The organism is Streptomyces sp. MK37H (genome assembly GCF_018035285.1).
Lineage (GTDB): Bacteria > Actinomycetota > Actinomycetes > Streptomycetales > Streptomycetaceae > Streptomyces > Streptomyces endocoffeicus.
Genome location: NZ_JAAAYH010000027.1, coordinates 1 through 43,467, shown reverse-complemented (window position 1 = coordinate 43,467; position 43,467 = coordinate 1). Strand labels below are relative to the sequence as shown.

Sequence of the window (43,467 nt, the reverse complement as noted above, 5' to 3'; positions counted from 1 at the left end):
CGTCCAGGGCGCTCTGGGTGGGCAGGGCGCGGGGCAGCAGGCTGTGCTGGAGGGTCACCGCCATGGTGTGCTCGCGGGTGTAGCGGCGGGCGTTGTCGATGCAGACCGCGGCGTGCGAGGCGAGCTCCTCGGCGAGGGACACCTCTTCCTGCTCGAAGGGCTCGCGCTGCTTCATCCGCCAGAAGTTGACCACGCCGAGCAGCACACCCCGGGCCCGCAGCGGCACGGTGACCAGCGACCGGACACCGTACTCGATGACCTTGGCGGTCTGCTCGGGGTCCTGGGCCTGCCAGCCGGTGGCCTCGGAGAGATCGGCCTCCACGACCGGCTCGCCCCCGCTCAGCCCGAACGCCTGGGGCGAGGACGGGACGAACGCGAACAGCCGGCCGACCGGATAGAAGGGGTGATCGGGCCGGATGCCGTGGACCGCCGACCGGCGCATCTCGACACCGCCGACCGCCAGCGGCTCATCGCCGCGGGCCACGGGCTCCGCCAGATCGACCGTGACGAAGTCGGCGAAGCGGTCCACCGCCACCTGCGCCAGCTCCTCGGCGGTACGGCTCACATCGAGCGTGGTGCCGATCTCCACACTCGCGTCGTACAGCAGCTTGAGCCGCTTCTGGGCCACTTCGGCACGGCCGGAGAGGGCGCGCAGCTCGGTGGAGTCGCGCAGGGTGGCGACACTGCCGGGCGGTCCGCCGTCGCGGTCGGTCAGCCGGTTGTTGATGGCCAGCAGCCGGTCGCCGGCCACCAGCACCTCGTCGGTGACATCGCGCCCGGAGGCCAGGACGTCGGCGACATGGGGCTCCAGGCCCAGGTCGTCGACCAGCCGTCCCTCCGGCCGCGGCGGCAGGTCGAGCAGCCGGGACGCCTCGTCATTGGTCAGCACCAGCCGCCCGTCGCCGCCGACGATCAGCACACCCTCGCGCACCGAGTGCAGCACCGCGTCATGGTGCTCGTACATCCGGGTCATCTCGATCGGGTCCAGGCCACGGGTCTGCCGCCGCAGCCGTTTGCTCACCAGCGCGGTGCCGCCGGTGGCGAGCACGAGTGAGGCGGAGACGGCGCCGACGAGGAGCGGTAGCTGGCGGTTGGCGAGCCCGCTCACCTTCTTGATCGTGATCCCCGCGCCGACCAGGCCGACGACCTTGTGGTGTCTGTCGAAGATGGGTGCCACGGCGTCCATCGCCTCGCCCAGCGTGCCGGGGCCGGTATCGACGGTGGTGTGCCCGTGCAGCGGCGCGTCGATGTTGCCGACGTAGCGCTTGCCGATCCGGTTGAGCTTGGGGTGTGTGTACCGGATGCCCTTGTTGTTCGTGACCACGACGAAGTCGAGCCCGGATCTCTTCCGGATGGCCTCGGCCTTCGGCTGGAGCACCTTGGTGGGGTTGGGGCTGTGCAGGGCCTGGACAATGCCGGGGGAGTTGGCGAACGACTCGGCGACCGCGACGGAACGGCCGCGGGCCTCGTCGGTGGCGTCGCGCCGCACCTGGAGCACCAGGGCGACGGTGGCCGCCACGCCGAGCAGCAGCACGATCACGAGCTGCAGGATGAAGACCTGCCCGGCGACGCTGCGAACGTTCAGCCACGATCGAAAGCGCCGGCCCGCCACCTCCGGACGTTCCCGCCGCCGACTCCGTGGGCGCCGACCGGGGAACATGCGGGCAGCCCACGATCGACCCATATACCGGGCCATACACATACATCTACACCGGGAATTCCTGGAAGGCGAATCTCCGCTTCCGGCGGCCAGGCGGCCATCACTTTCCGCATATAATGCGTGACTTTCCGTTCCCCTGGCGAATTCAACCGCGCGTCCATGGCGGGCTCACGGCGGGTTGACCGGCGGGCTCACGGTGGGCGAGGTGCCGAAGACGAGCGTCTATGCAAATCTGAGAAAAGGGTAATTCACCCTTATTACCGCGAATCGGTGTCGTGGCGGCGCCGATCGCGCCGGACGAAGGAGCCCGACATGGCCAGTCACGCCGGTGGAGTTCAGACAGGGGCCGCTCCGGGCCATATGCACCGGGCGGTGAGCGGATGGCTCGTCTTCGCGGGGGTCATGATGATCTTCGGTGGTGCGATGAACCTGCTCCAGGGCATCTCGGCCATCCGGACCGACCGGGTCTTCCTGGTCACGCAGAGCTATATCTTCCAGTACGACCTCGCCGGATGGGGCTGGGTCCACCTGGCCCTCGGGATCGCCGTGGTGATCGCCGGGTTCGCGGTGTTCACCGGTGCGATGTGGGCCCGCGTCACGGGCGTGGTGCTGGCCGGTCTCGCACTGACCGCCAACTTCCTGTGGCTGCCGTACTACCCGGTCTGGGCCACGGTGCTGCTCATCATCGACGCCCTGGTGATCTGGACGCTGTGCGCCGGGCCGAGCCGTGGCGGCGCGGGACGCGCGGAGACGGGAGGGCCCGAGGCGGGACGCGCGGAGACGGGAGGGCCCGAGGCGGGACGCACCGCCTGAGGGACGCGATGCCTGGTTTCCCGGCAGGGCGCGGGGCAGGCTGGAGCCATGCTGCTGGCTGATGTCGCGCTGACCTCCCGCCAGGTCGCGGCCACCTCCGCCCGCTCGGAGAAGATCGCCGCACTGGCCCGGCTGTTCCGGCGCACGGAACCGGCCGAGGCGGCCGTGGTGATCACCTACCTCGCGGGCAAGCTGCCCCAGCGCCGTACCGGAGTGGGCTGGTCCACCCTGCGCCACCGGCGGGAACCCGCCGCCGAGCCGACGCTCGCGGTGCTCGATGTGGACGAGGTCCTGAGCCGGGTCGCGGCGGTCTCCGGTACCGGTGCGACGGCGACCCGCAAGCGGCTGGTGGGCGAGCTGCTGTCCGCCGCGACCAGGGAGGAGCAGGGCTTTCTGCTCGGCCTGATCGGCGGGGAGCTGCGGCAGGGGGCGCTGGAGGGGCTGGCCGTGGAGGGGCTCGCCGAGGCGGTCGGCGCACCGGCCGCCGAGGTGCGGCGGGCGGTGATGCTCGGCGGTTCGCTGGGCGCGGTGGCCGAGGCGCTGCTGGCGCGCGGCCCGGAGGCGCTGGCCGATTTCCGGGTCGAGGTGGGGCGGCCGGTGCTGCCGATGCTCGCGCAGAGCGCCAAGGACCTCGACGAGGCCATGGACCGGCTGGGGGCGTGCGCGGTCGAGGAGAAGCTGGACGGGATCCGGGTGCAGGTCCACCGGGACGGCGAGGAGGTACGGATCTACACCCGCACCCTCGACGAGATCACCGAGCGGCTGCCGGAGGTGGTCACGGCGGCGCGGGAGCTGGCGGTGGACCGGGCGATCCTCGACGGCGAGGTGATCCTGCTGGACGCGGAGGGGCGGCCCCGGCCGTTCCAGGAGACCTCCGGCCGGGTCGGCTCCCGGCTCGATGTGGCCGGGGCGTCGGCCGTGCTGCCGCTGTCCCCCGTCTTCTTCGATCTGCTCGTCGTGGACGACCGCGATCTGCTCGACCTCCCGACCCACGAGCGCCATGCCGAACTGGCCCGGATCGCCCCCGGGCCCCGGCGGGTGCGGCGGTTGGTGGCCGACGACCCGGCGGATCCGGAAACCCGCCGGGCGGCACGGGAGTTCGCCGCGGACGTGCTGGCCCGGGGGCATGAGGGGGTGCTGGTCAAGGGGCTGGAGGCGCCGTACGGCGCGGGCCGGCGCGGGGCGTCCTGGCTGAAGGTCAAGCCGGTGCACACGCTGGACCTGGTGGTGCTGGCGGCGGAGTGGGGGCACGGCCGCCGCACCGGGAAGCTGTCCAACCTCCACCTGGGCGCGCGGGCGCCGGACGGCACGTACGTGATGCTGGGCAAGACGTTCAAGGGGCTGACCGACGTGATGCTGGAGTGGCAGACGGAGGCGCTGCTGGGGATCGCGGTCAGCGACGACGGCTGGGTGGTGCGGGTGCGGCCGGAGCTGGTGGTGGAGGTGGCCTTCGACGGGCTGCAGCGCTCGTCCCGCTATCCGGCGGGCGTCACGCTGCGGTTCGCGCGAGTGCTGCGCTACCGGGAGGACAAACCGGCGGATCAGGCGGACACGGTCGAGACGGTGCTGGCACTGCGCGGCGGGTGAACGAGGGTCCTCGGGACCCCACGCCCCGAGGACCCCCAGGACCCCGGGCCGCGGGGCGGCCCGGGGTCGGTCCGAGGTCGATGCGGGAGCGATCCGGGATCGGTCCGGAGTCGGTCCGGAGTCGGTCCGGAGTCGGTCCGCGATCAGGTGGGGCTCAGGACGGGTTGTCCCCGTGGGTCAGGGTCTCCCAGCCCAGGAAGAGGCTGTTGGTGCCCGCCGGGCGCTGCTGCTCGGTGAGCTTCTGGGTGTTGGCCATGGCGATGCCGAGCCGGTTGTGCAGGGCGTTGTAGCCGACCTCGGTGATCGGGCCGAGGCCGCGCTTGACGCTGCCGCCGCACAGCCAGGACGGCGGGGCCTCGCCCAGCTCGTACTTCGACTGGAAGCCCAGCGCCTGCCGCAGCCGCTCGCCCACCTCGGGGTAGAGGTCCTGGCCCTGGATGCGGCGAGTCTCGGCGACGTGCGCGATGGAGGCGATGCCGTATCCGGTGTGAGTGAAGTCGCGGCAGGTCTCCTGGGTGAGCCCGGTGACGAAGGTGGACTGGCCCTGCCAGTACTTGATGATCTTGTCGCGGGTGTCAAGGCCGCTGCCGGGCGCGGTCTTGGGCAGGGAGCCGTCGGACTCCAGGTAGACATACGCGGGGACGCGGCCGCGGAACTTCGCGATCGCCTTGTCGTAGCTGGTCCGGTCGTCCAGGAAGACGGAGATGCCGGTGGCGGCCTCCATCATCACCAGCTCCCAGTTGCCGTTGGAGTTCGAGCCGCCGATGACCTTCGGGAGGTAGACGGTGCGCAGCATGGTCTTGAAGCGGTCGATCGAGGCGGCGGACCAGCCGTCGTAGGTGTAGCGGATGATCTCGGCCGCCCGGGGCCAGGAGGATCCGGCCCAGCCGGTCTGGAGCGGGGCGTTGCTGTTGGTGTGGTCCTTGATGGTGGCCGACCAGGCGTCCATGATCTGGATGGCCTTGTCGGCGTAGCGGCTGTCGCGGGTGATGTACCAGGCCAGCGAGAGCGAGTAGGCGGCGAGCGCGTCCTGGCGCTCATCGGTGCAGCCGATGTTGGGGTCGGAGTACGGACCGCATTCGACGACCGCGCGGGGCTTGGGGGTGCGCGACAGCGAGGCGTACGGGCTCGCCAGCATCGCGTCGTACGCGCCCTTCCAGGGCTGGGCGCCGGCGTTCACCTTGGAGCGGACGAAGTCGAGCTGGGCGCGGCTGACGAGGACGCCGGGGTGGGTGAAGGCGGCCTTGGGCGTGGCCTTGGGCGCTGCTTCGGTGGCGGCCTTGGACGCGGTGGACCGCTGGGTCTGCCCGGCCGTGGCCGGGCCGCTGAGGATGCCCGCGAACAGCGCGGCCAGCGCTGTGGCGAGGGCGAGATACAGGGCTCTGGTGCGCATGGGGGCGGCTCTCCTGACGGTGAGTTCGTATGTGTGAACAACGGATGCCGACATGAACTCCTGTGATGTTCCGGGAAGTTAGCTCATGAACACGTCAAGGTCTAGACCTTCCGTTCATAGGAGAATGTGCGCCCCGCCCCGATCGAGAGGCCCAGCGTGGAGACGACAGTCGCGGAGGACCAAGCCGCAGGCCCCGGCCGCCCCCTGGCACCGCGCGGCGCCCGGGGCGCCGTCGCCCGGCTGCTACGGCTCCCCGGCGGACGGGCCCGGCGATGGGCGGCCTGGTGCGCGGTGCCGCCCCTGGTCGTGGTCAGCGTGGTGGTGCTGTGCCGGGCCGCGGACACCGACGGCATCACCCCCATACCGCAGCTGCTGGCCTTCCTGCCCTGGCTGCTGGTCCCGGCGGCGCTCGGGCTGCTGCTGAGCACCGCCGCGCGCTGGCCGCTGGGGTGCGGCTGGGCGCTGGCGGCAGCGGCGGCCACCGGGTGGTTCATCCAGCCGTACGACGGCGGCTCCCCGCCCGAGCCGCGCGGACCGGTCCTCGCCCGGCTGCGGGTGATGACCGCGAACCTCGAGTTCGGCCAGGCCAGGGACGGACTGCTGCGCGCGCTGCGCCGGGAGCGGCCGGATCTGGTGGCGGTGCAGGAGTGCGACACACGGTGCGCCGCGGCGCTGGACTCGGCCGTCGTCCGCAGGGCCTACCCGTACCGGAGCGTCGCCCTCGGCGACAGCGCCGCCGCGGGCTCGGCGATCCTCAGCCGCCACCCGCTGACCCGGGCGGAGGGGGTGCGCGGAACGCTGCGGATGCCGGGTGCGGTCGTCCGGGTCGCGGGGCAGCGGCTGCGGACGCAGGTCGCCCATCCCATGCCGCCGATGCCGGGGCGACTGGACCTCTGGCGCACCGAGCTGGGGCGACTGCGGGCCTACGCGGACGGGCGGGGCGAGGAACCCACCCTGATCGCGGGCGACTTCAACGCCACCCAGGACCACGCAGCCTTCCGGGCCGTGCTGGACACCGGGCTGCGGGACAGCGCACGGGCCACCGGGGTGTCCCGCACGCCCAGCTGGCCGAGCGCCACGGCGCCGCTCCTGGGGGCGCAGATCGACCACGTCCTGGTCAGCCGGGGCCTAAGGCCGCGCACGGCCCGCTTCCTGGATCTGCCGCACACCGACCACCGGGCGCTGCTGGTGGAGCTGGACCTGTACGGGCCGCAGGACTGAGGGCTGATCGGGGCCTCAAGGGCTGACCGGGGCCTCAGCTCTCGCTCGGGTCGTAGGAGTTGGCCAGCTCGAACGGATCGGGCTCAAGACCCGCCGTGGGCCAGCGCTGCTCCCGCTGCCAGCGCGCGTTCTCCTGCGCGAGCGCGTCCCAGAGCAGATTGAGCGGATGGGCCGGGTCATAGGACGCGCGCTCCCCGCGCCGGGTGAACGCGCCCAGCAGCACCTCCAGCCGGGGCCCGGTGTCATTGACCAGCTCGACGGCGCGCAGCCCGCGTCCGTACACCACCCTCGGATCGCCCGCCGCGTCCGCGACCCCCTTGGTGACCAGCATGCAGCCGCGCAGCAGCCCCGAGCGCAGCAGCTCGAAGCCGTAGTTGACGGTGTCGATCTCGGCGGCGATGCGCAGCTTGCCGCGGTAGTCGCCGCCGAACCAGGTGTGCAGCACCCCGGCCATCAGCCCGCTCGCCGAGACCACCAGCGGCAGGGTGCGCAGCGCGCTGGTCGGGGCGGTGGGGCCGGGCAGCTCGGCCTCGGAGAGATTGGTCAGCAGCGAGACCCCGCTGCGCCGCCACTCCATCACATCGAAGGCGGCGAGCTCGTCGTCGCCGTCGGGCCTGGTCACCACGGAGCCGCACACCAGGTCCACATCCTTGGCGCGCAGCTTGGCCAGCACGTCCCGGGTGCGCACATGGCCGACCTTGAGCTCGATACCGCGCTGCCGGAAGTCCTCGGCCACCCGCTCCCCGGCACCCGCCAGATAGCTGAGGGTAAATCGGGTGGTGCCCACCATCAGCGTTTTTCCCAGGCGGCGCCGTGACTCATGGATGCCGTCCAGCCAGTCGCCGAGAGTTCCGCGCGCCAATTCGACCAGGGCTTCTCCGGTGCCGGTGAACAGCACGTCCTTACCCCGCCCCTGCTTGAGTATGAGGGGTTCGCCGCAAAGCTCGCGAAAGTTCCGGTTCATGGTGTCGATCTGCTTTTGCACACTGGACTGTTCGCGGCCCAGAATCCGTGCCGCGCCCAGCGCCGTACCGGCCTCATGGACCATGATCAGGGTGCGCAACTGGTCCATCGTGGTGTCCATCAGCGCGAGCGGGCTCTGCGCCCAGCGGCCGCGCCGATCCGTCGTCGGCGGGCCGAGCGAACCTGGTCTCACCATGATTTCCCCCGCTTTTCAACTTCTCCCGTTTTCCTGACTCCAGAGTTTAGTCAGCGATCCATGTGGTTACCCGGGTCCGATATGAGCGAGAAGCGGACCGATGCACGGAACGTCAGGACCGGCGGCCGGACCGTACGAGTCAGCCGGCCGGAAAAGGAGCTGTTCCCCGAGGACGGGATCACGAAGTGGGACCTCGTCGAGTACTACCGCTCGGTCTCCCGGCGCATCATTCCGCAGTTGCGCGGCCGCCCTTTGATGATGGAACGCCATCCGGACGGAATCGGCGGCAGGCCGCTGATGCAGAAGAACGCACCCGACTACTTTCCGGACTGGGTGCGCCGCGCCGTGCTCCCCAAGGAGGGCGGTGAGGTCACCCATGTGGTCTGCGACGACACCGCGACCCTCCTCTACCTCGCCGACCAGGCGTGCGTCACCCCGCACCGCTGGCTCTCCCGGGCCGACCGGCCCGACCACCCCGACCGGCTGGTCCTCGACCTCGATCCGCCCTCGTCGGGGGAGTCCGGCTTCGATGAGGTGCGGTGGACGGCCCGCCGCTGCTGCGGGCTGCTCGACGAGCTCGGGCTGCCGGGGCTGCTGATGACCACCGGCTCGCGCGGGCTGCATGTCATCGTCCCGCTGGACCGCCGTGCCGACTTCGACACCGTGCGGTCCTTCGCCCGCGACGCCGCCGATCTGCTGGCCGCCCGCCACCCCGACCGGCTCACCACCGAGCCCCGCAAGGCCAAGCGGCGCGGTCGGCTCTACCTGGACACCCAGCGCAACGCCTACGCCCAGACCGCCGTCACCCCGTATGGGGTGCGCGCCCGGCCCGGAGCCCCCGTGGCCACGCCCATCGACGCGCGGGAGCTGGACGACCCGGAGCTGCGGGCCGACCGCTGGACGCTGCGGACGGTCGGCGAGCGGCTCGCGGACGACCCCTGGGCCCGTACGGACACCAGGGGCCGTTCGCTGCGCGGCCCCCGGGAGCGGCTGAAGCGGCTCGCGGAGGGCGGAGGCTGACCGCCGGAGCGGTCAGGCGCCGATGTCGCCGCCGTCGCGCCGCCAGACGCTGATCACGGACGGCCGGGTCAGCTTGCCCGGGCCGTCGGGCCAGGTGGACGCGGGCTTCTCCACGCTCGCGCCGTCGATCTCGCCCGGGTGCTGCACGGCCACCAGCACCCGCCGGTCCTGCACGATCGGACCGCAGGTCTCGGCGCCGTTCGGCACGGTCAGGAACTGCTTGACCTCACCGCGGCGGCTGCCCGCCGTGGCCACGCCGAACAGCCCGTCGTGGTTGCCGAGCGCGTTGCCGTCCGTGGAGATCCACAGGTTGCCGTACGCGTCGAAGGTGATGTTGTCCGGGCAGGAGATCGGGCTGACCTGGTCCTTGGGGAAACCGCCGAAGTAGGTGCTCGGGTCCTCGGGGTCGCCGCAGACCAGGAACAGCCGCCAGTTGAAGCGGGTGGAGCCCGCGTTGTTCCAGCGCTCGGTCAGCTCCAGGATCTGGCCGTGCTTGTTGCTGTTGCGCGGGTTGGCCTCGTCGGCGGGGGCCTTGCCCTCCTTGCCGCGGTCGGTGTTGTTGGTCAGCGCGATGTAGACCCGGCCGGTGCGCGGGCTCGGCTCGACGTCCTCGGGGCGGTCCATCTTCGTCGCGCCCGCCTTGTCGGCGGCGATACGCGTGAAGACGTAGACCTCCTCCGCGGTCATGCCCTCCACGAAGGAGCGGTCGCCGCAGGCCAGCGGGATCCACTCACCGGCGCCGTCGAACTCGCCGTCCTTGGGCAGCTTTCCGGAGCCGTCGATCTCGGCGGACGGGCTGTCACCGGTGAACTTGGCGACGTACAGCGTGCCCTCGTCCAGCAGCGTGCGGTTGTGCTCGCGGGCGATGCGGCTGTTGCCCTTCATCATCCGCTTGGCGGAGACGAACTTGTAGAAGTAGTCGAACTTCTCATCGTCGCCCATGTAGAGGACCGGACGGCCGTCGGTGGTCAGCCGGGGCTCGGCGGCCTCGTGCTTGAAGCGGCCCAGCGCGGTCAGCTTGCGCGGGGTGGCCTCGGGGTCGAACGGGTCGATCTCGATCACCCAGCCGAAGCGGTTGGTCTCGTTCGGCTCCTTGGCCGCGTCGAAACGGTCGTCGAACCGTTCCCACTTGCGTTCGGAGGCGGCGCCGGTGATGCCGTACCGCTTGAGGCGGGCCGCGGTGGCCGGGTCGGTGACCGAACCTCCGTTGGCGAAGTACTGGTTGAAGTTCTCCTCGCCGGAGAGCACCGTGCCCCACGGCGTGATGCCGCCGCCGCAGTTGTTCAGCGTGCCGAGGATGCGCTTGCCGGTCGGGTCGGCGGAGGTGCGCAGCAGCTCGCTGCCCGCCGCCGGGCCGGTGACCTCGAACGGAGTGGTCGCGGTGATACGGCGGTTGAGGCGGTGGCGGGACAGGGCGGTGAGCCGGCCAAGACCGCGCTCCTCGGCCGTCACGACCACGGACAGGCCGTGCGCGGCCCAGCCGATCTCGGCCTGCTCGCGGGTGGGGTTCTCCGGGTCGTAACCCGAGAACATCAGCACCTCGTCGGTGTACTCATGGTTGACCACGAGCAGCTGATGGTCGCGCTCGCCGGGGACGTCCAGGACCGCCATGTAGTCATTGTTGTAACCGAACTGGCCCGCCTGGGCCTTGGCGCTCTGCCGGTCCGGGTCGAACGCGGGCGCGCCGCGCAGGATCGGGTCGCCCCAGCGGATCACCACGTTCTGGTCGTGGCCGTCGGCGACGACCACGGTGTCCTCGGTGTTGGGGGCGACGGGCGCGAAGCGGAGGCCGCGGGCGGCCTTGCCCTTCGCGGCGGCCTTGTGCTCCGCGGCGGCCTTGTGCTCCGCGGCGGCACCGCCCGTGGCGGCGGACGCCTGCGGCGCCCGCTCCACCGCCACCACACCGGTCGCGGCCGCCACGGTCACCACGGCCCCGGCCCGCAGCAGGGCACGGCGCGAGGCGGCACCGGCGATGACATCGCCCACGTAGGCGTTGTCGCTGGTGTTCGGCGTCTCGTGAAGGCAGGCGTCGCCACAGCGGTACCGGCACGTCAGTGCGGAACGACCGCCCGGGTGTGAGCTGATGAGCGGCAGGAGGTTGCGCACGTCTTCCCCTCCGTAAGGGTGTTCACGTATGGGCTTCGCCGGGCCCCGCATGGGCAGTACGCCGACGCGGTCCGGGCCGACATGACGTCGGGATCCTTTGGCGGCGAAGCTATGGGCGTAGAACCGCATGGTGGCGACGAACGCCTGAACCAGAGGTGAACGAAGCGCGAGCGGAATCGGCGGAAGAGGGCCGCCGAACGGCCCGCTAGCCTTTCGGCACCACGGACATGCACCGCCATGCACCGCACTCGACACGTGAGAGGTATCTCCCATGGGCATACGGGACCTACTGCGCAAAGTTTTCGGCCGCTCCCGAACCACGGGGGTGGACGATTCTTCCGCTGCGCTGGAGGCGGCGGTTGTCCCGAACCCCCAGCCGGAGTCGGCGGAGCGCAAGTCGGCGGAGCGCAAGTCGGCGGAGCCGACGGTGGACCAGAAGGCCGAGCGGAAGGCCGAGCCGGACGCCAAGCCCGAGCCCGCGCCGGAGCCTGCGTCTGAGCCGAAGGCTGAGCCGGAGCCCGAGCCGACCGCCGGCGCGGACACGGACACGGCGGCCCCGGCCCCGGACTCCCGGGACTCCCGGGACGACGAATCCGGGCACGACCCGGCCCTGTCCGCCCCGCTGAAGTCCCTCGACGAGATCCTGAAGTCCCCCGCGCACGAGGACACGTCAACGGCCGACGACGAGACTCCGGTTGAGGCAGCGGCAGCGGCCGCCGCCGAGCCGAAGCCGGAAGCGAAGGCGGACGAGCCCAAGCCCGCCGCCGAGGTGGAGGCTGCGGCCGAGCCCGACGCTGACGCCCCCACGTCTGCGGCAGATGACGACGCCGCGGCCCCCGCAGCCGACGTCGAACCGGCGGCCGAAGCCAAGGCGGAGCCCGAGACGAAGGCCGAGCCCGCCACCGCGCCTGAGGCGGCCGCAGCCGCCGATGCCCCGGCGGCAGAGGCGACGACTGGCGAGGTTGACGACGAGTCCAAGGCCGAGGTTGCGGAGGACCCCGCGCCGGAGCCCGCCGAGACGCCCGAACCCACGGCCAAGACCGACGACAAGCCCGCCAAGACCGTGGCGGCAGAGACGAGCGCCGACGCCGAGCCCAAATCCGCCAAGGCAGAGCCCAAGACCGACGAGCAGCCCGCCAAGGCGGAGGCCGAGCCCGCACCCGCGAGCACCCCCAAGGCAGAGGCCGCAGCGCCAGTGGCGGAGGCCGACACCACGCCCCAGGCCGAGGTTGCGGAGGACCCCGCGCCGGAGCCCGCCGAGACGCCCGAACCCACGGCCAAGACCGACGACAAGCCCGCCAAGACCGTGGCGGCAGAGACGAGCGCCGACGCCGAGCCCAAATCCGCCAAGGCAGAGCCCAAGACCGACGAGCAGCCCGCCAAGGCGGAGGCCGAGCCCGCAGCCGCGAGCGCCCCCGAGGCAGAGGCCGCAGCGCCAGTGGCGGAGGCCGACACCACGCCCCAGGCCGAGGTTGCGGAGGACCCCGCGCCGGAGCCCGCCGAGGCGCCCGAACCCACGGCCAAGGCCGAGCCCGAAGCTGAGGCGGCAGCAGAAGCCGCCGAGCCCAAGGCTGGGGCAGCCACAGAGGCTGACGGCGACGCCACCCCCGCAGCCGCGAGCGACCCCGCGCCCGAAGCCGCAGCCGACCCCGCGCCCGTGGCGGCCGCAGCCGCCGTCACCGCCGCTGCCAAGGGCGACGCACCCAGCACCGCGGCCAAGGCCGACGCACCCGCGGCCGCCATCCCCCTCGCCGACCTCACCTCGCGGGCGCCCGGGCTCGTCGGGGCGTACAGCGCGGCCGGGGAGGCCGTTCAGGAGAGCGGGCTGGGTGGACAGCGGGCGGTCGTCTACCTCGTGCTGGACCGGTCCGGGTCGATGCGGGGGTACTTCAAGGACGGTACGGTGTCGCACCTCGCCGAGCAGGCGCTCGCCCTGTCCGCGCAGCTCGACACCAGCGGCACGGTGCCCGTCGTGTTCTTCTCCACCGACATCGACGGCACCGCCGACCTCGAGCTGGACCGGCACACCGGCCGCATCGAGGAGCTGCACGGCTCGCTCGGGCACATGGGGCGGACGAACTACCACACCGCCGTCAACGCCGTCATCGAGCACTACAAGGCGTCCGGCACCACCGACCCCGCGTTCGTGATCTTCCAGACGGACGGCGCGCCCACCACCAAGACCGCCGCCGAGAAGGCGCTGTGCGAGGCGGCGGGGCTCCCGCTGTTCTGGCAGTTCCTGGCGTTCGGGGACCCGGAGGCGAAGGGGTTCGACTTCCTGCGGAAGCTGGACACCTCGCCCGCCCTCGCCGTCCCGGAGAAGCGGGCGGTCGACAACACCGGCTTCTTCCACGCCGGGCTCGACCCCCGTACGGTCGCCGACGCCGAGCTGTACCGGGAGCTGCTCAAGAAGTTCCCGGGCTGGCTGGCCGCCCGCGAGCAGGGCTGACGAGCGACCCCACCCGACCAGGCGCCGCACCGGCGCCACCCCGGGGGCCATCCGCCGCGGAGAAAACGCCGCGCGGGTGGCCCCCGTCGCTCCGATACGATATTGGCGGCTCAACAGAACGAAAAGTCACTTACCGTATCGACTCGGGAGCAGCCTGCAATGGCTCGACACCTCATCACCAGCGCCCTTCCCTACATCAACGGGATCAAGCACCTGGGCAACATGGTGGGGTCCATGCTCCCGGCCGACGTCTACTCCCGCTATATGCGCCAGCGCGGCCATGACGTCCTCTACATCTGCGCCACCGACGAGCACGGCACCCCCGCCGAGCTGGCCGCCAAGGAGGCCGGGCTGCCGGTCGACGAGTTCTGCGCCCAGCAGCACGACGCGCAGAAGGCGATCTACGACGGCTTCGGCCTCGCCTTCGACTACTTCGGCCGCAGCTCCTCCGCGCAGAACGTGCAGATCACCCAGACGATCGCACGGGAGCTCAAGGCAAACGGCTTCATCGAGGAGCGCTCGATCCGCCAGGTGTACTCCAACGCCGACGGCCGCTTCCTCCCCGACCGCTATATCGAGGGCACCTGCCCGCACTGCGGTTACGACCGCGCCCGCGGCGACCAGTGCGAGAACTGCACCCGCGTGCTCGACCCGACCGATCTGATCGACGCCCGCTCCGCGATCAGCGGCAGCAGCGATCTGGAGGTCCGGGAGACCAAGCACCTCTTCCTCCTCCAGTCCAAGCTGGCGGACGAGGTCGCCGCCTGGGTCGACGAGCACGGCAAGGACTGGCCGACGCTGGCCTCCTCGATCGCCCGCAAGTGGCTGAACGAGGGGCTCCAGGACCGGGCGATCACCCGTGACCTGGACTGGGGCGTGCCGGTGCCGGCCGACACCTGGCCGGAGCTGGCGGCCGAGGGCAAGGTCTTCTACGTCTGGTTCGACGCCCCGATCGAGTACATCGGAGCCACGAAGGAGTGGGCGGACCAGGACCCGGCGAACCGCGACTGGAAGTCGTGGTGGTACGACGTGGACCAGACGGTCCGGTACACGGAGTTCATGGCCAAGGACAACGTCCCGTTCCACACGGTGATGTTCCCGGCCACCCTCCTCGGCACCCGGGACGTCTGGAAGAAGGTCGACTACGTCAAGGCGTTCAACTGGCTGACGTACTACGGCGGGAAGTTCTCCACCTCCGCCAAGCGCGGGGTGTTCACCGACGCCGCGCTCGAGGTGCTGCCCGCCGACTACTGGCGCTACTTCCTGATGGCGAACGCCCCGGAGTCCGACGACACCTCCTTCACCTGGGAACACTTCACCGCCACCGTCAACAAGGACCTGGCCGACACCCTCGGCAACTTCGTCAACCGTGTGCTGTCCTTCTCCCGCAAGCGGTTCGGCGACGAGGTCCCGGCCGGGAAGGCCGCCGGGGAGGCGGAGGAGCGCCTGGGCGAGGAGATCGCGCGGCTGCTGACGGAGTACGAGGAGCACATGGACGCGCTCCAGTTCCGCAAGGCCGCGGCGGCGCTGCGCGCCCTGTGGAGCGCGGGCAACTCCTACCTGGAGGAGAAGGCCCCCTGGCTGGAGATCAAGACCGACCAGGAGGCCGCGGCCCTCACCCTCCGTACGGCGATGAACCTCATCCACCTCTACGCGATCGTCTCCGAGCCGTTCATCCCGGCCTCGGCGCGGGCCATGCGGTCGGCGTTCGCGCTGGGCGAGGACACCGCGGTCTGGGTCGGCAAGGAGGAGGCGAAGGCGCTGGCGTCGGTCCCGGCGGGCACGGCCTTCACGGTTCCCCCGGTGCTCTTCGCGAAGATCACCGAGGAGGACCTGGACTCCTTCCGGCAGCGCTTCGGCGGCGATGAGCAGAACGGAAACGGCGCCGCCTAGCCAGGCTGTCGGCAGATCATGACGCCCGCGGCGGGCTGAGCATCGATATGCGGCTCCGCCGCGTGGTGGGGCCCCGCCCCCAGACCCCGGGGTCCAGGGGCGAAGCCCCTGGTAACGGGAAGGGGCGGGGAGGGGAAAGACACCCCCTCACGCATGTGTTGATCGCGCGGCAACCGTTCGTTTAGCCCCCTCGAAGACCCTGTGGAGTCCATAGCCACCGGGAAATCGAGGAACACAGTGCCGGACGCGCGTGTCACGGTGACGGTCCACGGCCCCGACCCGCTCAGCCGGGCCGGGGTCGTGCGTCATCTGCAGCATCAGCCCAGCGTCGAGCTGGTCGACCGGCCATGCCCGCTCGGCGACGAACCCCGCGGCGCCGTCGCCGTCATGCTCGCCGAGCGCCTCGACGACCGCGCCGGGGCGGAGCTGCGCCGTCTGGTGCGGGGCGGCCGGCAGCGGGTGGTGCTGATCGCGGGCGAGCTCCGGGAGACGGAGCTGATGGCGGTGATGGAGTACGGCGTCCAAGCCGTCTTATGGCAGCACCGGACCACGCCGAAGCGGCTGCTGCGCGCCGTGCACCGGGCCGCCCGCGCGGACCGGTGCACACCGTGCGGCGTGGACCGGAGGCTGTGACTCCAGGACTCAGAGGACCCCAGGGCTTCAGACGACCCCAGGGCTTCAGACGACCCCAGGGCGTCAGAGGTCCGTGCCGTCGTGGGTCGCGTCGGGGTCGACCCCCAGGGTGAGGCTGCCGACGACGCCCTTCTCGATCTTTCCCTTGCGGTACTTCAGGTGCAGCAGCCCGCCCTGCGCGCCGTTGCCGGGGTAGATCCCGTCCTCGTCGAGGGTGGTGCGCTCGGTGGTGCTGGTGTTGTACGGGGCCACCTTCGCCGAGTCGAGCACCGCCTCCTCGGCGAAGAAGAGCTGACCGGTGTGGCAGGTGTGGCCGCCCTCGTATCCGTCGTCCGTGAGCTTGCCGCCGATGTGCACCTTGGTGTGGATGTGCACACAGCGGCCCCGGTACCAACCGGGGAAGACCGTGGTGAACTCGACGAAGCCGTGCCGGTCGGTCAGCTGGGTGCCGCGCAAATACCGCTTGTCGTCGGTCGGCTCCTGGTGGCCGCCACCGGGCGGGGCACCGGTCGGAGCACCCGTCGGGGCGTCGGTGGGCGGGGTCCCGGTCGGCGGGGTCCCGGTCGGCGGGGTGCCGCCGCCACCGCTGCTGGAGCTCTCATAGCCCGAGTAGAGCCCGAGCGCGTCGCAGTGCCAGATGTCGACGGCGGCCTTCGCCATGGGTTTGCAGCTGTCGGAGTCGATCACTTTGAGGCGGAGGGTCATCGGAATGCCCTCCTTGCCCTCGGTGATGTCCTTTCTGATCTTGTCGGCGTCGATGTAGTACGGCCCCTCGGTGGTCTCCGAGGTGAGCCGGTAGCAGACCTCGCCGGACGGGGAGGACGCGGAGGCCGAGGGGGTGGCGGAGGAGGCGGACGCGGAGGTCTCGCCCGCGGAGGCGGTGGTGGCGACGGCCGCTCCCAGGCCCGCCGCCGCGACCGCCGCGCCGCCCGCCACCACGACCCGTCGCCTCGTCATGTCCCGCTGGGGCTGCGGCTCGAGGCCGTTGCTGCTCTGCTGTTCGGTCATGGGCCGGGACAGTAGGGAGGCAACCTGGCAGCCCCATGGGTGCGGGCTGTGAATAGCTGTGCGAAGAGCGGCATTCGGCCATCTCCCCAGGCGCGCAGGGCGGGGGCGCGCCGTTCGGCACGCCCCCGCCCTGTGGGTCTCGTCCTGCCCCCGCCTACTCGGCGGGCTTCTCGGCCTTCTCGCCCGTCTTCTCGGCCTTCTCGGCCTGCTTGACCTGCGGCGGCTTGCGCAGCGACAGGTGCAGCTCGCGCAGCCGGGCGTCGTCCACCTCGCTGGGCGCGCCCATCAGCAGGTCCTGGGCGTTGCCGTTGAGCGGGAAGGCGATGGTCTCGCGGATGTTGGGCTCATCGGCCAGCAGCATCACGATGCGGTCGACGCCGGGGGCGATACCACCGTGCGGCGGGGCGCCGAAGTGGAACGCGCGCAGCATGCCGCCGAATTCGCGCTCGACCTCATCCCGGGAGTAGCCCGCGATCTCGAACGCCTTGTACATGACCTCCGGCTCGTGGTTCCGGATGGCCCCGGAGGACAGCTCCACACCGTTGCAGACGATGTCGTACTGCCACGCCAGAATGTCCAGCGGGTCCTTGGTCTCCAGGGCCTCCAGGCCGCCCTGCGGCATGGAGAAGGGGTTGTGGGAGAACTCGATCTGCCCGGTGTCCTCGTTCCGCTCGAACATCGGGAAGTCCACGATCCAGCAGAACCGGAAGACGTTCTCCTCGAAGTGGCCGGCCCGCTTGGCGGCCTCGACCCGCACCGCGCCCATGATCTTGGAGACCTCGTCGAAGTCGCCCGCGCCGAAGAAGACCGAGGTGCCGGGCTTGCCCTCGACCTCGGCGATCAGCTTCTCGACGTCCTCGTCGGTGAGGAACTTCGCGATCGGGCCGGTCAGCTTGGAGTCCTCGCCGATCCGGACCCAGGCCAGCCCCCTGGCGCCCTGCTCCACCGCGAACTCACCGAGCTGGTCGAAGAACTTCCGGGGCTGCTCGGCGGTGTCCGGCACGGCCAGCGCCCGCACGTGCTTGTCCGCGAACGCCTTGAAGCCGGAGCCCTCGAAGATGTGGCTGACGTCCCGCAGCTCCAGCCGGGCCCGCAGATCCGGCTTGTCCGAGCCGTACTTGAGCATGGCCTCGCGGAACGGGATCCGCGGGAACGGCGAGGTCACATGGCGGCCGCCGCCGAACTCCTCGAAGAGCTCGGTCATGACCTTCTCGATGACGCCGAAGACGTCCTCTTGCTCGACGAAGCTCATCTCGACGTCGAGCTGGTAGAACTCGCCCGGCGAGCGGTCGGCGCGGGCGTCCTCGTCGCGGAAGCAGGGCGCGATCTGGAAGTAGCGGTCGAAGCCCGCGATCATCAGCAGCTGCTTGAACTGCTGCGGGGCCTGCGGCAGTGCGTAGAACTTGCCCGCGTGCAGCCGGGAGGGGACCAGGAAGTCCCGGGCGCCCTCGGGGGAGGTGGCGGACAGGATCGGGGTCGCCAGCTCGTTGAACCCCTCCGCCGTCATCTTCTGCCGGATGGCGGAGATGACAGCGGAGCGCAGCATGATGTTGCGGTGCATGCGCTCGCGGCGGAGGTCCAGGAAGCGGTACTCCAGCCGCCGCTCCTCGCCGACCCCGTCCTCGGGGAAGACGGTGAAGGGCAGCGGGTCGGCGGCGCCGAGCACCTCGACATCGGTGACCTCGACCTCGATCTCGCCGGTCGGCAGCTCGGGGTTGACGTTGTCCGCGCCGCGCTCGATGACCCGGCCGTCCACGCGGACGACGGTCTCCTTGCTGATGGAGCTCAGGGCCTCGTTGGCGGGGGTGTCGGGGCGCACCACCAGCTGGACCAGACCATAGTGGTCGCGGAGATCGATGAAGAGGATGCCGCCCAGGTTCCGTCGATTGTGGAGCCATCCGGAGAGCCGGACGTCGGTGCCGACGTCAGCGGCGCGGAGCTGACCACACGTGTGGGACCGGTACCGATGCATCATTCATCCAAGTCGTGTCGATCGGGAGGCGTACGTACCCTCGGGAAGCTTCCGGCCAAGCCTACCGGCGCCGCGACCCTCACTGGTAAGCGATTGGCAAATCCCCATAAGGTAGTGCAATGCGCACCGAGGACCTGCTGGCCGCCATAGCGACCGGCCTATGGCGCTGGGACAGTGTCTCGGGCGCCGTCACCTATGACGCGGAAGCGGCCCGGCTGGTGGGCCTTCCCGCCGAGGCCGTCACCCTCCCCGAGGCCGCCGCCCGCGCCTGTTTCCACCCCGCGGACTGGCTGGAGGTCAAGGCGATAGTCCAGCTCGCGGTGGCCGAGGGCACCCTGGCCGAGGCCCGGCTGCGCATCGTGGACGAGAAGGGCACCGTACTGCGGACCGTGCGCACCCGCTCCCGGCCGATAGCGCGGGGCGGCGGCGAGGACGGCTACTACCTGCTCGGCACCCTCCAGGAGGTCCCGGACCCGCTGCCGGGCACCTCGGCCTGCGGCCCGCCGATCACCGGCGACTGGCGCCGCAACCGCGAGGCGTTCCTGCTGGACGCGGGGCGGGCGCTGGCGGAGGCGATGTCCACCGCCGAGGTGCTGCGGGTGGCGGCGGGGCTGTCCATGCCGGGCTTCTCCCCGGACGGGCTCGCGGTCTTCGGCGTCGAGGGCGAGCGGATCTCGGTGATCGGCCACCACGGGCCGCGGGCGGGCGCCGACCGTCCCCTGCACGACATCGCGCTGAGCACCGACCATCCGGCGGCGGAGGTGGTGCGCACCGGCCGGGCGGTCTATCTGCCCACACCGGAGGAGTACCGCGGCCGGTTTCCGGCCGCGTGGTCGCCGGGCCGCCCCCGTATCCGCCGGTCCTGGGCGTTTCTGCCGCTGATCGTCGCGGGCCGCACCATCGGCGCGTGGATGGCCGGATTCGCCCATCCGGTGTCGTTCTCGCCCGATGAGCGCTCGGTGCTGACCACGATCGCCCGGATGCTGGCCCAGGCGCTGTCCCGCACCGCGCTCCAGGAGACCGAGCGGGAGCTGGCGGACGGGCTGCAGCGCTCGATGCTGCCCGCCAGCAAGCCCGACATCCCGGGGCTGACGGTGGCCGCGCGCTATGTGCCGACCGGCGGCGGACTCCAGGTCGGCGGCGACTGGTACGACGTGATCGGGCTGCCGTCGGGGCGTACCGCGCTGGTGATCGGCGATGTGCAGGGCCACGATGTGCGCGCCGCCGGGATCATGGGGCAGCTGAGGATCGCGGTCCGGGCGTACGCCTCCGAGGGCCACCACCCCGACGCGGTGCTCTCCCGCGCCTCCCGCTTCCTGGCCGGGCTGGCCGAGCCCGAGGGCCCGGACGGCCGTTACGACCCGAGGTTCGCCACCTGCCTCTACATGGAGGTGGACCCGGTGGCGGGCACCCTGGACATCGCCCGCGCGGGCCACCCCGACCCGGCGGTCCGGCTGGCCGACGGCACGATGATGCTCCGGCCCACGGCGGGCGGGCTGCCGCTGGGCATCGACCCGGACACCGACTATCCGACCACCCGGGTGGTGCTGGAGCCCGGCGAGACGCTGCTGATGTGCACCGACGGGCTGATCGAGACCGGCGGGCACGATCTGGAGACGGGCTGGGACCGGATCCGGGCCGTCTTCGAACGGACCGCCGCCCCCGGCGAGGCGGCCGTCCCGGGCGCCGTGACCGTCGCCGATGTGGCCGCGGGCGCCATGGCCGCCGTGGACGCCGACGACCTCGACGCGCTCGCCGAGTCCCTGATCCAGGCGGTGCACGGGCCGCCCTCCCACCACACCACCGGCCATCTCGCCGACCGCCGCGAGGACGACATAGCCCTGCTGCTGATCCGGCGCGACGCCGAGGTGTGCCTGGTCGGCCCCGGCACGGCCCCGGTGCGTCGCACGGCCGTCACGGTCGCCCAGGCCGAGCCCGGGCGCATAGCCGAGGTCCGGCAGCAGCTACGCGACATGCTCCACGACTGGACCGATCGCGACCAGGTGGAGTCGGCGGTGCTGATGCTCTCCGAGATGGTCACCAACGTGCTGGTGCACACCGACGGGGACGCCCTGCTGGTGGCGGAGGTCAGCGGGCGGCACGGGACCCGGCGGCTGCGGCTGGACGTCGCCGACAGCAGCGACGCGCTGCCGCACCGCCGCCGCCCGGGCGAGCTGGCCTCCTCCGGGCGCGGGCTGCTGCTGATGGAGGTACTCGCCGACGCGTGGGGGGTGGACCCGCGGGGCGACGGCAAGTGCATCTGGTACGAGCTCTACGAGGCGGGGCCGGACGGGCGGCCCGGCCCGGGCACGGCGGACGGGCCGGCCCCCCGCGCGTGATCAGCTCTCGCCGGCCGGGATGGTGCCGAGGCGGTCGGCCTGTTCAGCGGAAGAGCCGGGAACCAAGCGGATGTTTCCCGTCGAAACCGGGAAGTATCAGAAAGGTCGCACTGGCGGTCGTGGTCGTGAATTGCAGCAGGGCATCGGAATTGTCCATGCTGGTGAGGGTGTTGGTGAAAGTTCGTATGTCGTTCTGGAAGCTCATGAAGAGCAGGCCGGGGGCGGGTCCGTCGATGCTGTAGGAGCGACGGAGCATGAGGCCGACGCCGACCGCGTTGGCGTGCGCTCTGCGGGCGTGGGCGTCTGCCGGGACGAGGTAGCGTCCGTCCGGCGTTTTGGCGCCGAGATCCGGGCCCGAGGCGATGGTGCCACCGGAGAGGGGCACGCCACTGGCTCGGCGGCGGCCGAAGACCGCTTCCTGTTCGGCGACGGACAGCTTGGCGAACCGCGGCAGGTCGAGTTCCATGCGCCGTAGCACGGCGAGGGTGCCGTCGGCGACCGGAGCGGGCCCGGACAACCACAGGTCGTGTTCTTGTTCGGCCCTCGTGTGGGGGCCCACGATGCCGTCGACGAAACCGAAGAGGTTTCGTGGCGCGGCACGGTCCCGATCCACCGGCACGTTCGCACCACGGACCCCGGACTGCCGCCAGCGTTCCCGTATCCGGTCCCCGGCCTGCTCCAGAAGCGCGGCAGCCGCCATCGGTAACACCAAGGCGTCGCCGGCGCAGATCTGTATCAGCAGGTCGCCACCGCGTGCCCGTGAGGCGATCTGCTCGCGGGAGAACCGTGGGAGGTCCTTGGCGCCGGGCAGGTCAGGATCGGCCATGCGCACCAGCCGGGGGCCCACCCCGATCGTCACCGTCAGATCGCCCGGCTCCAGGCCCATCAGTCGTGCGTCGGTCCCCGCGGTGAGGGTGCGGATGGCCTCGCCGAGTTCGGCCAGCAACGGACGGACAGCCGCGGCATCGACATCGACGAGGTCGGCCACCACGGCCAGCAGATTCCGCTGGGCCGGTTGCGGAAGCGTGATGCCCGCCTGGTACCGGCCCGTTGGTGACACCGGCGGGGTCGGCGCGGGGGCATCGGACCGGTCCGGCGGGGCGGAACTCGATTGGCACCCGGCGGAGAGGCCGACGGCGGTCACGGTGCCGGTGGCACCGAGAAACGCGCGGCGTGACGGGCGGGAGTCGGCTTGGCGCACAGCGTGAACTGTGCCATATCCGGGGCATATCCGTATCAGCGCCTGCGACCCCGTCGCCGTCCGTGCCAGGATGAGGCCATGCCTCGTCTCCGTCTTCGCCTGATGGCCGCGGTACTCGGCACACTGGCACCCGTACTGGTCGGCTGCGGCGGGGGCGATGACGGGTCGGACCACGGCCGACGACCGTCCGGTGCGCACGTGACGATCAACGTGCCGGCCGACGCCCCTACGATCTCGGCTGCGGTGTCTCTGGCCCGCCCCGGCGATCTCGTGCTGGTCGCGCCGGGTAAGTACCACGAGTCGGTGAAGATATCCAAGGCTCGCATCACGCTTCGCGGCGCGTCCCGGGACAAGGTCGTCATCGACGGGCGGTTACGGCAGCCGAACGGCGTCGTCGTCACCGCCCCCGGGGTGGCCGTGGAGAACCTGACCGTGGAGAACAACACACAGAACGGGGTCCTGGTCACCGGTTCGGCGAAGGCGGCCGCCGGAATGCCGGGGCAGTCCGGCGGCTATGACACCGGCGACGAACCCGTCACCTTCCTGAAGTCATTCCTGGTCTCCCATGTGACCGCGACCCGCAACGGGCTGTACGGCATCTACGCGTTCTCCGCGCAAAACGGTGTCATCGAGCACTCGTACACGTCGGGCTCGGCCGACTCGGGGATCTATGTCGGACAGTGCAAGCCCTGTCGCATCGTGGTGCGGGACAACATCGCCGAACTCAACGCGGTCGGTTACGAAGGCACCAATGCCAGTGGCGACATGTACGTGGTCGGTAACCGCCTGGTCGGCAACCGGGTCGGACTCACCACCAACTCCGACCACCAGGAGAAATTGCTCCCGCAGCGGGACGCCGTCATCGCGGGCAACCTGATCGCGGCCAACCAGCAAGCCGCCACCCCCGAACAGGCCGATGGCGGGTGGGGCATCGGCATCGGCGTCGACGGCGGCACCGACAACCAGTTCGTCCGCAACCGAGTCACCGGCAACAGCAACGCCGGGATGGTGATCACCGCAACCGCTGACATACCGCCGAACGGCAACCGGATCCTGGACAACACCTTCGCCGCCAACGGCGTTGACGTCGGCTGGACGTTCCCCACCGCCACCCGGGGACGGGGCAACTGCCTGCGCGGCAATGATCTGCGGACGACGGTGCCCGCCCGGCTCGCGACGACCGCGTCCTGCCCGCGTCCCGCCCGGTCGCCCTCGCCGTCCGGCACCTGGGCGAAGCCGACGGCACCTGGCGGTATCCCGTTCACCGATGTGGTGGCGCCCAAGCGACAGCCGCAGTTCCCGAAGGCCACGACCACGGGCGCCACCGCCGTTCCGGCCGTTCCGGCGCTACCGGACACGGCGGGCTTCCGGCTCCCGTCGGCGTCACTGCTCGCCGCGGGCGCGCGGGTGCGGACGCCCTGAGCGGCGGCTACCGCGTCGGGGTGACTCCGGGCACCGGCCGGACCGGAACGTACTTGTGGGTGTCGAAATCGATGACCACGGGCCGCGGTGCGGAAGCCACGCCGACGCGAACCCGGTACATGGTGCCGTCCGAGCCGATCCAGTAGCGCACGGCACCCGCCGTACCGGTCGTGGGCACGGCACTCGCCGTACCGGTCGTGGCACGGGCGGCGCCCGGCCCGGTCATGATGTCCACCTGATGGCCGTTCAACCGGTCCCGCCCCGCCCAGGCGGCACCGTTCTGCGGCAGGAGTTCGGCGTTGTCCGGCCGGTCGCTACCGAGCTTCAGCGCGATGGCCAGCGAACTGTCCAGCGAACTGCCGTGCCTTTGCAGCGGACGGCTGTACCACCCCGAACCCGGGGGCCGTGCCGGTGCCTTGGCCGGGGTCTTCGCCATCGGGTGGACGAACACGGTGGTGGCCGTCCACTCGATCAGCCCGTCGCTGGATGTATCGCGCCCGGTGCCGTGCACCGCGCCGTAACCGATCTTGCGGCGGTAGTCGATGGATCCGGTGATGGTCAGCCCACCAGAGGTGCCCGGCACGTTGATCGTCACGGCGCGCCCGCCCGCCTGGTAGTTGAGGAACCGTGTGACCGCCAGCCGGCCCGCCTGATCCGAGGTCAATTCCCTTGGACCGGAGGAGGTGGAGCCGCTGTTGGCGACCAGGAACGTGGCCACCGCGACGGCCACACCGCCGATCACGGCCACCACCCAGCGTGGCCGCAGCCATCGGCGCCGGTCGGCCGCGCGCCGGGAGAAAACTTGTCTGATTTTCAGACTCCGTACCCGGCGCATTGCTAACCCGTTCCGCTTATTCATTCCCTGCTCTCCCCCCGATCTTGGGTCGCACCCGCTACAGTATCGCTGCTGGTGGGGCGGTTCAGGATCACTATTCAGACTCTTGTGCTGTTTCCGCGTGGGAAGGCGAGGACGAGTGCGACTGGCCTGGGAAAGGCACTCCCGAGTCCCTGAATTCGCTACATCCACCAGGGCGACCAAGAACGACCGGGCCCACCGAAACAGCGGTGGGCCCTTTTCATGGCCGAAGTGTCACCCGGGACCGAGAAGCGTGTGTACGGCTGGAAACGGGTGTTCGGTTCACATCACGAGGGGAGAGTGATGGCTGTGCGAAGAGTATGTGGAAGGTTACGCCGGACAGCCGGGAAGCGTACGGGTCCACTGGCACGAGTGGGCCTCTGCACTTTCGTGCTGCTGGGCAGCGCCATGGGCGCGACGGCCGGGACGGCCACCGCTTCGACTGGCGACGGCACCCTGACGGTTCAGGTCCTGCGGGATTTCTTCGGCACCGGCGTGATCAACACGACCATGGATGTGCCGCAGCGGGGCATGAAGGTCAAGGTGGCGGACCCGGCCGGCCATCGGGTCACCGGCACCACGGATGCCACCGGAAAGGTGGTGGTCTCGAAGTCGGCCGAGCTGACCGGCGGCCAGTACCGCGTCGACGTCACCATCCCGGCGCCGTACAGCAAGTATCTGCAAGCGGCGCCTGCCTCGACGGCGGAAAACCACTTCGACAGCTTCACGACGTTCGTGGACGTGTCGGATGGCAAGGACGACTCGGTGATTACCGGGGTCTGGAATCCGGCCGACTACGCACTGCCGGACTCGCGGTATTTCGTGCCGATCCAGAACGCTGCCAGCGGAAAAGACACCCGGGCACTGGTGGCGTTCGGAACGGACAAACGAGGTACGTGTCCTGACCAGACGGAGTGCCCGACCGCGCTCAACACGCAGGACCAGGTGGGCACCACCTTCGCACTGGCCTACGACAAGGACCGGAAGCGGCTGTTCCAGGGCGAGTTCGCCCGGCGGTACACCCCGTACGGGCCGGACGGTGGTGACGCGATCTACACCACGCCGACCGACGGTGGGAGCGCGCCGACCCTGTTCGCGAAGGTGCCGGGCGCCGCGGTGACGCCGCACGACTCCAGCAACATGATCAAGGACGCCGGGTTCACCAATGCGCCGGGGAAGGAGAGCATCGGCGGTCTGGCCCTGTCCGAGGACGGCTCGACGCTGTACGCGGTGAACCTGCTGACCCGGTCCCTGGTCAGCTTCGACGCGACCGGTACCACCGCCTCCGCGCCAAAGGCGACGGTGCGCATTCCGGACCCGGGCTGCGCAGTGTCCACCGACTGGCGGCCGTTCGCGCTGTCCACCCACGACAACAAGCTCTACGTCGGTGGCGTGTGCAGCGCGGAGAGCACAGAGAAACGCGAAGATCTGAAAGCCGTCGTCTACTCCTACGACGGCCAACGGTTCGACACGGTGCTGACCCAGCCGCTGACCGCCGAGCGCGGTGGCGTCTATGCCGGTGCTGCGGGGAATGACCGGGCAAACCACTGGAACCCGTGGAATACCGACCTGGCAACCTGGGACAAATTCAAGGTAAACGGGGGAAATCTCCTCGTCGATCCGCAGCCGGAGCTCGCCACCCTCGCCTTCGCCCGTGACGGCTCGATGATCCTCGGTTTCCGCGACCGATTCATGGACGTTGTCAGTGGGGGCGGGCTGGACCCCCGGCCGGGCAACGACACCCCGGAAAGCGGCATGTCCGGTGGTGACATCAACATGGCGTGCGCCAATCCCGACGGTGGATACTCGTGGGAAGGCACCGGGAATTGCCCCAACCACGCCGAACCCGCAACCGACGGCAACCAGAACAGCGGCGTCGTCGAATACTTCCCGGGCGACTACGTTCGGAACAGGGCCAACCCGGAGCAGGCCCAAGGGGTGCACAACGAAGCCGCCCAAGGAGCGGTTGCCTACATTCCGCAGCAGCAATGGGTCATCAGCACGCAGATGGACCCGACCGACAACTACAGCACCGACGGGACCGGTTACTACAACATCGAGACCGGTCAGGGGCCCGGTAACAACCATTCCGGCAACGCGTACCAGTTCGTCGACGCGGACGACAACGGGTTCGGTAAGGCCGGTGGGCTCGGCGATATCGCCTACGAGGCGGCGAACGCGCCGATCCAGATCGGTAACCGGGTGTGGTTCGACGGCGACCACAATGGGATCCAGGATCCCGAGGGCCGCAACGAAGTGCCGCTGCCGGACGCGACGATCAACCTGCTGGACGCCGATGGCAAGCAGGTCGCCACGACCAAGACCGATGCCGCCGGTGAGTACTACTTCGGTGGCGTCGGCGCCGCATACGAGCTCAAGCCGGGTGCGAAGTACACGGTGCAGTTCGATGTGTGTACCGCGGACACCAGCGAGGTGCCGACTGAGCCGCCGGCCACCAAGCTGCGGTTCACGCTCCCGCGGGCCGGTGGCAATCGGGCACATGACTCGAATGTGACCCCGCCGACGACCGGGCGGCTGTGTAACGGACGCGCACCTGTCACGGCGCCGGACAAGCCGGGAGAGGTCGATCACACGATCGACGCCGGCGTGTACATCCCCAAGAAGGCACCGCCGACTCCCACGCCGACGCCCACTCCGTCGTCGGAGCCGCCGACCTCTGAGCCGCCCAACGAGCCAGGCCCCCAGTCTGGCGGAGGCTCCGGGACAGGCGGAGGCTCGGGGACAGGCGGAGGCTCGGGGACGGGCGGAGGCTCGGGGACCGGCGGAGGCGGTGGCTCGCTGGCCAACACGGGTACGTCCGGCCTGCTGGAGATCATCTCCCTCAGTGCCCTGCTGGCCGGTGCGGGCGCGGCAGCCGCGTTCGTGACCCGGAAGCGTCGCGCCAGGCAACACTGAGACAACACGGAAAGACGGGTGATCCACCCGTAAGCGCCGACGAGCCCCGTCCATATCCGGACGGGGCTCGTTCGCATCTCGTCCCGGCGAGCCCTACATTCCGCCCTCGGACATCCCGTGCACCGCGGGGATCGTGCCGAGCCGGCCCTTCTGGAAGTCCTCGAAGGCCTGCTGGAGCTCGGCGCGGGTGTTCATCACGAACGGCCCGTAATGCGCCATCGGCTCTCGGATCGGCCGGCCGCCGAGGAGGACGACCTCCAGGTCCGGCGTGTGGGAGTCCTGCTTCTCGTCCGCGCGCACGGTCAGCGAGGAACCGGCTCCGAAGACGGCGGTCTGGCCCAGGTGGATCGGACGCCGCTCCGCGCCGGCCGCACCGCGGCCCGCGAGCACATACGCGAGGCCATTGAAGTCCTCGCGCCACGGCAGGGTGATCTCCGCGCCCGGAGCAAGCGTGGCGTGCACCATCGTGATCGGGGTGTGGGTGATACCGGGACCGGCGTGACCGTCCAGCTCACCCGCGATGACGCGCAGCAGCGCGCCGCCGTCGGGGGAGGTCAGCAGCTGGACCTGGCCACCGCGGATGTCCTGGTAGCGCGGGGGCATCATCTTGTCCTCGGCCGGGAGGTTCACCCACAGCTGGAGGCCGTGGAAGAGGCCGCCCGACACGACCAGGGACTCCGGCGGGGCCTCGATGTGGAGGAGGCCGGAGCCGGCCGTCATCCACTGGGTGTCACCGTTGGTGATCGTACCGCCACCGCCCTGCGAGTCCTGGTGGTCGAAGACGCCGTCGATGATGTAGGTGACGGTCTCGAAGCCGCGGTGGGGATGCCAGGGGGTGCCCTTGGGCTCGCCCGGCGCGTACTCCACCTCGCCCATCTGGTCCATCATGATGAACGGGTCGAGGTGCTTGTAGTCGATACCGGCGAAGGCCCGGCGCACCGGGAAGCCCTCACCCTCGAAACCGCTGGGAGCGGTCGTGACGGTGAGCACGGGGCGCTGTCGTGCCTCGGCGGGTGCCGCGACGCGCGGCAGGGTCAGCGGGTTCTCTACGGTCACTGCGGGCATGACGGCCTCCTCGGTCGTTCACCATTCAACTTAATTGAACGCTGAACGACCCGCAAGAGGGCCTTTATTCCCACCCGAGCACCCGGCGAGGTGACCGGTAATATCCGGACGTACGCGGATCTAGCCGTACATACGGCGCATGGCGAAGTCCACCATCTGCTCCACCGCCTTCGCGTCGAAGACGATCCGGTGCTCGCCCTCCATGTCGAGGACGAAGCCATAGCCGGTGGGCAGCAGGTCGATCACCTCGGCGCCGGTGATCACGAAGTACTTGGACTCCTTGCCCGCGTACCTCCGCAGCTCCTTGAGCGAGGTGAACATGGGGATCACCGGCTGCTGGGTGTTGTGCAGCGCCAGGAAGCCGGGGTTGTCACCGCGCGGGCAGTAGACCTTCGACCCGGCGAAGATCTGCTGGAAGTCCTCGGCCGACATCGATCCGGTGGTGAAGGCCCGCACCGCGTCGGCGAGCGACGGCGGGGAGGGCTCCGGGTAGAGCGGCTGCTGGCCGTACCCCGCACCCGCCGCGTGATGTGACGCATGCGGCTGCTGTTGCGGCGGAGGTGGCGGGGCGGCGTAGCCCTGCCCTGCGCTCGCGTTCTGGTCGTAGCCGTACATGCGCAGAAGCGTACTGAGTCACAGTTACCCGGTTGAGGGTTGCCCTTTATTACCCACGGGTAGCATCATGGCATCAGCTGATCTGATACGCGTCAACGCTGAGGTCCTGGCCTCCCGATCCTTACGGAGCCGTCGCCATGGGGCACTACAAGTCGAATCTCCGCGACATCGAGTTCAACCTCTTCGAGGTTCTCGGGCGCGACACGGTGTACGGCACCGGCCCGTTCGCGGAGATGGACGTCGACACCGCCAAGAGCGTGCTTGCCGAGATATCCCGGCTCTCCGAGCATGAGCTGGCCGAAAGCTACGCCGACTCCGACCGGAACCCGCCCGTCTACGACCCCAAGACCCACACGGCGCCGCTCCCCGAGTCGTTCAAGAAGAGCTACCGGGCCTACATGGAGGCCGAGTGGTGGCGGCTGGGCGTCCCGGAGTCGCTCGGCGGCACCGCCTGCCCCCGCTCGCTGCTGTGGGGCTCGGCCGAGACCATCCTCGGCTCCAACGCCCCGATCTGGATGTACGCCTCGGGCCCGGCCTTCGCGGGGGTGCTCCACGACGAGGGCACCGAGGAGCAGCTGAAGATCGCTCGGCTGATGGTGGACAAGCAGTGGGGCTCCACCATGGTGCTGACCGAGCCGGACGCCGGTTCCGACGTCGGCGCGGGCCGCACCAAGGCGACCCAGCAGGAGGACGGCAGCTGGCACATCGAGGGTGTGAAGCGGTTCATCACCTCCGGTGAGCACGACCTCTCGGACAACATCATCCACTTCGTGCTGGCCCGCCCCGAGGGCGCGGGACCCGGCACCAAGGGGCTGTCGCTGTTCGTCGTCCCCAAGTACGACTTCGACTGGGAGACCGGTGAGCTGGGGACGCGCAACGGCGTGTACGCCACCAACGTCGAGCACAAGATGGGTCTGCGGGTCTCCAACACCTGCGAGCTGACCTTCGGCGCCGACCACCCGGCCAAGGGCTGGCTGCTGGGCGAGAAGCACGACGGCATCCGCCAGATGTTCAAGATCATCGAGTTCGCCCGGATGATGGTCGGCACCAAGGCCATGGCCACCCTCTCCACCGGCTACCTCAACGCGCTGGAGTACGCCAAGGAGCGGGTGCAGGGCCCGGACCTGGCGGCCTTCACCGACAAGACCGCGCCGCGGGTGACCATCACCCACCACCCGGATGTGCGCCGCTCGCTGATGACGCAGAAGGCGTACGCGGAGGGCCTGCGCGCACTGGTGCTCTACACCGCCTCGGTCCAGGACGAGGTCCTGATCAAGGAGGCCGCGGGCGAGGACACCTCCGCCGTGAACCGCCTCAACGACCTGCTGCTGCCCATCGTCAAGGGCTACGGCTCGGAGAAGGCGTACGAGCAGCTGGCGCAGTCCCTGCAGACCATCGGCGGCTCCGGCTACCTCCAGGAGTACCCGCTGGAGCAGTACATCCGGGACGCCAAGATCGACACCCTCTACGAGGGCACCACCGCCATCCAGGGCCAGGACTACTTCTTCCGCAAGATCGTCCGGGACCAGGGCCAGGCGCTGACCGCCGTCTCGGAGGAGATCAAGAAGTTCCTGGCCGAGGCCGCCGGGGGCGAGGACCTGGAGGCCGCCCGCGACCAGCTGGCCCAGGCCGCGGTGGACCTGGAGGCGATCGTCGGCGCGATGCTCACCGACCTGGCCGCCACCGAGCAGGACGTCAGCTCGATCTACAAGGTCGGTCTCAACTCGACCCGGCTGCTGCTGGCCTCCGGTGACGTGATCATCGGCTACCTGCTGCTCAAGGGCGCGGCCGTGGCCGCCGAGAAGCTGGGCACCGCCTCCACCAAGGACCGCTCCTTCTACGAGGGCAAGATCGCCGTCGCTAAGTTCTTCGCCCACGAGGTGCTGCCGGGCGTCTCGGTGCAGCGTTCGCTGGCCGAGTCGGTCGACAAGGGTCTGATGGACCTGGACGAGGCCGCGTTCTAAGGGCTTCCCTCACAGCGTCCAGGGGGCCGGCCGTCCCATCCTCCAGCGGGGCGGCCGGCCCCCTGGCCTGTGCGCGTGTCATGTCGTCACCGCTCCTGGTCGCCGGGCGGCCGCTCCCGCAGCGCCCGTTCGACCTCCTCGCGGGCCCATCGCCTGAGCTCCTCGCCCTGTGCGAGGAGCTCGTCGATCGACTCGCCCCCGCCCTCCGGCGGGCGCGGGCGGGCCCTCAGCTTCTCCAGCAGATCCCGGCACGCCTCGTCCTCGGTGGCGAACCGGCTGGTGTCCCGGTCCAGGGACCGCTCCCGCAGGCCGGTCTCCCAGCCGCCGTCCGGAGCGGGCCGCAGGTAGTAGTACGCATCCGGCTGCACGGAGATGTCGTGCACTCCCGGGATGTCGTACAGCGCGTCGGGCGCCTGCTCGTCGCGGAGGGTCCGGACGAGTTCCGTTCTGTCCACCGGTCCAGGATCCGCCCTCAGTTGAGCGGGCGGAGATTACCGGCCGCGACGAGTTGGGGGATCGAAGGCCCGGTCAGATACTGCAGTCCGAAACCGGGTTGGCCGAACCAGGGCCGGATGGGACCGCCCTCGACCAGGAAGGGTTCGGTGACCTCATAGAGGTGATAGCCGTGCGGATACGCCGGGTCGAGGGTGTTGAGGTTGCTGGGCGGCAGCGCGCGCTCCGCGTAGGGCGTGCCCGCCGGGGCGAGGAAGTGGCCGAAACCGCTCCCGAACAAGTCGACCTTCTGACCGACTTTCAGCCGGACCGTGGTGTGCAGGGGCGACCCGTTGAGCAGGACCCAGCCGTCGGGGTAGGGGTACCACCAGCCGTTCGTCTGCTCGTTCCAATAACAGTTGAGGAACGAGGAGGCGGTGGGGAAGTGGTCGAGTCGTTCATAGCCTTCGAGCATGCGCCCGATCGCGCCGTAGCGGGGGAGCTGAGCGGGTCCGAGCCGCCAGTCGCCCTTGTAGTAGCGGTCGAGCGGAGGATTCGGTGCGGTATTGGTCCCCCCGATGCGGTTCGTGGTGGGACAGGGAGGGTGACCCTTGCCCTCGCCGTCCCCGCCGCCCCCCGGCCGCGGGCCGGGTGAGGTCGCCGCCACCGGCTCCGGAGACGCCACGGGGGCCAGCCCCGCGGTGAAGTCCGTGACGGGCTTGGCCATGGCCGGTCCGCCGGCACACAGCAGCAGCAGCGACCCCAGGACGACAAGCAGGTGTCGAAGAACGCGCATCCGGTATCCCCTCGAGTTACGACTCAGTGCGACGTTGCTCAGTCACGGGGAATATCGACCGATTCGCCCGACTTCTCGCCTTAGCTGACGTGCTTTCATCAGATTGGATCAACGTGGCCCCACGGATGGATGCCGCTCCCGTACCAGGGCGAGCCGCCCCCCGGCGAATCTATGCTGAGCACATGAGCGCACAACCCGGCATCGACCGCGGCCACACCGATGACCTGATGTCCTTCCTCCGCGCCAGCCCCTCGCCGTACCACGCCGTGGCGAGCGCCGCAGAGCGGCTGGAGAAGGCCGGGTTCCGCCGGATAGAGGAGACCGCGCCCTGGGACGGGACGGCCGGTGGACGGTTCGTGCTGCGCGGTGGCGCGATCATCGCCTGGTACGTCCCCGAGGGGGCGGAGGCCACCACTCCGTACCGGATTGTGGGCGCTCACACCGACTCTCCCAATTTGCGCGTGAAGCCCATTCCCGACACCGGTGCGCACGGCTGGCGGCAGATCGCCGTCGAGATCTACGGCGGGGCGCTGCTCAACACCTGGCTCGACCGCGACCTCGGCCTCTCCGGCCGGATCACCCTCAGGGACGGCTCCCACCATCTCGTCACCGTCGACCGGCCGTTGATGCGCGTGCCCCAGCTCGCCGTGCACCTCGACAGATCGGTCAACACCGACGGCCTCAAGCTCGACAAGCAGCGCCATATGACGCCCATCTGGGGGCTCGGCGGCGTCGAGGAGGGCGACCTGATCCGCTTCGTCGCCGAGGAGACCGGGGTCGCGGCCGAGGAGATCGCCGGCTGGGACCTGATGACCCACAGCGTCGAGCCGCCCGCCTACCTCGGCCGGGACCGCGAGCTGGTCGCGGGGCCCCGGCTGGACAACCTCGTCTCCGTGCACGCCGGTACGGCCGCGCTCATCGCCGCCGCCCACCAGGAGCTGCCGTACATCCCCGTGCTGGCCGCCTTCGACCACGAGGAGAACGGCAGCCAGTCCGACACCGGCGCCGACGGCCCGCTGCTCGGCACGGTGCTGGAGCGCTCGGTCTTCGCCCGCGGCGGGGCGTACGAGGAGCGGGCGCGGGCCTTCGCGGGCACCGTCTGCCTGTCCTCCGACACCGGCCACGCCGTCCACCCCAACTACGCGGAGCGCCATGAGCCGGGCCACCACCCGCGGCCCAACGGCGGCCCGATCCTGAAGGTGAACGTCAACCAGAGATATGCCACCGACGGCGCCGGGAGAGCCGTCTTCGCCGCCGCCTGCGAGCGCGCCGGCGTCCCCTGGCAGAGCTTCGTCTCCCACAACTCGATGCCGTGCGGCACCACGATCGGGCCGATCACCGCCGCCCGGCACGGCATCGCCACCGTCGACATCGGCATCGCGATCCTGTCCATGCACTCGGCCCGGGAGCTGTGCGGAGCACAGGACCCGCGGCTGCTGGCCAAGGCACTGCACGCCTTCCTGGGGGCTTAAGTTGGACTTCTCCCTGCTGGGTCCGGTAACCGTCACCGCGGGCCCGCAAGCAGCACCCGTCGAGCTGCCGCTGGGGCCCGCCAAACGGCGCAGCGTGCTGGCGATGCTGCTGCTGCGGCCCAACGCGACGGTCTCCGTGGAGCAGTTGATATCCAGCCTGTGGGAGGACGAGCCGCCCGCCCACGCCCGGACCGTCATCCAGGGCCATGTCTCCCGGCTCCGCGCGGCCCTGGCCGAGGGCGGCGCCGAGGACCACGGCGTCGAGCTGGCCACCCACAGCTCCGCCTATCTGCTGCGCATCCCCGAATCCCTGATCGACACCCAGCGCTTCGACCAGCTGACCGCCCAGGCCAGCCCGGAGTCCGCCCCCGGCGAGGCCGTCCAGCTGCTCCGGCAGGCGCTCGGCCTGTGGCGCGGCCCGGCACTCACCGGGACCGTGGCCAGCCCGCCGTTCGCGGCGGCCGCGCACGCCCTGGAGGAGCGGCGGCTGAGCGCCGTGGAGGCCCTGGCGCGGGCCCACGAGGGCCTGGGCGAGCATGAGCAGGCGGTGCGCGCCCTGCACCCCGCCGCCGTCGCCAACCCGCTGCGCGAGGGGCTGATCGCCGCCCTGATGCTGGCGCTGTACCGCTCCGGGCGCCAGTCCGACGCGATCGCCTGGTTCCACCGCACCCGGCAGCTGCTCGACGACGACCTGGGAGTCGACCCGGGCCAGCGGTTGAGCGCCGCGTACCAGGAGATCCTGCAGGCGGCCCCGGCCACGGACGGGCCGCGGGGCGGCGCCGACGCCGCCGGACAGCAGCCGGGCGGCGCGGGGCAGCCGGGCGCACAGCCGGCGGCGGCCACCCCGCAGCATCCGCTGCCCGCGGCCGCCTCGGCCCCCGTGCCCGAGCTGCTCCCCCGGCCCCCGGCGGGCTTCCACGGCCGGGGCGCGGAGCTGGCCGAGCTGACCCGGCTGACCCTGGGCGCCGCCGAACCGGCCCAGGGCGGCACCGCGGGCGGCTCCGGCGGCTACCCCCAGGCGGGGGGTATCGCGCTGCTCAGTGGGCCCGCCGGGGTCGGCAAGACCGGTCTGGCGGTCCACTGGGGCCATGCCCACGCCGCCGCCTTCCCCGACGGACGGCTCTTCGCGGATCTGCGCGGCTTCAGCGGCGGCGAGGCGGTGGTGCCCGCCGAGGTGCTGCGCGAGTTCCTGCTGGCCCTCGGCACCCCGGCCGAGCAGATCCCCACCTCACCCGAGGCCGCGTCCGCGCTGTACCGCTCGCTGGCCGCCCGCCGCCGGCTGCTGGTGGTGCTGGACAACGCGGGCAGCTCCGCCCAGGTGCGCCCGCTGCTGCCCGGAGGGCCCCACTGCGCCACGCTGGTCACCAGTCGCAGCAGGCTGGACGGGCTGATCGCCACCGACGCCGCCCGGCCGGTACGGCTGCACGCCCTCGGCACCGAGGACGGGGTGGGCCTGCTGGGCGCGCTGCTGGGGCCCGCCCGGGTCGCCGAGGACCCGGAGGCCGCGCGGGAGCTGGTGGCCCTGTGCGACGGGCTGCCGCTGGCGCTGCGCGCCGCCTCCGCCCAGCTGATGGCCCGGCCCCGCTGGCGGCTCGCCCGGCTGGCCACCGCGCTGCGCGACGAGCGCCGCCGGCTCGCGCTGCTGTCGGCGGAGGACACCGGAGTGGCCGCCGCGCTGCGCAACTCGGTGGCCCGGCTCTCGGCGGACGACGCACAGCTGCTGCGGGCCCTGGGCGCCGGTTTCGCGCGCGAGGTCAACACCGCCGAGGCGGCCGCGCTGTCGGGCGCGGACCCCGAGCTGATCCAGGACTCCCTGGAGCGGCTGGCGGAGATGCACCTGCTGGACGAGGAGGCCACCAACCGCTACGTGATGAGCGACCTGGTGAAGCTCTTCGCCCAGGGCGACGGCAGCGACCGCGACTCCCCGGGCGAGGCATCCGGCGGAGCCCCTGGCGGGCCGTCGCAAGGGGGCTGAGCAGCGGCGAACAGCGGGGCGTTAGCGAGGCGTTAGCGGGCGGCAGCCGTTCACCAGCCGAACGGCAGCCGGTCCGGACAGGCTTGAGCCGTACCGGAAAACGCCCTGACGCCCGCTGAGGGGAGACCCGCCATGCCGCTCACCACCGCTCGCCTCGCCCACCGCGCCGGCACCCTGCGCTCGGTCGCGGCCGGACTGACCGTCGTCGCCGCGGGCATCACCCTCGCGGCGTGCGGCACCGCCGACGCGTCGGGCGTGCGGACGGCCGGCGCGGCGGAGAGCATCGCCCCGGCCGTCCCCGCCGCCCACGAGGACGGCCTCCAGGACGGCGCCCAGCGGGCCACGCCGGACACGCCGACGGGCGGGGCCGACGCCGGGGCCCAGGGCGGTCTGCGGGCCGACAGCGGCGCCGAGGGGGCGGCCGGGGTCTGCCGTCTCGACACGATGTCGGTGGGCGTCACCTCCGTCCCCCGCCCGGCCAACCACCTCCTGCTGGAGATCACCAACCAGTCCGGCACGACCTGCCGTCTCACCGGCTTCCCCGCGGTGCGATTCGACGACGCGAGCACGGCCGTGCCGGAGGCCGCGGACACCCGGCCCCAGTCGGTCGTCACGCTGGCCCCCGGCGAGAGCGGCTACGCGGGACTGACCACTTCCGCGGCGGACGACCCGGCCGACGGCCGTAAGGCCACCGGGCTGACCGTCTCCCTCCCCGGCGAGGACGGCCGCCGCGCCGCCGACCTGCCCGGCGACTCGGTGGAGGTCGGCCGCGGGGCGGAGGTCGGCTACTGGCAGAGCGACGCGTCCGACGCCCTGCTCTGGTGACCGCCCCCATCCGGTGACGGCCCCCATCCGGTGACCGCCCCCGCCCTTCCGCTCCGGTGACCGCTCGACTCCGAGCCACCCGGCCGGACAGGTAGCCGCCTCCCCCCGGCTACCTGCCCCGGACGGCCCCCGCTCCGGCGGGGGCCGTCTCGTCATGTCCCACGGCACGGCCTTCCCCGTCCCGCACCTGGCCGGCTCCGTGGGCGCTTTGGCAGGTCGTCAGGGGTGGGCCCGGATGGGACGTCCCAAAGGTCCGCGAGTGCTCCATGGGCCTGGCCGAGGATCCGTACCAGGCCTACCGCCCGTCGAACATCGTGGGCCGGCCTGGCACGGCGATGTGCTGCGCGCCGACTGCCGCATCGCCAACGGCCTCACGGTGACCGACGAGGCGGGCGGGCACAGCAGCATGTGGTTCCGCGTCGCCAAGGACGGCAAGCGGATGTGGGTGCCGGGCATCCGGATCCGCCAGGACCAGGTGCGGTACTCCACGCTGCCCAACTGCCCCGGCTGACCCCCGGTCAGGACTCAGCCGGGCGGTTTCGGCCCGTCAGGTGTCAGTCGTCCATCCCGGCGAGCACCAGCGGCAGCCGGTTCGCGCCGCCCTCGGTGATCCGCACCGGGACGCCCCAGTCCTGCTGGTGCACATGGCAGGCCGGGTACTCGTTCGTCGAGTCGTCGTCGCAGGAGGCGGCCATCGCCGAGACGTGCAGCACGCCCTCGGCCACGCCCTCCGTAAGGACGAGCTCACGGCTCAGATCCGTCCCCGCGCCGTCGCCCCCGGCCAGCAGCTCCGGCGGGGTCGAGCTGACCAGCAGCCGGGTGGAGGGGCCGTAGCGGGTGTCCAGCTTCTGCCCCTCGGGCGCCTGGAAGACCACGTCCAGCCGGAGCGTCCCCGGGGCGATGTCGGTCGCGGCGCGCTGGGTGCGGTGGGCCACCGCCTCGACCCTTACGGCCTCCTCCGGCAGCCACAGCCGGGTCAGCCGGTGCCGGGCGGACTCCACCACGACGATGTCCCCGTCGGCCAGGACCGCGCCGGAGGGCTCGCGCAGATCCGTGGCGAGCGTGGTGACCTCGCCGGTGGCCGGGTCGTAGCGGCGCAGCGCGTGGTTGTAGGTGTCCGAGATCGCCACCGAGCCGTCGGGCAGCGCGGTGACGCCCAGCGGATGCTGGAGCAGCGCCTGATCGGCGGCGCCGTCGCGGTGGCCGAAGTCGAAGAGCCCGGTGCCGACGGCCGTACGTACCGTGAAGCCCTTACCGTCGCGCTCGACGTAGCGCACCGCGGAGGTCTCGGAGTCCGCGATCCACAGCCGGTCCTCGGTCGCGGCGAGCCCGGAGGGCTGGGCGAACCACGCCTCCTCGGCCGGGCCGTCGACCAGGCCCTCGTTGGTGGTCCCGGCGGCGGCCCGTACGGTCCCGGCCTCGGGGTCGTAGGTCCACAGCTGGTGGACGCCCGCCATGGCGATCCACAGCCGGCCGGCGAACCAGGCCACGTCCCAGGGGGAGGACAGGTCGACCTCGCGGGCGGGCCCCTCGGTGGGCGACCCCTGCCACCACTGGCGGCCGGTCCCGGCGAGCGTGGTGACCTCGCCGGTGGCCGGGTCGAGGCGGCGCAGCGCGTGGTTCACGGTGTCGGCGACGGCCACGGTGCCGTCGGGGAGCAGGGCGAGCCCCTGGGGCTCGCTGAACCGCGCCCGCTCGCTCGTGCCATCGGTAAGGCCGCGCTCGCCCGCGCCGATCCGCCGCACCACGCTCTCGCCGTCCGCCGCGAGCTCCACCAGCTGATGGCGGGCGGTGTCCGAGACGAGGAAGGTGCCGCCGGGCAGCAGCAGCGCCTTACCGGGGAAGCGCAGCTCGGTGGGGACCGGCTCCATCAAGAGGGGGGCGAAGCTCGTTGAGGGGTGGTGGCCGGGTGACGGGTGGGCGTACGGGCCGTCGCCGCGCCGCAGGGTGCCCTTGGCGGCGTGCTCGGCCTCCAGCTGCGCCACCAGGGTCTCCAGGGCGTGGGCGTGGCCCTCGCCCGCGTGCTGGGCGACCACATAGCCCTCGGGGTCGATGACGACGAGGGTGGGCCAGGCCCGGACCGCGTACTGCTTCCAGGTGGCCAGCTCGGGGTCGTCGAGGACCGGGTGGTGCACCTCGTACCGCTCGACCGCGTCCACGACCGCCTGGTGCTCGGCCTCGTGGACGAACTTCGGCGAGTGCACCCCGACGATCACCACGGTGTCGCGGTGCTTCTCCTCCAGCTCGCGCAGCTCGTCCAGGACATGCAGGCAGTTCACACAGCAGAACGTCCAGAAGTCGAGGATGACAATGCGTCCTCGCAGGTCGGTGAGGGTGAGGTCGGTACCGCCGGTGTTGAGCCAGCCGCCCCGGCCGATCAGTTCGGGGGCGCGGACGCGTGCACGTGAAGCCATATCCCCATGAAACAGCAGTCCCGGTCGTGCCATTCCCCCGCCCCCCGGCGGCTTTCCACCGTTGCGTACGGGTACGTCCGGAGATAAGGCCGGGGCGGGCGCACACTACCATCGCGGGCAGGCCGCGAGCCGCCGATCCGGCCTACGATCAGACCGGAAAGCACTGCCCGCGCGCTCGTGGGCAGCGTAACTTGAACGCACACACCAGCACCCAGCCCGCGCACCAACCGCCCGAGGGGTCCCGTGACCGTCCATCCCAGCCTTCAGACCTCCATCGACGCCTGGACCCACTCCATCGACGCGATAACGGAGTTGGTCAACCCGCTAGCGGAGAGCGAGTGGAACCGCGCCACCGAGTGCCCGGGATGGTCGGTGCGGGACGTCGTTTCGCATGTGATCGGCCTCGAATGCGAGATGCTCGGCGATCCCCGCCCCATCCACACCCTGCCGCGCGACCTCTACCACGTCACCAACGAGCTGTCGCGGTACATGGAGGTCCAGGTCGACGTACGGCGCTGCCACACCGCGCCCGAGATGACCTCCGAGCTGGAGTACACCGTCATCCGGCGGGGCCGCCAGCTGCGGAACGAGAAGCGCGAGCCGGACGCCATGGTGCGCTGGCCCGGCGGCACCGAGGTGGCGCTGGGGGAAGCCCTGACGCGGCGGGCCTTCGACCTCTGGGTGCACGAACAGGATCTGCGCCGGGCCCTGAACAAGCCGGGCAACCTCGACTCACCGGGCGCCGCGATCACTCGTGATCTGCTGCTGTCGGGGCTGCCGAAGGTGGTCGCCAAGGACGCGGGCGCGGCGCCCCACTCGGCCGTCGTCTTCGATGTGCACGGCCCGATGGAGTTCATGCGGACGGTCCGGGTCGACGCGGACGGCCGGGGCAGCATCGACGGCAGCGTCTCGCTGGGGCCGACGGTGACCCTCACCCTGGACTGGGAGACCTACGTCCGGCTGGCCTGTGGGCGGGTGCGGCCCGAGGCGGTCGCGGAGCGGCTGAAGATCGAGGGCGACCAGCAGCTGGCGGACGCGATCCTCCAGCACTTCGCGGTCACGCCGTAGCGCTCCGGGGCTCGGAGGGCCACGGCGTCACGCCGGTACGTGCACCGCCTCGACGCGGCTCGCGACCACGCGCTCGCGCTCCCGGCGGTGCGCCCGGCCGCGCAGCCGCAGGATCTGGATGACGCCGAGCGCCTGGAGCACGAACACCGAGGCGAACGCGATCCGGAAGTTCTCGCCGGTCAGGTCCAGCAGGACGCCGACGGCCAGCAGAGTGGTCATCGAGGCCGTGAAGCCGCCCATGTTGACGATTCCCGAGGCGGTGCCGATCCGCTCGGGCGGATTGGCGGGCCGGGCGAAGTCGAAGCCGATCATCGACGCGGGCCCGCAGGCGCCGAGCACCGCGCACAGGACGATCAGCAGCCACATGGGCGCGTGGGCGGACGGCCAGAGCAGCACGGTGCCCCACAGCAGCGCGGTGGCGCCGGCCGTACCGAGGGCCAGCGGGGCGCGGGCGGCGTGGTGCCGGGCGATGACCTGCCCGTAGACCAGGCCGACCGCCATGTTGGACAGCACGACGAGGGTCAGCAGCTGACCTGCGGTCGCCCGGGACAGCCCCTCGGCCTCGACCAGGAACGGCATCCCCCACAGCAGCAGGAACACCATCGCCGGGAACTGGGTGGTGAAATGCACCCACATGCCCAGCCGGGTGCCGGGCTCGCGCCAGGCGTCCGCGATCTGCCGGCGGACGTAGTCGGCGCCCAGATGGGAGGCGGGCGCGGGCTCGAAGCCCTTCGGGTGGTCCTTGAGGAAGAGCAGCACCAGGACGAGGATGGCCACCCCGCCGAGCGCGCTGCCCGCGAAGGTCGTGGTCCAGCCGGCGCTGTGCAGCGCACGGGCGATCACCAGCGTGGAGACCAGGTTGCCCGCCATCCCGAAGAGCGCGGCGACCTGGGCGATCATCGGCCCCCGGCGGGCCGGGAACCAGCGCGAGCCGAGCCGCAGCACGCTGATGAAGGTCATCGCGTCACCGCAGCCGAGCAGCGCCCGGGAGCCCAGCGCCATCGGGTACGAGTGGGAGAGCGCGAAGCCGAACTGCCCCAGGGTGAAGAGCACCACGCCGAGCATGAGCACCTTACGGGTGCCGAGACGGTCGACCATGAGCCCGACCGGTATCTGCATCCCGGCGTAGACCAGCACCTGGAGGATGGAGAAGGTCGACAGCGCCGAGGCGTTGATGTGGAAGCGCTCGGCGGCGTCGATACCGGCGACGCCGAGGCTGGTGCGATAGGTGATGGCGACGAAGTAGACGGCGACGCCCAGGCCCCATACGGCGACGGCACGGCGTCCGCCGGGTGGATCACCGGGCAACTGGGCCGAGGTCATCGCGCCTCACCCCGGGCGAGGTTGTTCACCCAGCTGATGTGGCGCTGCACCAGCCCGGACGCGAAACCGGCGTCCCCGGCGCGCAGGGCCTGGAGGATCTCCGTGTGCTCGGTGATGTTCTTGGCGATGCGGTCGGGCTCGGCGTGCATGGTGGCCACGCCCATCCGCAGCTGGCGGTCCCTCAGCTGGTCGTACAGCTGCGCCAGGATGGCGTTTCCCGCCGCCCGGACGATCGCCGCGTGGAAGCAGCGGTCGGCGGCCGCGAAGGCGGCCAGGTCCCCGGCCGCGGCGTGCACCCGCTGCTCCTCCAGCAGCTCCTCGAGCCGCGCCAGCAGCTGCCCTCCGGCCGGGACGACCTTGGCGACCGCGTGCTGCTCCACCAGCAGCCGGGTCTCGACCACGTCCGCGATCTCCTGGGAGGAGACGGGCAGCACCAGGGCGCCCTTCTTCGGATAGAGCTTGAGCAGCCCCTCGGCCTCCAGGCGCAGCAGCGCCTCCCGGACGGGGGTGCGGGAGACCCCGACGGCGTCCGCGAGTTCGCCCTCGCTCAGCAGTGTGCCGCCCTCGTAGCGGCGGTCGAGGACGGCTTGTTTGACGTGGTGGTAGACGCGTTCGGCGGCAGGAGGCGGCTTGGTGGCCGTATCGGTGGGACTCATGATGCGCACATCATAGATACAAGATGCATGCGCACTCATCCCCCGTCCGCGATGCGGACGGGGGATGGTGCCTACGGTTGCATCACACTGTGCGCCGCATCACGCCCACGTGATCAGGCGCTTGGGGCGCTCCAGGACGGCCGCGACGTCCGCGAGCACCTTGGAGCCCAGCTCGCCGTCGACCAGCCGGTGGTCGAAGGAGAGCGCCAGCGTGGTCACCTGGCGCGGCTTGACCTCGCCCTTGTGGACCCACGGCTGGAGCTTGACCGCGCCGAAGGCGAGGATCGCGGACTCCCCGGGGTTGATGATCGGGGTGCCCGCGTCGATGCCGAAGACGCCGACGTTGGTGATGGTGATCGTGCCGCCGGACATCGCCGCCGGGGTGGTCTTGCCCTCACGGGCGGTGGTGACCAGCTCGCCCAGGGCGGACGCCAGTTCGGGCAGGGTCTTGGCGTCGGCGTCCTTGATGTTGGGGACGATCAGCCCGCGCGGTGTCGCCGCCGCGATGCCCAGATTGACGTAGTCCTTGTAGACGATCTCCTGATTGTCCTCGTCCCAGGTGGCGTTGATGTCCGGGTTGCGCCGGATGGCCACCAGCAGGGCCTTGGCGACCAGCAGCAGCGGGTTGACCCGCAGCCCGGACAGCTCCGGGTCCTGCTTGAGGTCGGCCACGAGCTTCATCGTGCGGGTCACGTCGACCGTCACGAACTCGGTCACATGCGGGGCGGTGAAGGCGCTGTGGACCATCGCCTGCGCGGTGGCCTTCCGTACGCCCTTCACGGGCACCCGGCGCTCCCGGGCCGGGGCGGCCGTGACGGCCGCGGACGGGGCCCCCACGGGCGTCTCCCGAGCCGCCTGGACGGCCTCGGCGGCCGCGTGGACGTCCTCGCGGGTGATGATCCCGTCCGCCCCGCTCGGGGTGACCGTCTCCAGGTCGATGCCCAGGTCCTTGGCCAGCTTGCGGACCGGCGGCTTGGCCAGCGGCCGGGCGGTCCGGCCGCTGCCGTTCAGCTCGGGCGAGGGCGCGGGCGCGGGCGCGGCCTCGGGGCGCGCGGGCGCGGGGGCGGGCTCCTGAGGCGCGGGCGCCCCGGCGGAGGGGGCGGGCGCGGACCGCTGCGCACCGGGCAGCGGCTTGCGCGGACGGCGCTTGGTGGAGGCGGGCGCCGCCCCGTAGCCGACCAGATTGGCCTGGCGGCCCTCCTTCTCCTCGGGCT

32 protein-coding genes are annotated in these 43,467 nt (G+C 71.2%); 16 read left to right on the top strand and 16 right to left on the bottom strand.

Annotated features, from left to right (window positions below):
- Window positions 1-1,612 (bottom strand): GAF domain-containing protein (locus GWI24_RS06820; RefSeq protein WP_210944991.1); only part of this gene is annotated, 1,612 nt, incomplete at its 3' end.
- A 360-nt stretch (window positions 1,613-1,972) separates the two neighbouring features.
- Between GWI24_RS06820 and GWI24_RS06815 the strand changes: the two genes are divergently transcribed.
- Together GWI24_RS06815 and GWI24_RS06810 are read left to right on the top strand one after the other, a co-directional pair.
- On the top strand, window positions 1,973-2,473 hold the full coding sequence (locus GWI24_RS06815) for a hypothetical protein (RefSeq protein WP_308343527.1): 501 nt from the start codon (window positions 1,973-1,975) through the stop codon (window positions 2,471-2,473).
- A gap of 48 nt (window positions 2,474-2,521) precedes the next feature.
- On the top strand, window positions 2,522-4,060 hold the full coding sequence (locus tag GWI24_RS06810) for an ATP-dependent DNA ligase (RefSeq protein WP_210944990.1): 1,539 nt from the start codon (window positions 2,522-2,524) through the stop codon (window positions 4,058-4,060).
- A 154-nt stretch (window positions 4,061-4,214) separates the two neighbouring features.
- Here the strand turns inward: GWI24_RS06810 and GWI24_RS06805 are convergent, their stop codons facing one another.
- Window positions 4,215-5,453 (bottom strand): alginate lyase family protein, encoded by a 1,239-nt coding sequence (locus tag GWI24_RS06805; protein ID WP_210944989.1) that lies wholly within the window; start codon window positions 5,451-5,453, stop codon window positions 4,215-4,217.
- A 156-nt stretch (window positions 5,454-5,609) separates the two neighbouring features.
- Here GWI24_RS06805 and GWI24_RS06800 point away from each other — a divergent pair, with 156 nt between their 5' ends.
- Window positions 5,610-6,674 carry an endonuclease/exonuclease/phosphatase family protein gene (locus GWI24_RS06800; protein ID WP_308343526.1) on the top strand — a complete coding sequence of 355 codons (1,065 nt, stop codon included), beginning with the start codon at window positions 5,610-5,612 and terminating at the stop codon, window positions 6,672-6,674.
- Window positions 6,675-6,708: 34 nt separating this feature from the next.
- On the opposite strand, the gene GWI24_RS06795 is transcribed toward GWI24_RS06800, so the two are convergent.
- Window positions 6,709-7,746: a LysR family transcriptional regulator gene (locus GWI24_RS06795; protein ID WP_210944997.1), complete on the bottom strand. Its 1,038-nt coding sequence runs from the start codon at window positions 7,744-7,746 to the stop codon at window positions 6,709-6,711.
- Window positions 7,747-7,914: 168 nt separating this feature from the next.
- Here GWI24_RS06795 and ligD point away from each other — a divergent pair, with 168 nt between their 5' ends.
- Window positions 7,915-8,853 (top strand): non-homologous end-joining DNA ligase, encoded by a 939-nt coding sequence (gene ligD / locus GWI24_RS06790; protein ID WP_210944987.1) that lies wholly within the window; start codon window positions 7,915-7,917, stop codon window positions 8,851-8,853.
- A gap of 12 nt (window positions 8,854-8,865) precedes the next feature.
- On the opposite strand, the gene GWI24_RS06785 is transcribed toward ligD, so the two are convergent.
- Complete coding sequence (locus GWI24_RS06785) at window positions 8,866-10,959, bottom strand: PhoX family phosphatase (RefSeq protein WP_210944986.1); 2,094 nt, start codon at window positions 10,957-10,959, stop codon at window positions 8,866-8,868.
- Window positions 10,960-11,230: 271 nt separating this feature from the next.
- Between GWI24_RS06785 and GWI24_RS06780 the strand changes: the two genes are divergently transcribed.
- The 3 genes from GWI24_RS06780 (at window position 11,231) to GWI24_RS06770 (ending at window position 15,934) form a co-directional block, all read left to right on the top strand.
- A complete protein-coding gene (locus GWI24_RS06780) occupies window positions 11,231-13,408 on the top strand; it encodes a VWA domain-containing protein (protein ID WP_210944985.1) in 2,178 nt (725 codons plus the stop codon).
- A gap of 159 nt (window positions 13,409-13,567) precedes the next feature.
- The gene (metG, locus tag GWI24_RS06775) at window positions 13,568-15,301 is read left to right on the top strand and encodes a methionine--tRNA ligase (RefSeq protein WP_210944984.1); all 1,734 of its coding nucleotides are present in this window, start codon (window positions 13,568-13,570) and stop codon (window positions 15,299-15,301) included.
- A gap of 237 nt (window positions 15,302-15,538) precedes the next feature.
- Window positions 15,539-15,934, top strand: a complete 396-nt coding sequence (locus tag GWI24_RS06770) for a DNA-binding response regulator (RefSeq protein ID WP_210944983.1) — start codon at window positions 15,539-15,541, stop codon at window positions 15,932-15,934.
- A gap of 63 nt (window positions 15,935-15,997) precedes the next feature.
- Here GWI24_RS06770 and GWI24_RS06765 read toward each other — a convergent pair whose 3' ends face one another.
- Entirely contained in the window at window positions 15,998-16,942 is a 945-nt protein-coding gene (locus GWI24_RS06765; protein WP_210944982.1) for an intradiol ring-cleavage dioxygenase, read from the bottom strand.
- Window positions 16,943-17,096: 154 nt separating this feature from the next.
- A complete protein-coding gene (gene aspS, locus GWI24_RS06760) occupies window positions 17,097-18,914 on the bottom strand; it encodes an aspartate--tRNA ligase (RefSeq protein WP_210944996.1) in 1,818 nt (605 codons plus the stop codon).
- A gap of 119 nt (window positions 18,915-19,033) precedes the next feature.
- Here aspS and GWI24_RS06755 point away from each other — a divergent pair, with 119 nt between their 5' ends.
- Window positions 19,034-21,253, top strand: coding sequence for a SpoIIE family protein phosphatase (locus GWI24_RS06755; RefSeq protein WP_210944981.1), 2,220 nt, complete (start codon window positions 19,034-19,036; stop codon window positions 21,251-21,253).
- Window positions 21,254-21,296: 43 nt separating this feature from the next.
- Here GWI24_RS06755 and GWI24_RS06750 read toward each other — a convergent pair whose 3' ends face one another.
- Complete coding sequence (locus GWI24_RS06750; RefSeq protein WP_210944980.1) at window positions 21,297-22,454, bottom strand: Dyp-type peroxidase; 1,158 nt, start codon at window positions 22,452-22,454, stop codon at window positions 21,297-21,299.
- Between the two features lie 78 nt (window positions 22,455-22,532).
- On the opposite strand from GWI24_RS06750, the gene GWI24_RS06745 reads away from it, so the two are divergent.
- Window positions 22,533-23,876: a nitrous oxide reductase family maturation protein NosD gene (locus GWI24_RS06745; RefSeq protein WP_210944979.1), complete on the top strand. Its 1,344-nt coding sequence runs from the start codon at window positions 22,533-22,535 to the stop codon at window positions 23,874-23,876.
- A 7-nt stretch (window positions 23,877-23,883) separates the two neighbouring features.
- Here GWI24_RS06745 and GWI24_RS06740 read toward each other — a convergent pair whose 3' ends face one another.
- Window positions 23,884-24,594, bottom strand: coding sequence for a hypothetical protein (locus tag GWI24_RS06740; protein WP_210944995.1), 711 nt, complete (start codon window positions 24,592-24,594; stop codon window positions 23,884-23,886).
- A 546-nt stretch (window positions 24,595-25,140) separates the two neighbouring features.
- On the opposite strand from GWI24_RS06740, the gene GWI24_RS06735 reads away from it, so the two are divergent.
- The gene (locus GWI24_RS06735) at window positions 25,141-27,648 is read left to right on the top strand and encodes an SdrD B-like domain-containing protein (protein ID WP_210944994.1); all 2,508 of its coding nucleotides are present in this window, start codon (window positions 25,141-25,143) and stop codon (window positions 27,646-27,648) included.
- A 93-nt stretch (window positions 27,649-27,741) separates the two neighbouring features.
- On the opposite strand, the gene GWI24_RS06730 is transcribed toward GWI24_RS06735, so the two are convergent.
- Together GWI24_RS06730 and GWI24_RS06725 are read right to left on the bottom strand one after the other, a co-directional pair.
- Window positions 27,742-28,713: a pirin family protein gene (locus GWI24_RS06730; protein WP_210944978.1), complete on the bottom strand. Its 972-nt coding sequence runs from the start codon at window positions 28,711-28,713 to the stop codon at window positions 27,742-27,744.
- Between the two features lie 120 nt (window positions 28,714-28,833).
- A complete protein-coding gene (locus tag GWI24_RS06725) occupies window positions 28,834-29,328 on the bottom strand; it encodes an SseB family protein (protein WP_020869891.1) in 495 nt (164 codons plus the stop codon).
- 137 nt (window positions 29,329-29,465) lie between these two features.
- On the opposite strand from GWI24_RS06725, the gene GWI24_RS06720 reads away from it, so the two are divergent.
- Window positions 29,466-31,292 carry an acyl-CoA dehydrogenase gene (locus tag GWI24_RS06720; protein ID WP_210944977.1) on the top strand — a complete coding sequence of 609 codons (1,827 nt, stop codon included), beginning with the start codon at window positions 29,466-29,468 and terminating at the stop codon, window positions 31,290-31,292.
- A gap of 86 nt (window positions 31,293-31,378) precedes the next feature.
- On the opposite strand, the gene GWI24_RS06715 is transcribed toward GWI24_RS06720, so the two are convergent.
- Window positions 31,379-31,747, bottom strand: a complete 369-nt coding sequence (locus GWI24_RS06715; protein ID WP_210944976.1) for a hypothetical protein — start codon at window positions 31,745-31,747, stop codon at window positions 31,379-31,381.
- A gap of 17 nt (window positions 31,748-31,764) precedes the next feature.
- Entirely contained in the window at window positions 31,765-32,520 is a 756-nt protein-coding gene (locus GWI24_RS06710) for a TNT domain-containing protein (protein WP_247615983.1), read from the bottom strand.
- A 182-nt stretch (window positions 32,521-32,702) separates the two neighbouring features.
- Between GWI24_RS06710 and GWI24_RS06705 the strand changes: the two genes are divergently transcribed.
- From GWI24_RS06705 to GWI24_RS06690, 4 genes are all read left to right on the top strand, one after another.
- A complete protein-coding gene (locus GWI24_RS06705) occupies window positions 32,703-33,992 on the top strand; it encodes a M18 family aminopeptidase (RefSeq protein WP_210944975.1) in 1,290 nt (429 codons plus the stop codon).
- Between the two features lies 1 nt (window position 33,993).
- On the top strand, window positions 33,994-35,967 hold the full coding sequence (locus GWI24_RS06700; RefSeq protein ID WP_210944974.1) for a BTAD domain-containing putative transcriptional regulator: 1,974 nt from the start codon (window positions 33,994-33,996) through the stop codon (window positions 35,965-35,967).
- Window positions 35,968-36,099: 132 nt separating this feature from the next.
- A complete protein-coding gene (locus GWI24_RS06695) occupies window positions 36,100-36,792 on the top strand; it encodes a DUF4232 domain-containing protein (RefSeq protein ID WP_210944973.1) in 693 nt (230 codons plus the stop codon).
- Between the two features lie 337 nt (window positions 36,793-37,129).
- Window positions 37,130-37,303, top strand: coding sequence for a hypothetical protein (locus GWI24_RS06690; protein ID WP_247615982.1), 174 nt, complete (start codon window positions 37,130-37,132; stop codon window positions 37,301-37,303).
- A 43-nt stretch (window positions 37,304-37,346) separates the two neighbouring features.
- Here GWI24_RS06690 and GWI24_RS06685 read toward each other — a convergent pair whose 3' ends face one another.
- Window positions 37,347-39,206 (bottom strand): NHL domain-containing thioredoxin family protein, encoded by a 1,860-nt coding sequence (locus GWI24_RS06685; RefSeq protein WP_210944972.1) that lies wholly within the window; start codon window positions 39,204-39,206, stop codon window positions 37,347-37,349.
- 243 nt (window positions 39,207-39,449) lie between these two features.
- On the opposite strand from GWI24_RS06685, the gene GWI24_RS06680 reads away from it, so the two are divergent.
- Window positions 39,450-40,274 carry a maleylpyruvate isomerase family mycothiol-dependent enzyme gene (locus GWI24_RS06680; protein WP_210944971.1) on the top strand — a complete coding sequence of 275 codons (825 nt, stop codon included), beginning with the start codon at window positions 39,450-39,452 and terminating at the stop codon, window positions 40,272-40,274.
- Between the two features lie 27 nt (window positions 40,275-40,301).
- Here GWI24_RS06680 and GWI24_RS06675 read toward each other — a convergent pair whose 3' ends face one another.
- The 3 genes from GWI24_RS06675 to GWI24_RS06665 form a co-directional block, all read right to left on the bottom strand.
- Window positions 40,302-41,597, bottom strand: coding sequence for a nitrate/nitrite transporter (locus tag GWI24_RS06675; RefSeq protein ID WP_210944970.1), 1,296 nt, complete (start codon window positions 41,595-41,597; stop codon window positions 40,302-40,304).
- Window positions 41,594-42,253, bottom strand: coding sequence for a GntR family transcriptional regulator (locus GWI24_RS06670; RefSeq protein ID WP_210944969.1), 660 nt, complete (start codon window positions 42,251-42,253; stop codon window positions 41,594-41,596). The genes GWI24_RS06675 and GWI24_RS06670 overlap by 4 nt, the downstream gene beginning before the upstream one ends.
- 99 nt (window positions 42,254-42,352) lie before the next feature.
- A partial coding sequence (locus GWI24_RS06665) for a dihydrolipoamide acetyltransferase family protein (RefSeq protein WP_247615981.1) occupies window positions 42,353-43,467 on the bottom strand: 1,115 nt, incomplete at its 5' end.

Coding starts and splice junctions, on each gene's coding strand:
- GWI24_RS06780 (WP_210944985.1), top strand. CDS start 11,231: ATGGGCATACGGGACCTACTGCGCAAAGTTTTCGGCCGCTCCCGAACC.
- metG (WP_210944984.1), top strand. CDS start 13,568: ATGGCTCGACACCTCATCACCAGCGCCCTTCCCTACATCAACGGGATC.
- GWI24_RS06745 (WP_210944979.1), top strand. CDS start 22,533: ATGCCTCGTCTCCGTCTTCGCCTGATGGCCGCGGTACTCGGCACACTG.
- GWI24_RS06695 (WP_210944973.1), top strand. CDS start 36,100: ATGCCGCTCACCACCGCTCGCCTCGCCCACCGCGCCGGCACCCTGCGC.
- GWI24_RS06705 (WP_210944975.1), top strand. CDS start 32,703: ATGAGCGCACAACCCGGCATCGACCGCGGCCACACCGATGACCTGATG.
- GWI24_RS06805 (WP_210944989.1), bottom strand. CDS start 5,453: ATGCGCACCAGAGCCCTGTATCTCGCCCTCGCCACAGCGCTGGCCGCG.
- GWI24_RS06710 (WP_247615983.1), bottom strand. CDS start 32,520: ATGCGCGTTCTTCGACACCTGCTTGTCGTCCTGGGGTCGCTGCTGCTG.
- GWI24_RS06720 (WP_210944977.1), top strand. CDS start 29,466: ATGGGGCACTACAAGTCGAATCTCCGCGACATCGAGTTCAACCTCTTC.
- GWI24_RS06670 (WP_210944969.1), bottom strand. CDS start 42,253: ATGAGTCCCACCGATACGGCCACCAAGCCGCCTCCTGCCGCCGAACGC.
- GWI24_RS06765 (WP_210944982.1), bottom strand. CDS start 16,942: ATGACCGAACAGCAGAGCAGCAACGGCCTCGAGCCGCAGCCCCAGCGG.
- aspS (WP_210944996.1), bottom strand. CDS start 18,914: ATGCATCGGTACCGGTCCCACACGTGTGGTCAGCTCCGCGCCGCTGAC.
- GWI24_RS06795 (WP_210944997.1), bottom strand. CDS start 7,746: ATGGACCAGTTGCGCACCCTGATCATGGTCCATGAGGCCGGTACGGCG.
- GWI24_RS06685 (WP_210944972.1), bottom strand. CDS start 39,206: ATGGCTTCACGTGCACGCGTCCGCGCCCCCGAACTGATCGGCCGGGGC.
- ligD (WP_210944987.1), top strand. CDS start 7,915: ATGAGCGAGAAGCGGACCGATGCACGGAACGTCAGGACCGGCGGCCGG.
- GWI24_RS06725 (WP_020869891.1), bottom strand. CDS start 29,328: ATGTACGGCTACGACCAGAACGCGAGCGCAGGGCAGGGCTACGCCGCC.
- GWI24_RS06675 (WP_210944970.1), bottom strand. CDS start 41,597: ATGACCTCGGCCCAGTTGCCCGGTGATCCACCCGGCGGACGCCGTGCC.
- GWI24_RS06730 (WP_210944978.1), bottom strand. CDS start 28,713: ATGCCCGCAGTGACCGTAGAGAACCCGCTGACCCTGCCGCGCGTCGCG.
- GWI24_RS06815 (WP_308343527.1), top strand. CDS start 1,973: ATGGCCAGTCACGCCGGTGGAGTTCAGACAGGGGCCGCTCCGGGCCAT.
- GWI24_RS06735 (WP_210944994.1), top strand. CDS start 25,141: ATGGGCGCGACGGCCGGGACGGCCACCGCTTCGACTGGCGACGGCACC.
- GWI24_RS06755 (WP_210944981.1), top strand. CDS start 19,034: ATGCGCACCGAGGACCTGCTGGCCGCCATAGCGACCGGCCTATGGCGC.
- GWI24_RS06810 (WP_210944990.1), top strand. CDS start 2,522: ATGCTGCTGGCTGATGTCGCGCTGACCTCCCGCCAGGTCGCGGCCACC.